This is a genomic window from Flavobacterium sp. ACN6, from assembly GCF_002304005.1.
In the GTDB taxonomy this organism is placed as follows: domain Bacteria; phylum Bacteroidota; class Bacteroidia; order Flavobacteriales; family Flavobacteriaceae; genus Flavobacterium.
On sequence record NZ_MRCQ01000005.1, the window covers coordinates 230686 to 288356 of the forward strand.

56 protein-coding genes (2 of these 56 only partly in view) are annotated in these 57671 nt (G+C 33.9%); 25 read left to right on the forward strand and 31 right to left on the reverse strand.

The genetic code is table 11. The annotated features are described in order from the left end of the window. From BSF42_RS09880 to BSF42_RS09900, 5 genes are all read left to right on the forward strand, one after another. A protein-coding gene (locus tag BSF42_RS09880; RefSeq protein ID WP_095952920.1) for a CopD family protein crosses the window boundary here: on the forward strand, positions 1 to 108 show its 3' portion. It extends 441 nt beyond the left edge of the window; 108 of the gene's 549 nt are visible here — the last part of the coding sequence; the start codon falls outside the window, past its left edge; the stop codon is at positions 106 to 108. A 139-nt stretch (positions 109 to 247) separates the two neighbouring features. Continuing rightward, complete coding sequence (locus BSF42_RS09885) at positions 248 to 1663, forward strand: HAMP domain-containing sensor histidine kinase (protein WP_095952921.1); 1416 nt, start codon at positions 248 to 250, stop codon at positions 1661 to 1663. A gap of 10 nt (positions 1664 to 1673) precedes the next feature. Continuing rightward, entirely contained in the window at positions 1674 to 2456 is a 783-nt protein-coding gene (locus BSF42_RS09890) for an enoyl-CoA hydratase/isomerase family protein (RefSeq protein WP_095952922.1), read from the forward strand. A 116-nt stretch (positions 2457 to 2572) separates the two neighbouring features. Then, positions 2573 to 2974, forward strand: a complete 402-nt coding sequence (locus BSF42_RS09895) for a hypothetical protein (RefSeq protein ID WP_095952923.1) — start codon at positions 2573 to 2575, stop codon at positions 2972 to 2974. Positions 2975 to 3004: 30 nt separating this feature from the next. Next, positions 3005 to 3526 (forward strand): hypothetical protein, encoded by a 522-nt coding sequence (locus BSF42_RS09900; RefSeq protein ID WP_095952924.1) that lies wholly within the window; start codon positions 3005 to 3007, stop codon positions 3524 to 3526. 60 nt (positions 3527 to 3586) lie between these two features. On the opposite strand, the gene BSF42_RS09905 is transcribed toward BSF42_RS09900, so the two are convergent. The 3 genes from BSF42_RS09905 to BSF42_RS09915 form a co-directional block, all read right to left on the reverse strand. Then, positions 3587 to 4240 (reverse strand): metal-dependent transcriptional regulator, encoded by a 654-nt coding sequence (locus tag BSF42_RS09905; protein ID WP_095952925.1) that lies wholly within the window; start codon positions 4238 to 4240, stop codon positions 3587 to 3589. Positions 4241 to 4333: 93 nt separating this feature from the next. Next, positions 4334 to 6202 carry an Nramp family divalent metal transporter gene (locus BSF42_RS09910; RefSeq protein ID WP_095952926.1) on the reverse strand — a complete coding sequence of 623 codons (1869 nt, stop codon included), beginning with the start codon at positions 6200 to 6202 and terminating at the stop codon, positions 4334 to 4336. A 74-nt stretch (positions 6203 to 6276) separates the two neighbouring features. Continuing rightward, positions 6277 to 6669: a Fur family transcriptional regulator gene (locus BSF42_RS09915; protein WP_095952927.1), complete on the reverse strand. Its 393-nt coding sequence runs from the start codon at positions 6667 to 6669 to the stop codon at positions 6277 to 6279. A gap of 93 nt (positions 6670 to 6762) precedes the next feature. Between BSF42_RS09915 and BSF42_RS09920 the strand changes: the two genes are divergently transcribed. The 5 genes from BSF42_RS09920 to BSF42_RS09940 all read left to right on the forward strand — a co-directional run bounded on the left by BSF42_RS09920 (position 6763) and on the right by BSF42_RS09940 (position 12712). Then, on the forward strand, positions 6763 to 7116 hold the full coding sequence (locus BSF42_RS09920) for a MerC domain-containing protein (protein ID WP_095952928.1): 354 nt from the start codon (positions 6763 to 6765) through the stop codon (positions 7114 to 7116). A gap of 10 nt (positions 7117 to 7126) precedes the next feature. After that, the gene (locus BSF42_RS09925) at positions 7127 to 8032 is read left to right on the forward strand and encodes an NAD(P)/FAD-dependent oxidoreductase (protein WP_095952929.1); all 906 of its coding nucleotides are present in this window, start codon (positions 7127 to 7129) and stop codon (positions 8030 to 8032) included. Between the two features lie 260 nt (positions 8033 to 8292). Beyond that, positions 8293 to 10554: a TonB-dependent receptor domain-containing protein gene (locus tag BSF42_RS09930; RefSeq protein ID WP_095952930.1), complete on the forward strand. Its 2262-nt coding sequence runs from the start codon at positions 8293 to 8295 to the stop codon at positions 10552 to 10554. Between the two features lie 179 nt (positions 10555 to 10733). Next, the gene (locus tag BSF42_RS09935; protein ID WP_095953031.1) at positions 10734 to 11204 is read left to right on the forward strand and encodes a thioredoxin family protein; all 471 of its coding nucleotides are present in this window, start codon (positions 10734 to 10736) and stop codon (positions 11202 to 11204) included. Between the two features lie 311 nt (positions 11205 to 11515). After that, on the forward strand, positions 11516 to 12712 hold the full coding sequence (locus tag BSF42_RS09940; protein ID WP_095952931.1) for a glycosyltransferase: 1197 nt from the start codon (positions 11516 to 11518) through the stop codon (positions 12710 to 12712). On the opposite strand, the gene BSF42_RS09945 is transcribed toward BSF42_RS09940, so the two are convergent. The 3 genes from BSF42_RS09945 to BSF42_RS09955 are packed head-to-tail and all read right to left on the reverse strand — an operon-like array spanning position 12692 to position 15782. Then, on the reverse strand, positions 12692 to 13843 hold the full coding sequence (locus BSF42_RS09945) for a glycosyltransferase (RefSeq protein WP_095952932.1): 1152 nt from the start codon (positions 13841 to 13843) through the stop codon (positions 12692 to 12694). The two genes, BSF42_RS09940 and BSF42_RS09945, sit on opposite strands and share 21 nt — an antisense overlap. A 12-nt stretch (positions 13844 to 13855) precedes the next feature. Then, positions 13856 to 14932, reverse strand: coding sequence for a glycosyltransferase family 4 protein (locus BSF42_RS09950; protein WP_095952933.1), 1077 nt, complete (start codon positions 14930 to 14932; stop codon positions 13856 to 13858). A 31-nt stretch (positions 14933 to 14963) separates the two neighbouring features. Beyond that, entirely contained in the window at positions 14964 to 15782 is an 819-nt protein-coding gene (locus BSF42_RS09955; RefSeq protein ID WP_095952934.1) for a DUF6492 family protein, read from the reverse strand. A 124-nt stretch (positions 15783 to 15906) separates the two neighbouring features. Between BSF42_RS09955 and BSF42_RS09960 the strand changes: the two genes are divergently transcribed. From BSF42_RS09960 to BSF42_RS09990, 7 genes are all read left to right on the forward strand, one after another. Beyond that, positions 15907 to 17067, forward strand: coding sequence for a lycopene cyclase family protein (locus BSF42_RS09960; RefSeq protein ID WP_095952935.1), 1161 nt, complete (start codon positions 15907 to 15909; stop codon positions 17065 to 17067). A gap of 151 nt (positions 17068 to 17218) precedes the next feature. Beyond that, positions 17219 to 17656, forward strand: coding sequence for a helix-turn-helix transcriptional regulator (locus BSF42_RS09965; RefSeq protein WP_095952936.1), 438 nt, complete (start codon positions 17219 to 17221; stop codon positions 17654 to 17656). Positions 17657 to 17858: 202 nt separating this feature from the next. Then, on the forward strand, positions 17859 to 18269 hold the full coding sequence (locus BSF42_RS09970) for a BrxA/BrxB family bacilliredoxin (RefSeq protein ID WP_095952937.1): 411 nt from the start codon (positions 17859 to 17861) through the stop codon (positions 18267 to 18269). A 288-nt stretch (positions 18270 to 18557) separates the two neighbouring features. Then, positions 18558 to 19916, forward strand: a complete 1359-nt coding sequence (locus BSF42_RS09975; protein ID WP_095952938.1) for a rhodanese-related sulfurtransferase — start codon at positions 18558 to 18560, stop codon at positions 19914 to 19916. A 24-nt stretch (positions 19917 to 19940) separates the two neighbouring features. After that, complete coding sequence (gene tnpA, locus BSF42_RS09980) at positions 19941 to 20375, forward strand: IS200/IS605 family transposase (protein WP_095952939.1); 435 nt, start codon at positions 19941 to 19943, stop codon at positions 20373 to 20375. An 820-nt stretch (positions 20376 to 21195) separates the two neighbouring features. Continuing rightward, positions 21196 to 22437 carry a peptidase U32 family protein gene (locus BSF42_RS09985; RefSeq protein WP_095952940.1) on the forward strand — a complete coding sequence of 414 codons (1242 nt, stop codon included), beginning with the start codon at positions 21196 to 21198 and terminating at the stop codon, positions 22435 to 22437. Then, positions 22437 to 22667 carry a ferredoxin gene (locus BSF42_RS09990; protein WP_095952941.1) on the forward strand — a complete coding sequence of 77 codons (231 nt, stop codon included), beginning with the start codon at positions 22437 to 22439 and terminating at the stop codon, positions 22665 to 22667. The genes BSF42_RS09985 and BSF42_RS09990 overlap by 1 nt, the downstream gene beginning before the upstream one ends. A gap of 73 nt (positions 22668 to 22740) precedes the next feature. On the opposite strand, the gene BSF42_RS09995 is transcribed toward BSF42_RS09990, so the two are convergent. The 4 genes from BSF42_RS09995 to BSF42_RS10010 form a co-directional block, all read right to left on the reverse strand. Next, positions 22741 to 23283 carry a hypothetical protein gene (locus BSF42_RS09995; protein ID WP_095952942.1) on the reverse strand — a complete coding sequence of 181 codons (543 nt, stop codon included), beginning with the start codon at positions 23281 to 23283 and terminating at the stop codon, positions 22741 to 22743. Positions 23284 to 23302: 19 nt separating this feature from the next. Beyond that, positions 23303 to 24640 (reverse strand): ankyrin repeat domain-containing protein, encoded by a 1338-nt coding sequence (locus tag BSF42_RS10000; protein ID WP_253251024.1) that lies wholly within the window; start codon positions 24638 to 24640, stop codon positions 23303 to 23305. A gap of 34 nt (positions 24641 to 24674) precedes the next feature. Then, positions 24675 to 25856: an ankyrin repeat domain-containing protein gene (locus BSF42_RS10005; protein ID WP_095952944.1), complete on the reverse strand. Its 1182-nt coding sequence runs from the start codon at positions 25854 to 25856 to the stop codon at positions 24675 to 24677. Positions 25857 to 26139: 283 nt separating this feature from the next. Beyond that, a complete protein-coding gene (locus BSF42_RS10010; protein ID WP_172426667.1) occupies positions 26140 to 26877 on the reverse strand; it encodes a hypothetical protein in 738 nt (245 codons plus the stop codon). Positions 26878 to 27220: 343 nt separating this feature from the next. Between BSF42_RS10010 and BSF42_RS10015 the strand changes: the two genes are divergently transcribed. From BSF42_RS10015 to BSF42_RS10035, 5 genes are all read left to right on the forward strand, one after another. After that, complete coding sequence (locus BSF42_RS10015; protein ID WP_095952946.1) at positions 27221 to 28612, forward strand: regulatory iron-sulfur-containing complex subunit RicT; 1392 nt, start codon at positions 27221 to 27223, stop codon at positions 28610 to 28612. Beyond that, on the forward strand, positions 28596 to 29075 hold the full coding sequence (locus BSF42_RS10020; protein WP_095953032.1) for a gliding motility lipoprotein GldH: 480 nt from the start codon (positions 28596 to 28598) through the stop codon (positions 29073 to 29075). Before BSF42_RS10015 ends, BSF42_RS10020 begins: the two co-directional genes overlap by 17 nt. 9 nt (positions 29076 to 29084) lie before the next feature. Continuing rightward, positions 29085 to 31388 carry a penicillin-binding protein 1A gene (locus BSF42_RS10025; RefSeq protein ID WP_095952947.1) on the forward strand — a complete coding sequence of 768 codons (2304 nt, stop codon included), beginning with the start codon at positions 29085 to 29087 and terminating at the stop codon, positions 31386 to 31388. A 161-nt stretch (positions 31389 to 31549) separates the two neighbouring features. Continuing rightward, positions 31550 to 32251 carry a CoA transferase subunit A gene (locus BSF42_RS10030; protein WP_095952948.1) on the forward strand — a complete coding sequence of 234 codons (702 nt, stop codon included), beginning with the start codon at positions 31550 to 31552 and terminating at the stop codon, positions 32249 to 32251. A 114-nt stretch (positions 32252 to 32365) separates the two neighbouring features. Beyond that, positions 32366 to 33022 carry a 3-oxoacid CoA-transferase subunit B gene (locus tag BSF42_RS10035; RefSeq protein ID WP_095952949.1) on the forward strand — a complete coding sequence of 219 codons (657 nt, stop codon included), beginning with the start codon at positions 32366 to 32368 and terminating at the stop codon, positions 33020 to 33022. Positions 33023 to 33177: 155 nt separating this feature from the next. Here the strand turns inward: BSF42_RS10035 and BSF42_RS10040 are convergent, their stop codons facing one another. Then, positions 33178 to 33708, reverse strand: coding sequence for a DUF6646 family protein (locus BSF42_RS10040; protein ID WP_095952950.1), 531 nt, complete (start codon positions 33706 to 33708; stop codon positions 33178 to 33180). 51 nt (positions 33709 to 33759) lie between these two features. After that, positions 33760 to 34494 carry a metallophosphoesterase family protein gene (locus tag BSF42_RS10045; RefSeq protein WP_095952951.1) on the reverse strand — a complete coding sequence of 245 codons (735 nt, stop codon included), beginning with the start codon at positions 34492 to 34494 and terminating at the stop codon, positions 33760 to 33762. A 139-nt stretch (positions 34495 to 34633) separates the two neighbouring features. Here BSF42_RS10045 and dinB point away from each other — a divergent pair, with 139 nt between their 5' ends. Both dinB and BSF42_RS10055 read left to right on the forward strand, forming a co-directional pair. Further along, the gene (gene dinB / locus BSF42_RS10050; protein WP_095952952.1) at positions 34634 to 35716 is read left to right on the forward strand and encodes a DNA polymerase IV; all 1083 of its coding nucleotides are present in this window, start codon (positions 34634 to 34636) and stop codon (positions 35714 to 35716) included. A 99-nt stretch (positions 35717 to 35815) separates the two neighbouring features. Next, a complete protein-coding gene (locus BSF42_RS10055; protein ID WP_095952953.1) occupies positions 35816 to 36316 on the forward strand; it encodes a PAS domain-containing protein in 501 nt (166 codons plus the stop codon). 124 nt (positions 36317 to 36440) lie between these two features. Here BSF42_RS10055 and BSF42_RS10060 read toward each other — a convergent pair whose 3' ends face one another. From BSF42_RS10060 to BSF42_RS10120, 13 genes are all read right to left on the reverse strand, one after another. Further along, complete coding sequence (locus BSF42_RS10060; RefSeq protein ID WP_095952954.1) at positions 36441 to 38045, reverse strand: fumarate hydratase; 1605 nt, start codon at positions 38043 to 38045, stop codon at positions 36441 to 36443. Positions 38046 to 38118: 73 nt separating this feature from the next. Further along, a complete protein-coding gene (locus BSF42_RS10065) occupies positions 38119 to 38865 on the reverse strand; it encodes a hypothetical protein (RefSeq protein ID WP_095952955.1) in 747 nt (248 codons plus the stop codon). Between the two features lie 16 nt (positions 38866 to 38881). Continuing rightward, positions 38882 to 39559: a hypothetical protein gene (locus BSF42_RS10070; protein ID WP_095952956.1), complete on the reverse strand. Its 678-nt coding sequence runs from the start codon at positions 39557 to 39559 to the stop codon at positions 38882 to 38884. Between the two features lie 155 nt (positions 39560 to 39714). Beyond that, the gene (locus BSF42_RS10075) at positions 39715 to 41154 is read right to left on the reverse strand and encodes a nucleoside recognition domain-containing protein (RefSeq protein WP_095952957.1); all 1440 of its coding nucleotides are present in this window, start codon (positions 41152 to 41154) and stop codon (positions 39715 to 39717) included. 254 nt (positions 41155 to 41408) lie between these two features. Beyond that, positions 41409 to 42482, reverse strand: coding sequence for a winged helix DNA-binding domain-containing protein (locus tag BSF42_RS10080; protein ID WP_095952958.1), 1074 nt, complete (start codon positions 42480 to 42482; stop codon positions 41409 to 41411). A 72-nt stretch (positions 42483 to 42554) separates the two neighbouring features. Then, the gene (locus BSF42_RS10085; RefSeq protein ID WP_095952959.1) at positions 42555 to 43268 is read right to left on the reverse strand and encodes a 3'-5' exonuclease; all 714 of its coding nucleotides are present in this window, start codon (positions 43266 to 43268) and stop codon (positions 42555 to 42557) included. Between the two features lie 194 nt (positions 43269 to 43462). Beyond that, the gene (locus BSF42_RS10090; RefSeq protein ID WP_095952960.1) at positions 43463 to 43939 is read right to left on the reverse strand and encodes a methylated-DNA--[protein]-cysteine S-methyltransferase; all 477 of its coding nucleotides are present in this window, start codon (positions 43937 to 43939) and stop codon (positions 43463 to 43465) included. Positions 43940 to 44044: 105 nt separating this feature from the next. Then, positions 44045 to 45937, reverse strand: a complete 1893-nt coding sequence (locus tag BSF42_RS10095) for a DUF2207 domain-containing protein (RefSeq protein ID WP_095952961.1) — start codon at positions 45935 to 45937, stop codon at positions 44045 to 44047. A gap of 111 nt (positions 45938 to 46048) precedes the next feature. Further along, positions 46049 to 46864 (reverse strand): NAD-dependent epimerase/dehydratase family protein, encoded by an 816-nt coding sequence (locus BSF42_RS10100; protein ID WP_095952962.1) that lies wholly within the window; start codon positions 46862 to 46864, stop codon positions 46049 to 46051. Between the two features lie 114 nt (positions 46865 to 46978). After that, on the reverse strand, positions 46979 to 49369 hold the full coding sequence (locus BSF42_RS10105) for a M28 family peptidase (RefSeq protein ID WP_172426668.1): 2391 nt from the start codon (positions 49367 to 49369) through the stop codon (positions 46979 to 46981). A 16-nt stretch (positions 49370 to 49385) separates the two neighbouring features. Next, the gene (locus tag BSF42_RS10110; RefSeq protein ID WP_095952963.1) at positions 49386 to 49733 is read right to left on the reverse strand and encodes a hypothetical protein; all 348 of its coding nucleotides are present in this window, start codon (positions 49731 to 49733) and stop codon (positions 49386 to 49388) included. Positions 49734 to 49770: 37 nt separating this feature from the next. After that, a complete protein-coding gene (locus BSF42_RS10115) occupies positions 49771 to 50088 on the reverse strand; it encodes a hypothetical protein (protein WP_095952964.1) in 318 nt (105 codons plus the stop codon). A 22-nt stretch (positions 50089 to 50110) separates the two neighbouring features. Continuing rightward, a complete protein-coding gene (locus BSF42_RS10120) occupies positions 50111 to 51640 on the reverse strand; it encodes a bifunctional GNAT family N-acetyltransferase/carbon-nitrogen hydrolase family protein (RefSeq protein ID WP_095952965.1) in 1530 nt (509 codons plus the stop codon). Between the two features lie 177 nt (positions 51641 to 51817). On the opposite strand from BSF42_RS10120, the gene BSF42_RS10125 reads away from it, so the two are divergent. Next, positions 51818 to 52150, forward strand: a complete 333-nt coding sequence (locus tag BSF42_RS10125) for a single-stranded DNA-binding protein (RefSeq protein ID WP_095952966.1) — start codon at positions 51818 to 51820, stop codon at positions 52148 to 52150. Between the two features lie 80 nt (positions 52151 to 52230). Here the strand turns inward: BSF42_RS10125 and BSF42_RS10130 are convergent, their stop codons facing one another. The 6 genes from BSF42_RS10130 to BSF42_RS10155 all read right to left on the reverse strand — a co-directional run. After that, positions 52231 to 52923 carry a DUF2461 domain-containing protein gene (locus BSF42_RS10130; protein WP_095952967.1) on the reverse strand — a complete coding sequence of 231 codons (693 nt, stop codon included), beginning with the start codon at positions 52921 to 52923 and terminating at the stop codon, positions 52231 to 52233. A 78-nt stretch (positions 52924 to 53001) separates the two neighbouring features. Beyond that, a complete protein-coding gene (locus BSF42_RS10135) occupies positions 53002 to 53187 on the reverse strand; it encodes a hypothetical protein (protein ID WP_029271150.1) in 186 nt (61 codons plus the stop codon). Between the two features lie 80 nt (positions 53188 to 53267). Then, positions 53268 to 53786, reverse strand: coding sequence for a ferritin (locus tag BSF42_RS10140; protein ID WP_057115352.1), 519 nt, complete (start codon positions 53784 to 53786; stop codon positions 53268 to 53270). 94 nt (positions 53787 to 53880) lie between these two features. Continuing rightward, positions 53881 to 55248: a hypothetical protein gene (locus BSF42_RS10145; RefSeq protein ID WP_253251025.1), complete on the reverse strand. Its 1368-nt coding sequence runs from the start codon at positions 55246 to 55248 to the stop codon at positions 53881 to 53883. A 212-nt stretch (positions 55249 to 55460) separates the two neighbouring features. Then, a complete protein-coding gene (locus BSF42_RS10150; protein ID WP_095953034.1) occupies positions 55461 to 56591 on the reverse strand; it encodes an OmpA family protein in 1131 nt (376 codons plus the stop codon). Positions 56592 to 56765: 174 nt separating this feature from the next. Continuing rightward, positions 56766 to 57671, reverse strand: the 3' portion of a protein-coding gene (locus tag BSF42_RS10155) for a hypothetical protein (protein WP_095952969.1). The gene runs 489 nt beyond the window's last position; the window shows 906 of its 1395 coding nt (coding positions 490-1395); its start codon lies off the right edge, out of view — the gene reads right to left on this strand; it ends in the stop codon at positions 56766 to 56768.

The window sequence follows — 57671 nt, forward strand, 5'->3', positions numbered from 1 at the left end:
TTAAAAAGCGCCATCAACTGGATTTTCGGTGTAATCGGGATTGTTTTATTCTCGGTTTTAATCATGCTGGGATTCCGATTTTATAAACGAATTAGAGAAAAGAAATAATGGTAAATTGTGAATTGTTAATGGTAAATTATAATGCAGACCGAATAATTCATAATTTACAATTCACAATTCATAATTAAAAAACATGCTAAACTTCAAAATGTCAATGCTTTCATTACGAACCAGGATTTTCCTGTCGATGATTGTATTGATTGTTGTGGCATCTTTTTTACTAGCTTCGATTTCGATTATTCAGTTTAAAACTGAGGCCAAAGAGTACCACCAAGAACGTTTAGAAAGAAAAGAAAATGCCGTAAAAGAACACATTAATTACGTTCTGGCAACAACCACTTATCCGCTGAAAACAGGAAATTTAGATTTAATATTTAAAGATAAAATCCACGAATTAGCGCAGATTCATAAAATCGAAATCAATATTTACAGTCTTGACGGAAAACTGTTGAAATCGTCTAAAGAATCTTTTGCAGTCGATAAAATAGCTCCGCCAATTCCAGAATACATTTTAAAACTCGTTCGTTCTTCGATAGAAAAACGCTTTGTAGACATTAAAACTATCGACGGAGTCAAAAACAGATCTTCGTACAGTTTAATAAAAGACGAAAAATTTAAGCCACTCGGAATCTTAAACCTTCCATATTTAGAAGACGATGGTTATTACGATAACGAGCTCAATACTTTCCTGATTCGTTTGAGTCAGGTATATTCTTTTATGCTGATTGTGGCTTTTGCATTAGCTTATTTTCTTTCGACGTATATCACAAAATCATTAAAAACGATTTCCGACCGTTTGGAAGAAACCAATTTAGATCAGAAAAACGAGAAAATTGTTTTAGAAGCCAACAGCAAAGAAGTCAACTTCCTGATTAAAGCGTATAACGGAATGGTAGACAAATTGGAAACCAGTGCCATAAAATTAGCGCAAAGCGAAAGGGAAGAAGCATGGCGCGAAATGGCCAAACAAGTGGCACACGAAATTAAAAATCCGCTTACGCCAATGCGATTAACGGTACAGAGTTTTCAGCGAAAGTTCGATCCGAATGATCCAGATGTAAAGCAAAAAATGAACGACTACTCTGAAACCTTAATTCAGCAGATTGATACCATGACCGCAGTGGCTTCGGCATTTTCGAATTTTGCTTCGATGCCGGCGCAGCAAAACGAAACCTTAAATGTAGTTGAGGTTGTCGAATTAGCTTTGGATATTTTCAATGAAGAATATATTGTTTTTGAGAAAGATGAAGAAGAAATCATTTCGAAAATGGATCGTACGCAACTGATTCGTGTCATCACCAATTTAGTTAAAAATGCAACGCAGGCGATTCCAGAAAGTCAGTTTCAAAAATCGATTGTGGTTACGGTAAAACGAAGAAATAATAATGTAGAGATTGCGGTAAAAGACAACGGAATCGGGATTCAGAAACTAGATACCGGCCGAATCTTCGAACCAAAATTCACCACCAAAACCAGCGGAATGGGACTTGGACTCGGAATTATCAAAAACATTATAGAAAATTACAAAGGAACAATTACCTTTGAATCAACTTACGGAAAAGGAACCACATTTAGAGTTTCTCTGCCTATTACAAATTCTTAAATTCAGCGTCATGGACTACGAAAATATCTTAATTTCTATCGAAGAGAAAATTGCTACGGTTACAATTAACAGACCTGCAAAACTGAATGCTTTAAACAAAGCAACCATTAGTGATTTGAGTAATGCGATTAAATTATTAAGTAAAAATGATGATGTTCGCGTTATTATTTTGACAGGAAGCGGTGAAAAAGCTTTTGTAGCCGGAGCCGATATATCTGAGTTTGCAAATTATACTGTTGTTGAAGGTGCACAATTGGCAGCAGAAGGTCAGGAATCTTTATTTGATTATATCGAAAATCTGAAAAAACCGGTTATTGCGGCCGTTAACGGTTTTGCTTTAGGCGGTGGTTTAGAATTAGCAATGGCATGTCATTTTAGAGTAGCTTCAGACAATGCAAAAATGGGATTGCCGGAAGTAACATTAGGATTGATTCCGGGTTACGGAGGAACACAGCGTTTGCCACAATTAGTGGGAAAAGGCCGAGCTATGGAAATGATCATGACCGCAGCAATGATTTCTGCAGAAGAAGCAAAACAATACGGTTTAGTAAATCATATTGTATCACAGGCTGAACTTTTATCGTTTACCAATGTAATTGCTCATAAAATCATTAAAAATGCCCCGTTTGCCATTAGTAAAGCTATCAAAGCTATTAATGCCAACTTTACAGACGGCAAAAACGGATTTGATACGGAAATAAAATCTTTCGGAAAATGCTTCGGAACTAAGGATTTTAAAGAAGGAACAACCGCTTTTTTAGAAAAACGTAAAGCAGAATTTACAGGAAAATAATTTTCTTAACCGCAAGCATCGCAAGGGATTACGCAAAGCACACAAGGAAATCAAAAACTTAGCAAACCTTGCGTAAATCTTTGTGACCTTTGCGGTTAAATTATAATACAAACATCATGTTCTACGAACCAATATTTGCCCTTTTTTGTGAACGAGTTAAAGAAAGTATCCAAGCTGGAAGTTTCGCAAAATTGACTTTAGCCAAAACAATAGGCGATACCGAACTTAAAAATATCTATTTTCGTTTAGTTTTGAATGAAGATAATACTTTCTCCATTTCACTAACTTCTCGTTTTAAAACCGAAGAGATTGAGAGCATTCACACTTTAGATGAAGCTTTATTGGTTTTGGGTTCTTATATCAAAAATCCATTTCTGACAGCACTTTTGTTTACTACAAATAACGACGTTACTTTCAAAGTAAATAAAAAGAACGCGGGAAGTATTATCGAACAGCCTCCAACGTTTAAGAATGCTTCACCGGTTATGCTGGAGATGATTGAGAAAGGAATTGTTTAATACCTCAAACGTAACACCTAAAATCTTTATATGAATAAAATAATTACACTTTTTGCAATTGCTTTACTATCTTCTTCGATTGCCGCTCAAACAAAAATGAAAGAATATAAGGCAGGTCATACTTTTGATATTAGTCTGCCAGATTATATGAATAAAACGGCTGGATTTAATACCTCTGCTGCTATTCAATATAAAAGCGAAGTTAAAGAAGTATATGGATGTGTTATATATGATACCAAAGAAGAATTGCAGTATGTTGATATGAATTACGCATCAATAAAAGAATTCTATGATGATTTTATAAAAGATTTTTTGGCAGATGAAGAAAAGAAAAGTTTCTCTAAACCTGTTTCAAAAAAAATAGGTGAAATTAATTTTATAGAGGCTGATGCTGTTTATTTTGATAAAGAAGAAAATATAGAAATCTATTATTTAATTGGAATTGTTGAAACTAAAAAATCATTTTATAAAGTTATGTCTTGGACATCTAAAGACAAGAAAGATGCTTTTAAAGCCGATTTTCAAAAAATACTCTATAGTTTAAAAGACTAATTGCAAAAGCCCAAAAAGAAGATTTCCTTTTGGGCTTTTTAATTGATATACTGATCTGTTCTAAACCAGCTTCACAAACAAATTAGAAGCAATTTTATTTGAAATAGATAATTCTCTTTCATCAACTTTAATTCTTACTGATAAATCGAAAGATTCTTTTGATAAAAATTCAATTTTAGAACCTAAAGCAATTTCTTGCTTATCTAAATATTTTAAGAATTCTGATGAAGTATCTTTTACGCCAACACAAACTCCAATCTGGTTTTCTGATAATTCAGAAAGCAATTGTTTTTCAATTTTAATAATTCGGCCGTTTGCATCTGGAATTGGATCTCCATGCGGATCTTCTGTCGGGTTACCCAAAAAATCATCCAAACGGTTAATCAATTGTTCCGATTTAATGTGCTCTAACTGCTCTGCAATATCGTGAACTTCATCCCAGCTGAAGTTTAGTTTCTCTACCAGAAAAACTTCCCATAAACGATGTTTTCTCACAATCATTTTGGCCGCCAGTTTTCCGTTTTCAGTCAAAGAAACACCTTGGTATTTTTTATAATTTACTAAATCTTTATCTGCCAGTTTTTTAAGCATATCCGTAACCGAAGATGCTTTGGTTTCCATTATTTCTGCAATAGCATTTGTGCTCACTTCAGTCTCTAAAGCCGCAGTTAAGTGATAGATAGATTTAAGGTAATTTTCTTCTGAAAAGGTCATTCTTCTTTCTTTTTGAGGGTCAAAGCAGCAAAGGGACAAAGGTTCAAAGTACAAACCTTTGTCCCTTTGGAGCTCTGAAACTTTGAACCTGTTTTATTTAACAATCAACAAAGGTATTGAAATTTTATGTCTCAACTTGTCTACGGTTGTGCCAAAAAGAATATCTTTTAATCCAGTGTGGCCGTGGGTTCCCATAACTAAGATGTCGAAATTACCTTCGTTTATAATTTTCGGAATTACTTTGTTTGGTTTTCCGAAACCAAGTTCCGTTTTAATTTTAAATCCTTTTTCTGAAAGCATTTCTTGGTACTCTTGTAATAACTTTTCGTCAATAGTGGTTTCATGATCATGAACATGAACTCCGTACATTAAGGCACCAACGGTTTCTACAATGTGAATGAGGGTGTATTCCGTGTCAATGCCGCCCAATTCGAAGGCTTTATTTAAAGCGGCTTCATCAGCATGAGAGAAATCTACAGAAACAGCTATGTTTTTAATGCTTTGCGTTTGTCTCGGAGAAAAATGAAGTTTAAGATTATGAGGGGAATGATTTATAGTTTTGTTTTTTGCTTTAGTTATAAAAGGTTTAAAAACGATGTACAACAATAAAGCTGAAAATCCGAAAGCGAGAGGCACTACCGTAACCCAAAGAATTATGGGATGATTCGAACTCTCCAGCCAAGAACTGATTTCATCATAAACTAATTTGGCATTCAATGAAACGATTATAGTGGCAATAATCCAGGAAACGACCTGAGTAAGTTTCGAAATATGAAAACCATTCATTTTTGATTTATCGCTCACAAAGTGAATCAGCGGAATAATCGCAAACCCTAATTGAAGACTCAAAATAACCTGACTCAAAATCAAAAGTTTTCCAGTGACACTTTCGCCATAAATAAGAATCACGATTACGGCAGGAATAATGGCAATTAAGCGCGTAATAATGCGGCGTACCCAAGGCTGAATTCTGAAATGCAGATATCCTTCCATTACAATTTGTCCCGCAAGAGTTCCCGTTACGGTCGAACTTTGTCCGGCAGCTATAAGCGCAACCGCAAATAGAATTGGCGCCCATTTTGTTCCCAATAACGGTTCTAGAAACTGATGCGCATCCTGAATCTCTGCAACTTCAAACATTCCGTTTTTATGAAAAGTTGCCGCCGCAAGAATTAAGATTGCCGCATTTACAAAAAAGGCAAGATTTAACGCAATGGTTGAATCAATCATATTGTATTTTAATGCCTGCTTGATTCCGGCAGGAGTTCGGTCAAATTTTCGGGTCTGAACCAAAGAAGAATGCAGATAAAGGTTGTGAGGCATTACTGTTGCTCCAATAATTCCGATGGCGATATACAAAGCAGCCGAATTTGGAATTGAAGGTATAAGTCCTTGTAAGACTTTGCCCATTTCTGGTTCGGCAAAAATCATCTCAAAAATAAAAGAGAATCCGATTATAGCCACCAAAGCGATGATAAAAGCTTCCATCTTACGAATTCCTTTATTGATCAGGAAAAGCAGTAAAAAGGTATCTAAAACCGTAATCAAGACAGCTTCAAGTAACGGAATTCCAAAAAGAAGATTAATTCCAATCGCCATTCCTAAAACTTCTGCTAAATCGCAGGCAGCAATAGCAATTTCAGCCAAAAAATATAAAATGTAATTGATGTATTTCGAATAGGTTTCTCGAGAAGCCTGCGCAAGATCGCGCTGTGTTACAATTCCGAGACGGGCACTTAGACTCTGCAAAAGCAAAGCCATTAAATTACTCATTAACAAAACCCAGACTAAAGTGTAGCCAAACTGGCTTCCGCCGGCAATATCTGTGGCCCAGTTTCCAGGATCCATATAACCGACACTTACTAAATATGCCGGACCTAAAAAGGCTAATATTTTTCTGAAACCTGTTTTTTTATGTTGGGTAGCAACCGATTCGTTTACTTCTTCTAAAGATTTAGTCATTGTAAAAGTATTGTTTTCACAAATATATAGAAAAATTACATTCGCGAAACAATATTTTTAGACGAGTCTAAATGTTAAATGTTAGAATTTAAACATTTTGGACATAATCCTGATAAAGTGAAATTTATCTCGTTGACTTTATAATTGTGCGGCATAATATAACTTGGCTTTACATTTTCAAGGCAAGTAATCTCGTGACAGTTTTCACAGCTGAAATGCGCGTGATTATGAATATGCACCCGATTATGCGCATGATTGCATTTTGCATATTTTACTGTTCCGTCGAGATTTGAAATTTTATGAATAATATCGTCGTTTACCAAGCGGTCTAGAATTCTGTAAATAGTAACGCGATCGCATACATCATTCAATTGTTTTTGAATTTCTGTGTGTGAAAGTGCTGTTTTCGATTTCTCAAAAACCTCTAATACAGCTGTTTTTGCTGTGGTAGTGCGTGTAGTCTTCATTATTTAATGCATTAAAAATTAAACGCAACAATGTTGCAATTGAATTAAAATTGTATATTTGCAACAAAATTGCATTAAGCAAATTTACAAGAAATGAAGAAAACTACCTCATCCTTTTACGATATTTTAGGAATTTCAAGTGCGACTATTTGTCTCGTTCATTGTTTGATTTTTCCACTTTTAACGATTCTGCCTTTGGGGTTGAGTCACAATCCAATTATCGATTTACTATTTGCTTCAATCGGTTTATTTGCAATCCTCAAAATTACGAAAAAATCGAGTCTTTTGGTTTCGTCAATTTTGATTGTTTCAATGAGCCTCATTTGGATCAGTATTTTGGTCGATTTATTCTTAGAGATTCATCTCGATTTAATTTATTTCGGAGGTATCGGAATGATTACTGGGCATTTGATTAATTACAAATTACACAAAAAACAAAATCATTAAAAATATAATTATGAAACAAACGAATTTTGAAGTGATTATTATTGGCGGAAGTTACAGCGGATTGTCTGCAGCTATGAGTTTAGGACGTTCTTTACGTCAGGTTTTGGTAATCGACAGCGGTCTGCCTTGTAACAAACAAACACCGCATTCTCATAATTTTATTACGCAGGACGGGGAGAAGCCTGCTGTTATTTCGGCGAAAGCCAAATTGCAAGTGGAGCTTTATAAAACAGTTCATTTTTACAACGGACTTGCCGTTAAAGCGGTCAAAAATGAAAATGGTTTTGAAATCTCTACGGCATCTGGCGCTGTTTTCACTTCCAGAAAAGTTTTATTTGCAACCGGCGTAAAAGATTTAATTCCAGAAATTAAAGGTTTTGCAGAATGCTGGGGAATTTCGGTTTTACATTGTCCGTATTGTCATGGTTATGAAGTTAAAAATGAAAAAACAGCCATTATTGCCAATGGAGAAATGGCATTTGATTTCGCAAAACTCATTTCGAACTGGACTAAAGATGTGAGATTATGTACAAATGGAAAATCTACTTTGACATTGGAACAAACTGAAACACTTCAGAAAAAAGGAGTTCTAATTTTCGAAGAAGAAATAGATTCTTTTGAACATAAAGACGGATATATACAAAACATCATCTTTAAAAACCAAGAAAAAGCTGCCGTAAAAGCTATCTATGCCAGACCTCCATTTGAACAGCATTGTCATCTGCCAAAAGATTTGGGCTGTGAAATTAACGAACAAGGTTTGCTAAAAGTCGACTTTATGCAAAACACAAATATTTCTGGCATTTACGCAAGCGGCGATTGTACAACTCAAATGCGATCTGTTGCCATTGCGGTTTCTACAGGTTCTTTTGCAGGAGCAGTGATTAATAAAGATCTTATTGAAGAGGATTTTTAGTACTGTAATTTCAAAATATTGTAAACACATAGGCACATAGTATTTGTTGTGGTTAAAGGCGTTTCACTTTCATTAATACACATAGCTATGTGTTAAAAGCTAGCTTTTTTTAACATCCTTATTCTCTTCTAATAACTCTATGTCTATGTGTTTGAAAAAAATATAACATATTGACATAAATAAAGTTATAAATTTATAAATTTTAATTCATTGTTTATCAAATTTAATTTTTAGTTTTGTCTAAATTTAATTTTACCACGATGAAAAATTCAATTTGGATATTGATATTATTTACTTTACAATTTTCTTTTGCTCAGGAAACAACCAAAATATCAGGTTTTATTTCTAGCGAAGGAAGAAAAATACAAGCCGCAAATGTTCATTTACTGGGGACAAACCACAAAACAATTTCAGATAGTTTAGGATATTATGTTTTTGAAAATGCAGCAGTAGAAAATGGAAGAATTCAAGTGACCTCAACTGGACTCAAATCTGTAACCCAAAGATTTTCTATTATAAATGGCCAAAACCTAAATCTTGATTTCGATTTAGAAGATAATGACAACCAGCTTAACGAAGTAGTAGTTTCTGGAACTTTAAAAGCGGTGAAACGATTAGAAAGTGCCGTTCCCGTTGAGGTTTATTCACCAACTTTCTTCAAAAAAAATCCGACGGCGAGTATTTACGATGCGCTTCAAAATATAAACGGCGTTCGGCCACAGCTCAATTGCGGAGTTTGTAACACTGGCGACATTCATATAAATGGTTTGGAAGGTCCGTATACTTTGGTTTTGATCGACGGAATGCCAATTGTAAGCAGTCTTTCGACGGTGTATGGTTTATCTGGAATTCCAAATTCATTGGTAGAACGAATTGAAATCGTAAAAGGTCCCGCTTCGTCTCTTTACGGAAGTGAGGCTGTTGGTGGTTTGATTAACATTATCACTAAAAATCCAACAAATGCTCCGGTTTTTTCTGCGGATTATTTTACGACTTCTTATTTTGAAAGCAATCTTGATTTGGGAATGAAGTTTAATGTCGGCAAAAAAGCAACTTCTCTTTTAGGCGTAAATTATTTCAATTACGATCAGGTTATTGATAAAGACAATGACAATTTTACCGATGTAACGCTTTCTGAAAGAATTTCGGTTTTTAATAAATGGAATTTTCAGCGAAACAATAACCGTCTTTTTACGATTGCGGCTCGCGGAATGTATGAAGATCGCTGGGGCGGAGATGTGCGCTGGGAGAAAAAATACCGCGGAGGTGACGAAATTTATGGGGAAAGTATTTATACCAAAAGGGGAGAATTAATTGGAAGTTATCAATTGCCTTTTGAAGAAAAACTAATGCTTTCGTTCTCTGGAAATGTGCATTACCAAGACAGCCGTTACGGAACGACATCTTATATTGCGAATCAAAAAATTGGTTTTTTACAGCTGACTTGGGATAAAAAAATTGGTCGAAATGATTTACTTGCCGGAATCGCAAGTCGATATACGTATTACGATGATAATACGCCAGCAACAAAAGAGGCTGAAAGTACTTGGCTTCCGGGGATTTTTGTTCAGGATGAAATTACTTTTTCTCCAAAAAGTCAGGTTTTGATAGGAGCGCGCTACGATTATAATTCTATTCATGGTTCTATTTTTACACCGCGATTGGCTTATCGGTTCAAGGCAAGTGAAAACACGATTTTCAGATTAAACGCCGGAACTGGATTTAGAGTTGTGAATCTATTTACAGAAGATCACGCCGCCTTGACAGGTTCCCGAGATGTTGTGATTCAAAATGATTTAAAACCAGAGAAATCGGTAAACGTCAATTTAAATTATATTCAGAAAATCAATTTTGGAGATGGAACTTTTATGGGAATCGAAACAACGGCTTTTTATACCCGATTCAGTAATAAAATCATTTCAGATTACGAAACCGATCCCAACAAAATCATTTATGATAATATTGATGGTTATGCCATCAGTCAGGGAATCAGCACGAATGTCGATTTGAATTTTACAAATGGGTTAAAGTTTATTCTCGGGGCAACAGTTTTAGACAATAAAAATGTGGAGGATGGAATTTCAGAACGACCTTTTCTAACCGAAAGGTTTACTGGAACTTGGACCGTTTCTTATAAAATACAGCCTTGGAATTTATTATTGGATTATACGGGAAATGTTTACAGTCCGATGAAACTGCCTCTGCTTAGCGAAAATGATCCAAGAAACCCGAATTCGCCTTGGTACAGCATTCAGAATATTCAATTTACATACACAGGCTGGAAAGATTTTGAAGTATATGGAGGTGTTAAAAATTTGCTGAACTTTACTCCAAAGCAGAATAATCCGTTTTTGATTTCAAGAACGAATGATCCTTTTGATAAAAATGTGCAATACGATTCGGCTGGAAAAGTAATGGTAACTCCAGACAATCCATACGGATTAACTTTTGATACGACTTATGTTTATGGACAAAACCAGACGATTCGCGGGTTTTTAGGATTGAGATATAATTTGAGGTAAAAAAAGGAGTAAATTTTTTAAACACATAGAAACATAGATTTGTACTGCTTTGAAAGGCGTTTCACTTGCATCAATAAACATAGAACTATGTGTGAAAGCCAGCTTTTTAAATGATCTTAACAATTGAACTAAAAAATCTATGTTTCTATGTGTTTAGAACGAATCCAACTAAAATCAAAATGAAAAAACTATTTCTAATATTCTTCTTCTTCGGAATCACTTCAACAGGATTCTGTCAGCTGAAAAGCAGGACTTTTGAGGAAGTAGATCGTTTACAGCAAATTCAAAAACGAAAAACAATCGTTTTCATTCATACCGATTGGTGCCAATTTTGCCAGAGAATGAAAACAACGACTTTTAAAAACAAGGAAGTCATCGAGAAACTAAACTCAGATTTCTATTTTATTGATTTTAATGCCGAAGAAAAACGAGATATTTCTTTTAATAATTACACTTTTAAATACAAACCTTCGGGCAATAATGTTGGTGTTCACGAACTGGCTTTACAACTTGGAACGATCAACAATCAAATTGGATATCCAGTTTTATGCGTTTTGAATGAGAGGAATGAAATTCTCTTTCAGTATTCGAACTATTTGGCACCAAAGGAATTTACATTTCTTTTAAAAAAAATTAAAGATTATAAGTAATAGTTCTAAAGTTTTTTATTTCTCGAAGCAATAATTATATTATATGTTCTGTGTTTCTGTTTCAAATGAATTTGTAAATTGGATTGGATCTCTTTTAAGGGCAAACTTCTTGATAGTCAGTTTAATACGTATTATTTAGGTTTTTATTTTGTTTTTTTAATATTTTTCAGATAATAAAAAAAACACAAAGTGAGTTTTAGTTTAAAAGAAAAGACATTTTTTTTTAAAATGAACGCAACCAAATCCATTTTTGGTTATCTATAATTTATAGTGAGGCTCGTAAAAGATAATAGAGACGAAACAGAAATGATATGGGGATATTTAAAAGTATTAAAAGTTACTATAAAAGAAAAGAGATAATCAAGAATCAAGTAGATCAATCTATTCCAAACTACGAGATTTATGATGTGGATAAGAGAACGATTGTTTTTTTTGATATTAATTTACCTTCATTAGATTTAGATTCTGGTTCTAATAGACTTAGAGAGATCATTCTACTTTTTAAAAATAAAGGTTATAATTGTATTATTTGTTCAAAAAATACATTCCGAGATAATAAATATGTTAAGGGATTTAATGATTTGGGCGCCATTGTTTACGTAGAAACCACTCAGTATGAAAATTATTTTGATTTTGTAAAAAAAATTCCAAAAGTTGATTTTGCCTGGTATCACGGAGCGAGAAGTTTAGATTATAATTTTAAGAAAGTAAGAAAGTTTCTTCCAGATGTTATATCCATTTTTGATATGGTTGACATTCATTTTCTTCGTTACAAGAGAGCTATTAAAATTGATCCGATGAGAATTTCGCTCAGAAAAAATTATAATAGATTCTTCAATATAGAAACCAAATTAGCTCAAAATGCAGATTATGTAGTTACTATTTCTGATATTGAGAAAGAAATTATGGCAAAATATATTGATAACAAAAAATTGATTACCATTTCGAATATTCATTATCAGAAAATTAAGAAAGAAGAAGCGCTGCCTTTTGAGGATCGTGAAGATATATTATTTATAGGTTCAAAACACGAGCCCAATATTGATGCGGTTAATTATTTATATAATGAAATTATGCCAATTGTCTGGAAACATAATTCAGAAGTAAGAGTTAATATTATTGGTAATGTAAATGAAAAGATCAAGAAAATTTCTGACTCAAGATTTATCTTTCACGGCTACGTTTCGGATATAAATCGTCTTTTTACAGAAAATAAAATAATGATAGTACCTTTACGCTACGGCGCTGGAGTAAAAGGAAAAATAGGGCAGGCTTTTGAATATTATCTGCCCGTTATAACTTCTTCTGTTGGTGCGGAAGGTATGCAATTAACGCATCAAAAAAATGCTTTGATTTGTGATACGAGAGAAGAATTTGCATCGACTATAATGGAATTGTACAATAATAAAGCTCTTTGGCTAAAATTACAGCAAAATTCTGAAAAAAGTCTTGAACCGTTTTCAATGCAGGTTTTAGAATCTACTTTTTCAAGAATTGACGCCCTCTAGTTCAAATATTTTATCGAGTATTTTGTAATTGGCTTTAAGACTATGGTGATTGTTGAAAAAAGAGGCAGCTTCTGAACTGATTTTGATATAGAAATCCTCGTCAGTTAGTAGTTTATGAACATCATTAGCAAATTCATTCGCATCATCTGAAACTAGACAGCCGTTATTTGTTTTGTTTACTAAACCATCGACACCTCTTTCATTGCAGACAACCGGAATCCCGAAGGATAAAGCCTCAATGACTTTAATTTTAACGCCTGTTCCGCTGAGCATGGGACATATTGCTATTTTAGACTTGCTGTAGACCGAGTTTAAATCCTCTATAAAATTGATCTTTTCGACATTGGTAAAATCATCAATGTAATTGCAAATTTTGCCAATCACCACGATTCGGATTGATTTGGATAATAAGGGGTAAACGGCATTGAAAAACCAATTGGCCGATTTTATATTATGTTCGTTATCGCTGGCAACGTAGATTAAATCGTATTTACTCTCAGTTTTCGAATTGTAATTTTGAGGTAAAGCATGTGTGGCGAGTGCTGTTTCTTTCTTGATAAATTGAGAGAATAGGAATTTTTCTTCAGGAGAAATAACTAAGATTTTATTAAATAAACTTAAAATTTCTATTTCTTTTTCAAAAAAACGCCCTAATTGAAACTTCTTTTTTCCTTGTAATTGAGAAGTCAAGAAATCGTGTGTATCAATCATTAATTTCGCATTTTTAATATTGGGACTGTTTCTAGTCAGTTTTGCCCAGTAAACGTATGAAACCAATATAACGTCATATTCATTTTCTTTTAGAATGCTGTTAAAAGCTTCAGTGTGTCCAATACGAGTTCTGTCAAATAATCCTATTTTCCGGCCAAATTTATTGGGCAGAGATTGGTAAAAAAAATACTTCATTTTGTTTTTCTTTCGAATAAAAATGGGAAGTAGATAACCGTTAGAAATAAGTTTTTCTTCTTTAAGCTTGTTTATTTCATTAGCTGTAAATTCAGTTGTGGCAACACCAACAAAATCAACAGTTATATTTCTATTTTTAAAATATTCCAATAATGCCAGAGCCCTCGCATTATTTCCCTGCGTTTTGTGTAATGGATTTTCGGGATAGAAGTATAAAATTTTCATATTAAATTCAAATTAATTAGTTTTAAAAAACTGCTTGTCCATTTGTTCAAAAAACGATTCGATTCCAAATTTTTTCATTGCCATTTTATGAATTTCTTCGGGCGTAAAATTTTCAGAATCTTCGATACATTCATCAAAAAAATCAAAGATCGTTTCATCAATTCTTTTCGGCAGCAAATAAGCGCCAGGTTGTTTTTCGGCAGCTAATTTGGGTAAAATGCCAACAGCATTTCCTGCAATCGGTCTTCCGCAGGCGAGAGCTTCTATCGTTACCATTCCAAAACTTTCCGAATAAGACGGATAAAAAATAATAGACGCTTTAGAATAGGCTCGTTCATTAATGTTATCAATTGTCAGCCCAATTAAAATATCAGTATTGTTCAGGTTTTTAAAAAGTTCTGCATTATAAGAATTATTAGAAGCAATGAGAAGTCTCCAATCCTCTCGCGATTCTACAAGTTTTGCAAGTTCTTGCAATTCTGCTACGCCTTTTCCGTATTCCAATCTTCCTATATAAACGACTGTTTTAAAAGAGTCTGCTGTTTTTTTTATCGGATAAAAATTATTCCTATCAATGCAATTTGGAACAACGCTTATTTTATCTTTATTTATTCCATAATATTGTATTAAGTCTTCTTTTACATTCGATTCTACCGCAATTATTTGTTTGGCATTTAGGCATGCTTTCATTTGCAATTTGGCAATTCTGCCCATTTTGGAATTGTTTTTACCGTAATCCAATTCCATTTTATGATAACAGCCATGAGAAATTACATAATCTGTAGCATAATAGGCAGTTGGTTCGCCATTGCTGATCACAATTTTATTAGAACGATAATTTAACCACAGAAAAGCAGTTGCAAACCTGGCAATGTATTTCGCTCTTCGTTTTTCAAAATGTCTATATTGGAATAATTTCCAATACAACTTTCCTGTAAAAGTATTTTTTAAAAAATCTTCGTCGATTATCTGAGTTAAAATCTGTCTGCTTGTGAGATATTCATCTAAATAATGAACCATGCGCTCTGCGCCTCCGGCATTCGATTTCCCATTAAGAAATACCAAATAAGCTTTACTTGTTTTTTTCATCAGAAGTTGTTCTTAATATTTCGGTTATTCATCAAAATAGAAACCACTTTTTTTTCTTTTTCTGCCAATTACTTTGATAAATAATGCCCAGATAAATTTTACTTAACTGTTCTACAGTAAGTTGTTTTTTCTCTATTCCATATTGTTTTTTGTAATGATATACTTTGAAAAGGCTTCCAATAGGAAGAATGTCAATCAGCCTGGTTTTGAGTAAGTATTCTCCATAAATTACATATTCACTTGGAGAGTAACTTTTTTGGTCTATTTTATTAAAGAAATCATCAAAAGTCAGTTCTAAATCTTTTAGAAATACCTCGTTAAAATGCTGCCAGACCTTACAACTCCAAACATAGGGAGATGGACCGTAATCCCATTTTTTACCTGTATTTCCAAAAAACGGCCTTGTATCTCTCAATGCTCTTTTAAAAAAAATAGTATCTGGATCCATGCCAAGTCTTGCGCTCATTTCCAGTAAATCTTTAGACTCCTGCATTACTGTATACGGTGTTTTATCGTCATACATAAAATCAGAAAAATAAAAATCACGTATAAAAAGGGAATCAGAATCTAGAGAAACATAGTTTTCGCAGATTTTAAGTTTATAAACATTAGATTTTATAATTTGCTGGTACCTCCATCCTTCCGTAATAGTTGTTTTAGTAATTTCAGAATCTCTATAGACCTTATACTTTTTAAAACAATCTGCATTTAAGAGATCAAAATGTTCGTCATTTACTGAAATATATACTGGAATATTATCTTTATTAAACTCGTCTATTGATTCTAAAAGTTTGTAAACTCTTTCAAAGTCAGGTTCGTAAGTCTTGATGAAAAGAATTAATTTATGCATATAAAATTTTTGTTATGGAATAATAAAGATAAACTCATTATTTAAAATTAAGGGAAAAATGAAATAATAATTGACTTGCCTATTTAAATTATTTTCGGGAAAATAAAATTCCTTATTTTTGAGTATGAACTCTTCACAAATTAAACATTTTGATTACATTTTTACAGGAACTGGACTTGCCTCTTTAATGACCGTTTATAAAATGAAGCAGTCAGGAAAATTCACAGATAAATCGATTTTACTTTTGGATCAAGATTCTAAGAAGAGTAATGATAGAACCTGGTGTTTTTGGGAAAAAGAAGAAAGTGTATGGAAATCTGTTATTTCGAAAAAATGGGATCTAGCTTTATTTGCCAATGAAAATTTCAAACGTGATTTGGCGTTGAAGCCTTACCAATACAATCAAATTCGGGGAATTGATTTTTATGATTTTGTGTTCAAAACACTTTCAGAATATTCCAATATTACATTCTCTAATGAAAAAGTAACCGATATCAACGAGCTCGAAACACATGTGTATGTGGGAACAGAAGAGAATAGATATACGGGCAATTACTTATTCAACAGCATTTATATAAAGGCTTTTGCCGAAAGTCAAACAAAATATCCCGTTTTGCAGCAGCATTTTATAGGTTGGTTTGTCAAGACTGAAACAGCGATATTAAATCCAGAACAAGCAACGTTCATGGATTTTTCTGTAGAACAAAAAGGAAATACAAGATTTATGTATGTTTTGCCGATTTCTACAACCGAAGCTTTGGTCGAATATACTTTGTTCTCAGAAAAACTGCTTCCAAAAGAAGAATACGAAACGGAGATTCAAAGCTATTTAAATAAACTCGGTATTGATCAATTTGAAATTCTAGAAAAAGAACAAGGCAGCATTCCAATGACTTGTTATCCTTTTTGGAAGAAAAATACCAAAAGAGTTTTGAATATTGGAACCGCCGGAGGATGGACAAAAGCAAGTACAGGTTATACGTTTAAAAATTCAGATAAAAAATCATCGGAATTAGTAGATTTCCTTCAAAGTGAAAATTTAAAAATGTCAGCCTTTCATAAAACAAGTCGGTTTTGGTTTTATGATTTATTGCTTTTAGATATTTTATATCGTCATAATGAATTGGGAAGTTCTATTTTTTCTTCTTTATTCAAAAATGGAAATCCTGCATTGATTTTTAAGTTTTTAGATGAAGAAACCAATTTGATAGAAGATCTTCAAGTGATTTTAAAATGTCCAAAATTGCCTTTTATAAAGTCGTTGTTTCGAGTATTATTCAGATAATAACTGCGTTCAATTTTCACGTCTTTATTAAACCTTTCAGAGTAAAAAAAAATGTCTTATTCTTTTGTTTTAATAACTTTTTAAGGAAATAAAAAAGTTGTGATAACATTTACTTTGTCGCATATAATCGATTATTTGCGATAAGGAATTAATGGGAATTAGAAAGCAATTACAACTTGATATAGAGACAGAAGCGATAAGTAAAATTTGTAAAGCACTCGGACATCCAAGACGAATACAGATAATGACGCTTTTATGGAAAAGAGACAACAGAACCTGCGGTGAAATTGTTGAGTTAATTTCATTAGCGCAGTCGACAATATCAAAACATTTATTGGAGTTAAAAAAAGCAAATCTGATAAATATAAAAAATCAAGGAAAAAAGACGATTTATTCAATAAATCTTGATAACATACAGATCCTTAAAAGATATTTAACCAATTATATTTCGACCATAGAAATTGCCGAACAAAATAAGACAACCGTTTTAACAACACAACATAAAATTAGAAGAGGAAACAGCCATTTGAAGCAGTATAATTATCAATTTGCTCATAAAAAAAGTAAAATAGTTGATGCTGTAGAATAATGAAATATCTTTTTTGCAATGGTTTCGGTTTGTTCTATAGCGAAATGAGAGTTTTGAAATGTGATGAATGTATTAAAACACTATTCTTCTTTCATTTAAAATTTAATATCGAACTATAACAAAACTTTATACTTCAAATTAAGTAGTTGCGAGTAAACTTTGTAACTTTGCACTTCAAAAGTAAAATTTAAAAAATAAGAATATGTATCCACAAGAAATGGTAAAACCTATGGAAGCTGAATTAACAGCTGCTGGTTTTCAAGATTTACATAGTGCTGATGCTGTTGATAATGCTATCAAAGCTGAGGGTACCACTTTAGTTGTTGTAAATTCAGTTTGCGGGTGCGCTGCAAGAAATGCACGTCCAGGAGCAAAAATGAGTTTAGAAGGAGCTAAAAAACCAGATCACCTTATTACTGTTTTCGCTGGTGTTGACAAAGAAGCTGTTGATGCTGCAAGACAACATATGTTTCCTTTTCCTCCATCATCGCCATCTATGGCATTGTTCAAAAACGGAGAATTAGTTCACATGTTAGAGCGTCACCACATCGAAGGCCGTCCAGCTGAATTAATCGCTGAGAATTTGCAAGATGCGTTTAATGAATTCTGTTAATTAGGTTCAAAGAAGCAAAGGTACAGAGGTACAAAGATTTAAGAGAGGGCTGTTTCAAAATTGAAACAGCCCTCTTTTTATTTTGTATTGTTCTGTTCCTAGGGACTCATAACTTTATAGAAAATTAGAAAAAATTAGAATCGTAGTCTCTCAGAACCTTAGCATCTTTAAAAAAATATTTCATGATTTTTATCATTTTTAGAATTGAATAGAAAAACTTACCTTTGCGCCCGAATTCATTCAGAAATTGAATTCGATATATATTCTTAACTTAAAACTGTTTATAGCATGCAACTGTACAACACTTTGAGCGCAGAAGAAAGAGCCATCCTGATTGATGATGCTGGTAAACAACGTCTTACGTTGTCTTTCTATGCGTATGCCAAAATTGAAGATCCCAAAAAATTTCGCGATGATTTATTCCGTGCCTGGAATGCACTTGATGCTTTAGGCCGAATTTATGTTGCCAACGAAGGAATAAATGCTCAAATGAGTATTCCTGAAGAAAATTTGGAGGCTTTTAGAGCAACTCTTGAAGTTTATGATTTCATGAAAGGTATTCGTTTGAATGAAGCCGTAGAACATGATGACCATTCGTTTTTAAAATTAACCATTAAAGTGCGTCATAAAATCGTGGCCGACGGTTTAAACGACGAAACTTTTGATGTAACCGATATTGGCGTTCATTTGAAAGCCAAAGAATTCAACGCTATTTTAGATGATCCAAATACGATTGTAGTTGATTTTAGAAATCATTACGAAAGTGAAGTAGGACATTTTAAAAACGCCATTACTCCAGATGTTGAAACTTTCAGAGAGAGTTTACCAATCATAAATGAACAGCTTCAAAACCATAAAGAAGATAAAAATCTGGTGATGTATTGCACAGGCGGAATTCGCTGCGAAAAAGCCAGTGCGTATTTTAAACACCAAGGTTTTAAAAATGTGTTTCAATTAGAAGGCGGTATCATCAATTACGCCAAACAAATTGAAGCTGAAGGTTTAGAAAGTAAATTCATTGGAAAAAACTTTGTGTTTGATAATCGTCTAGGCGAAAGAATTACGGACGATATTATTTCACAATGCCACCAATGCGGCAAACCTTGCGACAATCATACCAACTGTGAAAACGACGGATGTCATTTGTTGTTTATTCAATGTGATGAATGTAAAGCGGCAATGGAAAACTGTTGTTCTACAGAATGTTTAGAGATTATCCATATGCCTTTGGTTGACCAAGTTCGTTTGAGAACCGGAAAGCAAGTTGGAAACAAAGTATTTAGAAAAGGAAAATCGGAAAACTTAAAATTCAAACATTCAGGCGAGCTGCCAAATACTGCTTTAGCAACTTCTGAAAAGCCTTCAGATATCCGTCAGAAAATAAAAGTAAAGAAAGTACTTCTTGGAAAAGCGGAGCATTACTACGTAAAAGCGCAAGTGGGACAATTTACTATTGAAAATCAACAGTTAAATGTTGGCGATAAAATCTTAATTTCTGGGCCAACAACTGGCGATCAGCAACTGACCTTAGACAAAATGGTCGTTGACGGAGCAGAAACTACCACTGCTAAGATTGGAGATAAGGTTACTTTTGAGGTTCCTTTTCGTATTCGTTTGTCAGATAAATTGTATAAAATTGTAAATTAGCAAAAATTTTATGCTAATTTATTTATGTCACAATCCTTTACCAAATTATGGATTCATGCAATTTGGGCAACAAAACATCGTCAGGAATTAATTGATTATTCAATCGAGAAAAAATTGTACGATTTCATTAATGAAGAGTTAATTCATCTCGGTTGCCCTGTTAGGATCCTAAACGGAATGCCAGATCATGTGCACGTTTTATTTTTACAAAATCCACAAAAAACTATTTCAGACATCATCAAGCAAATAAAAGGAAGTTCTTCTCATTTTATGAATCGAGAAGAACTTATCCTTGAAAAATTTGCCTGGCAAACAGGCTATGCGGCTTTTTCAGTCAGTGAATCTCAGTTAGAGGTTGTTTACCATTACATAAAAAACCAAAAGCAACATCATCTAAAGAAAAATGGACAAGATGAATTTGATGATTTTGTAAAACTGCATGGATTGGAGAAGAAATGATTGCTAAAACCACGGGCTATATTGAAATACCACAAACAAAAGCAAAACATAGCCTGCGGTTTCAACCGCAGGAACGCAATGTATATCCACAACGATGTTACATCATGTAAGGTTGATTGACAATCACACGTTTCCGGTGGTTGAAACCATGGGCTATGTTTCGAAAGATGTCGAAAGAAAAACATAGCCTGCGGTTTCAACCGCAGGACGCAATGTATATCCACAACGATGTTACATCCTGTAAGGTTGATTGACAATCACACGTTTCCCGTGGTTAAAACCACGGGCTATGTTTCGGAAGATGTCGAAAGGAAAAACATAGCCTGCGGTTTCAACCGCAGGAACGCAATGTATATCCACAACGATGTTACATCCTGTAAGGTTGATTGACAATCACACGTTTCCCGTGGTTAAAACCACGGGCTATGTTTCGGAAGATGTCGAAAGGAAAACATAGCCTGCGGTTTCAACCGCAGGGCGTAATGTATATCCACAACGATTTTACATCCTGAAATGTTGATTTACAATCACACGTTTCCCGTGGTTAAAACCACGGGCTATATTTAAATACCACAAACAGAGACAAAAACATAGCCTGCGGTTTCAACCGCAGGACGCGATGAATATCTACAACGGTATTTATATTATAGACGTTGATCGACAATTACACGTTTCCCGTGGTTAAAACCACGGACTATATTTAAATACCACAAACATAGGCAAAAACATATCCTTCGGTTTTAACCGCAGGATGTAATGTATATACATACGAAAATAACACAATCAATGGTTTAACGATTGAAAATATAGTATAAGTAAAATGACAACAAATAACCAAATCGAACTTATGGCTCCCGCAGGGAACTTTGAGTCGCTTCAGGCCGCATTAGATAATGGATGTGATTCTGTTTACTTTGGAGTTGAACAGCTTAACATGCGTGCGCGTTCAACGGTAAATTTTACCATTGAAGATTTAAAAGAAATTGCCGATCGATGCGAAGCAAAAAACGTGCGCAGTTATCTTACTTTAAACACCATTATTTACGATCACGATTTATCTGTTGTAAAAACAGTATTGAACAAAGCCAAAGAAGCCAATATTACCGCAGTAATTGCTTCTGATCAGGCAGTAATTGCCATGGCAAGAACAATTGGAATGGAAGTTCATATTTCAACACAATTGAATGTGACGAATATAGAAACCATCAAATTCTACAGTTTGTTTGCCGATACAATGGTTTTAAGCCGTGAACTGAGTCTGCGTCAGGTTAAGAATATTACGAACCAAATTGAGAAAGAACAAATTAAAGGACCGAGCGGAAATTTGGTCGAAATCGAAATTTTTGGACATGGAGCATTGTGTATGGCGGTTTCGGGAAAATGTTATTTGAGTTTACATTCGCATAATTCCTCTGCAAATCGTGGCGCGTGCAAACAAAACTGCCGAAAAAAATACACCGTTATCGATCAGGAAACTGGTTTTGAAATTGAACTCGATAACGAATACATGATGTCGCCTAAAGATTTGTGCACGCTTGATTTCTTAGATAAGGTTATAGACTCCGGAATTCAAGTTCTTAAAATTGAAGGCCGTGGCCGTGCTCCAGAATATGTGGCAACAGTGATTAAAACCTATCGTGAAGCAATTGATGCGTATTACGGAGGCACTTTTACTAAAGAAAAAACAGCAGTTTGGATGCAGGCTTTAGAAACCGTTTACAATCGCGGATTCTGGTCAGGATATTATCTCGGTCAGGAACTAGGCGAGTGGAGCGATATTCCGGGCTCTGCGGCAACGCAAAAGAAAGTTTATGTTGGAAAAGGAACGCATTATTTTCCCAAAGCAAATGTAGGTCAATTTAAGATTGAAGCTTACGATATCAAAATTGGAGATAAAATTCTGGTAACTGGTCCAAGTACAGGCGCGCAGGAAATCATTGTCGATGAAATGTTTGTGAACAACCTTGAAGCAGAAAAAGCGACAAAAGGTGACGATTGCACTTTTAAACTGCCATTCAGAATTAGAATGTCTGATAAATTATATAAAATTGTTGAAGCATAATGGTTATTGTTACTTTACAAAGAGAAAAATGTATCGGCTGTAATTACTGCGTCGAAATGGATCCAGTTCATTTTCAAATGTCAAAAAAAGACGGAAAATCAGTTTTGATTCATTCTGTAAATGCAAAAGGATTTTTTACTTTAAAATCTCCCAATCATAGTATTTTTGAAAGTTGTGAGTTGGCAGCAAAGTCTTGCCCAGTAAAGATTATTACAGTTAAGGAGACTTAAGAAAAAGTAAAAACCCTATTTTGTATCATCACAAAATAGGGTTTTTACTTTTTCTTAAAATGTTATTTAATTACTAAACACCAAAATTGGCATCAATATTATGCTTTTCAGCATAAGCTTTTGCAACATTCATCAATTTTGTAAACTTAGATTCAATATCGTTTTGAGTGGAGGCATCAAAATCTGAAATAGCTTTTTGTATTTCTTCAGGTGAAGCTTTTTCATCTTTCATTTTTGCAATGGGCAGATAACCTTCTTTTTGTTTGGCAATTGCATACGAGAAAAGGTCTTTTGATGCCTTTAGAAGTTCTCTATTGTCATCATTTTCATCAATTTCTTTAATTTTGTTAAACTGAGTTTCTAAATTGGCAATGTCAAATTTAAAATAATCATAATAAGAAGATGCAACCATGTTTTTTTTGCTTTCATCATATATTTGAGGTTCAGAATCCAGCTTAAAATTGATGTCTTTACTGCCAAAGCGCGATAGCAAATTCGAATTTAACGCGGCTATATCAAAAGTTTTTTCTGGCGAAAGATTTGTACATGAAGCACTAACTAAACTTACAGCAATTAATACTAATGCGATAAGGGATTTATTTAAGATCTTTTTCATTTTTAAGTTTTATTATTATTTATCCTTTTAAAATTTTGCTTTTTTCACTTTCAAATTCTTCCGAAGTTAAAATTCCGGCATCCAAAAGCTCTTTCAAATCTAATAGAGCCTTTTTCTTGGCTTCCATAGAATTTCCTGAATCAGTTTTTTGTGGTTCCTCTTTCTGAATTGGCGTAACAACAGTTCCTGATGGAGCATATTTCAAAATTAATTCGGTAATTTCATTAAAGCCTTTTACATTCGAATAATCAATGGCTTTTTGCTCTTTTACGTTTACAATCGAAGCATCGGCTTTATTGTCTAGTAAATACTTTACCACATCTTTCTTTCCGTTTGCAGCGCTGTAATGCAAAGGCGTATTCCCAGATTCGTCCTGAACGTTGATATTTGCTCCAGCTTCTACTAGTAATTTTACCATACTCAAATTGCCTTTTTTAGTAGCAACATGTAAAAGGCTTTCACCGCCATAAGTATAAGAAGTGTTGAGCGTGAAACTAGATTCGTTAGAAATATTTGTAGCACTTACAATCCAATCCAGATAATCATTCATTGATGAAGTGTCGCTGGCCAAAGGTTTACTGTAGTTTACATCAACTCCATTTTCTAAAAATAAAGAAACGATTTCCTTTTGGTTATTCGCGCAAGCGTACCAAATAGGCGAATATCCATTGTTGTTTGAAATGAAAACATCAGCTCCTCTTTCTACCAAAAGTTTAGCAAGCATTCTGTTGGTTTCATAACAAGCAATCAAAAGCGGATTTTCTCCCGCGTGATTGGTATGATTTATTGCGGCGCCATTATCAAGAAGCAACGTCACCATTGGAATCGATTTGGTATAACAGGCGTAAAATAAGGGTGTATTTCCCTGCTTGTCCGTTACATTAATATCGGCGCCCTTATCTAAAAGCAATTGTATAATTTCCCGATTTAGTTTTGCTGAAGCCAATAATAGCGGGGTTTCTCCATTGTTGTTCAGAAGATTAACGTCAATTCCAGCTTCAAGCAACTTTGTTGCAATTTCAATTTGAGCGGTCTGCGAGACTAAATGTAAAAGACTGTTTCCTAATTTATCATTTGTGGTAATCTCAGCGCCATTTTCTAACAAGTACAAAGCAGTTTGCTTTTGTTTTTGAAGGCAGGCAAAGAATAAAGGTGTTTCACCCTGATGATCTTCATAATTAATATCAGCTCCGTCTTCGGTTAGTATTTTTACAATATCCAAATAACCTCTGTGTGCGGCATAATGTAATGCTGTTCTTCCTTTTTCGTCTGTATATTTTATATCTACTTCTTTATTTTGAAGCAGCAATTCGGCTATTTTTCTGTTGCCGTTTTCACACGCAATTATAAATGACATTGACATATATTCTTTTTTAAATAAATGATTGTTTTTACTGTTTCATTAAAAGTTCGACTGTTTTAATTTTCAAATTATCACCAGATGCGAGCATTAATGCCGTTTCATCCTTATCATTTGAGATCGAAATATCAGCACCTTGATCCAGCAGTAATTTTACTTTTCTATAAGTTTCTTTCGCCATTTCAGCATCATAATTTACATTGTAGGCACAAACTTTATGCAAAATGGTGTTTCCTTGATTGTCCTGTTCATTTACATCTAAAGAAACATTCTCCAAAACCGATTTTAAAATATCCGACTTCTTTTCGACAATAAAATCTATTCCAGATTTTGGCTGACCGTAATGTTGAGCACAGAAATTCACATCGGCACCATCGGCTAACAATCTTTCCAAAAAAGTAATGTCTGTTGGCGAACCCGAAACAGAACTAATGAAATTAGTCAATAAAGTTCGGCCGTCTTTGTTTACAATATTAAAATCGGGTGAAGCAACAGTTGCCAGAGCATCGTACATATCATACGAAAACTGTTCTGCAACAGCGTAGTAAAAAGCAGTGTTATTGCGGTTGTCGGTTTCGTTTGGATCCGCACCGTTTTCAAGCAAGAATGGAATAAGTTCTTTTCTATTTCTTTGAACAGCACATAAAAGCGGAGTAGTTCCAACAATATTCTTTTCGTTAATGTCAACACCATTTTCGATAAGCAGCGAAATGTAGTCTTTTACTTTATCGGTTTCCAAGCCGTAAGTGTTTATTACAGTGTAGATAAGGTTTTCTCCGGCGTTGTTTTTATATTGTGTATTGGCTCCAGAATTATCAATCAGTGTTTTTATGATTTTTGGAGGAGTCCCTTTTTCAAGGAAATAGCGTAGTAAAGTCTGATCGCTAATTTCATCATTGATATTATCCATTTTTGACATCAATTTCTCGAAAAAACAAATCGATTCGTCATCGTCTTTTAAAGATCGGGATAAAACAGCAAAAATTGATTTATCAAAACTGTCCAGTTCGTAAATGTCGGTTTCAATAAAACCGGCTTTTATCAATTTTTCAGTAAAATCAATTTCTTTGGCTTCAACAATTTTGGCGGCGATTTGAGAAAAATTGTTTTTAAGATACTGTTCGTTAAAGGTTGAACCGTTATTTAGGCATTCTCTAGCCTCGTCAAATTTTCCCTGAAAAAGGAAATTTTCAATCTGGTTTTCTGTTTGCATTTAAGTGGTATTTAAATTGAAAGATTCAGTTTAATGAATGCCAAGCTTTATAAATCCTGACTTCACAAACTATGTTGTAAGATAAAACATAAAATTGGCGATTATATTTCAGGATAAAAAGTAAAAAAGATATTTTTATGCGTAAAATAATAAGAATAACCTTTTCTTAAGAATATGTTTGAAATTGAGGTTGAAAGAGAGAGAATTCGAAATGATTTAGGTGTAAAAATAAAATCCTATTCTGTTTTAGAATAGGATTTTTAATTTTTCTGGATTGATTTTACTATTCTAAAACTTCAAGTTGGTCAAAATCTTTAATTTCAGATAACTTCAGCAATTTGCTTTTGTTGATCTTGGTTACCGTTTTCTCAAAAATTTCATCGCCGCCTTCATCGTCCTTGTTCGTGTTTTCATTTGTTATTTTTGTTCGGGTTAAGAAATTGATACTTACGTCTGATTCTACTACAGGACCACGATTGTTACTGGAATCATAACCTATAAGTTCAAAATCATTGTTTTGATTTCTAAAAGTGTACGACCAGTATCCATATCTGCCATGGCCATAATGTACTTTTAGATTTCCTTTTTCTATTTCAACAGATAATTCGGGAGCAAAATAAACCCCGCCGTCTTCATTTTCAGAAGAAAAACACTCGTAATTTTTAACAGCCAGTTCGTAGCTGTTGTTTGTGCTGAAAAGCACAATAATTCCTCTTCGGTTTCGGTCTAACTCACCTCGATAATCGTCTTTTATAAATTTGCTTTTATCTGTTCCTTTGATGATAAGAATACAGTCTTCCAGATTATCTTTATTCAAATCGCCATATATGGTGTCAAAAGCAACATAGTTTTTTGGTATAAAATCTTCTAGGCTTTTTCTTATTTCAGTTTCTGAAACATTATTTTCAGACACTTCTTCTGGGGAATTTAAAGTTTCTACAGTTGTGGTTTCGCTTTTGTTTTTTGAGTTGTTGCAACTAAAAAATAGAAGCGTTACTATAATAAACAAATATTTATTCATAATGTTTGAATTTTTAAATTTTGATGTTTTTTATTAATTAGATTTAGTACTAAAATAAAGTTTTACAGCTCTTTTTTGCAAAATTTAATAGAATACTTTTTATAATTATTTAGTATAATTTTTTGAATACGTACTTCATTTTATTTGGTATTTTTAATTATAATCAAAGAAACGTAAATAAATTCATATGAAAATAAATTTTATAACATAAATAGAATTGACTTTTTTTATTTAACAACCCTTTAGAATTAATCTATAAATAGCCAAATAAAAAAAATACTATCTTTACCGATCAAACGTTTATGAACTTAAGCTGCGTTTCTGCAGCACTACATATATAATTATGGCATGTACAAGTTGTTCAACCTCAGATGGCGGCGCGCCAAAGGGTTGTAAAAATAATGGGACTTGCGGCACCGATAGCTGCAATAAATTGACGGTTTTTGACTGGCTTTCGAACATGAGCCCGTCTAATGGAGAAGCCGCTTTTGACTGTGTTGAGGTTCGTTTTAAAAACGGACGTAAGGAATTTTTTAGAAATTCAGAAAAATTAACTTTAAGTATTGGTGATATCGTTGCAACTGTGGCTTCACCAGGACACGATATTGGAATTGTGACTCTTACAGGCGAATTGGTAAAAATTCAAATGAAGAAGAAAGGGGCAAATCACGAAAGTAATGATGTACCTAAAATCTATAGAAAAGCATCTCAAAAAGATATTGATATTTGGTCTGTAGCACGTGATCGTGAAGAACCAATGAAAGTTCGTGCACGTGAATTGGCAATTCAGCATAAATTAGAAATGAAAATTTCTGATATTGAATTTCAAGGCGACGGGTCTAAAGCGACTTTTTACTACACAGCAAATGACAGAGTCGATTTTAGAATGCTGATTAAGGATTTTGCTAAAGAATTCAGCACTAGAGTAGAGATGAAACAAGTTGGTTTCCGTCAAGAAGCAGCACGTTTAGGCGGAGTTGGTTCTTGCGGTCGTGAACTTTGCTGTTCGACTTGGCTGACAGATTTTAGAAGTGTAAATACTTCTGCAGCACGTTATCAGCAATTATCATTGAATCCGCAGAAATTAGCGGGACAATGCGGTAAATTAAAATGCTGTCTAAACTATGAGTTAGATACTTACATGGACGCATTGAAAGATTTTCCGGATTATGATACTAAACTAGTTACCGAAAAAGGAGATGCAATCTGCCAGAAACAAGATATTTTTAAAGGTTTAATGTGGTTTGCATATACCAACAATTTTGCAAACTGGCACGTTTTAAAAATTGATCAGGTAAAAGAAATTATCGCAGAAAATAGACAAAAAAATAAAGTTTCGTCTTTAGAAGATTTTGCTGTTGAGGTTGTTTCAGAACCAGAAAAAGACTTTAACAATGCGATGGGACAAGAGAGTTTAACTCGTTTTGACCAGCCGAAAAGAAAGAAAAAGCCAAATCGCAAACGCAAAAATACTGAAGCTGTCACTGTAATTGCTCCGCAGAAACCACAGCAGGAAAAAAGCAGCAATATTATTAAGCCTGCAGCAAACAATAATTCGAATAATAATAATCCGAATAAGCAGAACAAGCCTAATAATAACCCAAATAAGCAAAATCATAAGAATAAGCCAAACCCGAATAAACAAAATAATTCGAATAAGCAGCAATCAAATGAAAACAAATCTGCTGAACCTAGAAAACCAATAATTAATGCTAAAAATGAGAATAAAAAATAGCGGAATTCTTCTTTTGGCAGCGATACTTCTTTTTTCTTGTGATAAAAAAAGAGTATTCGACGAGTACAAATCTGTTGGAAGTGCCTGGCACAAAGACAGTATTATAAGCTTTGATCTGCCAGTTTTGGATTCTACAAAAAAGTACAATTTATTTGTTAATGTTAGAGACAACAACAATTATCCGTTTAATAATTTGTTTTTGATTGTCGCTATTGAAACACCAAGCGGTTTTACAAAAGTAGATACCTTAGAATATCAAATGGCAGCGCCGGATGGAACTTTATTAGGAAATGGATTTACTGATATTAAAGAAAGTAAATTGTATTATAAAGAAAATGTAAAGTTTAAAGGAACTTATAAAGTTCACATCAAGCAAGCCGTAAGACAATCGGGTAAAATTCCGGGTGTTGAGGCTTTAGAAGGTATTACAGACGTTGGTTTTAGAATAGAACAAAAAGATTAGAAAATAGTTATGGCTGCTAAAAAAAACAATCAATCAAAGAGCGTTAAGGATATTAATTATTATAAAAAGAAATTCTGGCGAATTTTTGCGTACTCCTTACTTGGAGTTTTAGCTTTCTTTTTATTCGCCTCTTGGGGTTTATTTGGATCTATGCCTTCATTTGAAGACTTAGAAAATCCAGATTCTAACCTCGCAACAGAAATTATCTCTTCTGATGGAGTGGTAATTGGTAAGTATTTCAAAACTAACAGATCGCAGCTTAAATATTCAGATTTACCTAAAAATCTGGTAGATGCTTTGGTTGCTACAGAAGATGCCCGTTTTTATGAACATTCTGGAATTGACGGTCGTGGAACTTTACGTGCTGCTTTTTCTTTGGGAACCAATGGAGGTGCTAGTACGCTGACACAACAGTTGGCAAAACAGTTGTTTCATCGTGGAGGATCTAGCTTTTTACCTTTTAGAATCGTGCAAAAGATAAAAGAATGGATTATTGCTATTCGTTTGGAAAGACAATATACCAAAAATGAGATTTTGGCGATGTACTGCAACGTTTATGATTTCGGAAATTATGCTGTTGGGGTAAGTTCTGCTGCTCAAACTTATTTTTCAAAAGAACCTAAAGATTTAACTATAGACGAATCGGCGATATTGGTTGGAATGTTTAACAATTCATCCCTTTATAATCCGTTGCGAAATCCTACGGGTGTTAAAAACCGTCGTGATGTAGTGCTTGGTCAAATGGTTAAAGCCAAAATGATTACAGAGTCTCAAAAAGAGAAGTACAAAGCATTACCAATTGCTTTGAAATTTAAACTGGAAAGCCACCGTGAAGGAATGGCAACTTATTTTAGAGAATATCTTCGTGATTACATGAAAAAATGGATGTCAGAAAATAAAAAACCAGACGGTTCTGATTATGACATCTACAAAGATGGACTTAAAATTTACACTACGATAGATTCTAGAATGCAGATGTATGCGGAAGAAGCTGTTTCTGAGCATATGAAAAACTTACAGCAGCAATTTTTTATTGAAATGAAAAACAATAAAAATGCTCCTTTCGTAAATATTACTCAAGCCGAAACAGAAAGAATCATGATGCAGGCGATGAAAAATTCTGTTCGCTGGGCACAAATGAAAGAAATGGACAAAAGCGAAGATGATATTATTGCTTCATTCAAAGTAAAAACTAAAATGCGTGTGTTTACTTGGAAAGGAGAGCGCGATACCATTATGACGCCTCTTGATTCTATTCGTTATTACAAGCACTTTTTACAATCCGGTTTAATGGCAATGGAGCCGCAGACTGGAGCTATTAAAGCTTGGGTTGGAGGAATCAACTACAAATATTTTCAATACGATCACGTAGGCCAGGGTGCAAGACAAGTTGGTTCTACTTTCAAGCCATTTGTTTACGCAACCGCAATCGAAGAATTAAATATGTCTCCATGTGATTCTATTTTAGATGGTCCGTTTATGATTCATAAAGGGCGCCACCACGTTACGGCCGATTGGGAGCCAAGAAATTCAGACAACAGATACCGCGGAATGGTAACTTTAAAACAAGGTTTGGCGAATTCTATTAATACAGTTTCTGCTAAATTGATTGATAGAACAGGTCCAGAAGCAGTTGTTGAATTGACTAAAAAATTAGGGGTAAAAACAGAAATTCCAGTACAGCCGTCAATCGCATTAGGTGCGGTAGATATTACGGTTGAAGATATGGTTGCGGCTTACAGTACGTTTGCAAACCAAGGGGTTTATGTTAAACCTCAGTTTTTAAGCAGAATTGAGAATAAAAGCGGAGAGGTTATTTATGAGCCAATTCCAGAATCTCACGACGTTTTAAACAAAGACATTGCTTTTGCGGTAATTAAATTACTTCAAGGAGTTACAGAAACTGGTTCTGGAGCACGTTTACGTACTCAGGGCGGTGGAAGCGGTGATAAGCGCTGGACAGGTTATCCGTATATGTTTAAAAATCCAATTGCGGGTAAAACAGGAACAACACAAAACCAGTCAGATGGTTGGTTTATGGGAATGGTTCCTAATTTAGTAACTGGAGTTTGGGTTGGATGTGAAGATCGTTCTGCCCGTTTTAAAAGCTTAACTTACGGACAGGGTGCAACAGCAGCACTTCCGGTTTGGGGTTACTTTATGAAAAAATGTTATGAAGATAAAACACTTCAAGTTTCTAAATCTGAATTCGAGCGACCAGCAAACCTTTCTATAAAAGTAGATTGCTACAGCGCACCAAAAGTAAAAGATACAACTGTAACAGAACAAAATACAGACGAATTCGAATTGTAATTTAGATACTGCTTAAAATATAAATATCCTTTTGCAACTTCTCAATTAGAGAAGAACGCAAAAGGATATTTTTTTGGATTTATATTTTTACGAAATCGTTATATTTTAATCTAAAAATCTTATTTTTATCAAAAATTATTGGTTAATAAAGATACTTTGTTATGATAACAAAAAAAGTAAATAACGTTCAGGATGCCATTGATGGAATTGAAAATGGCATGACAATCATGTTTGGCGGTTTCGGATTGTGTGGTATTCCTGAAAATACAATTGCAGCATTAGTAAACACATCCATTTCAGATTTGACGTGCATCTCAAACAATGCAGGGGTTGATGATTTTGGTTTGGGATTATTGTTGCAGAAAAAGCAGATCAAAAAAATGATTTCTTCTTATGTGGGAGAAAACGCAGAATTCGAGCGTCAGATGCTTTCTGGAGAATTAGAAGTTGAACTTACGCCTCAAGGAACATTAGCAGAACGCTGTCGTGCGGCTCAGGCTGGAATTCCTGCATTTTTTACACCTGCAGGTTACGGAACTGAAGTTGCCGAAGGAAAAGAAGCCCGCGAATTCAATGGAAAAATGCACATTATGGAAGAAGCTTTCAAAGCTGATTTTGCCATTGTAAAAGCGTGGAAAGGTGATGAAGCGGGAAACTTGATTTTTAAAGGAACAGCCCGAAACTTCAACGCTTGCATGGCCGGAGCTGGAAAAATAACAATTGCAGAAGTAGAAGAGTTAGTTCCAGTAGGTTCATTAGATCCAAATCAAATTCATATTCCGGGAATAATGGTGCAGCGTATTTTTCAAGGAGAAAAATTTGAGAAGAGAATTGAACAGCGAACAGTAAGACAGAGAGCGTAATTAGCTAATTAGGAAATTTGATAATTAGATAATTACTCTAGTTTGTGTACAGCACAGCATTATTTAATTATCAAATTTTCTAATTGCCACATTAAAAAAAAATGACAGATTATTATGGCACTTAGTAAAGAAGATATAGCAAAACGAATTGCAAAAGAAGTAAAAGACCGATATTTCGTTAATCTAGGGATCGGGATTCCGACTTTGGTTGCAAATTATGTTAGAGAAGATATTGCAGTAGAATTCCAAAGCGAAAATGGAGTTTTAGGAATGGGGCCTTTTCCATTCGCAGGAGAAGAAGATGCAGATATTATCAATGCAGGAAAACAAACCATTACAACATTAGCGGGAGCAAGTTTCTTTGATTCTGCTTTTAGTTTTGGAATGATTCGAAGCCAGAAAGTCGATTTGACGATTCTTGGTGCGATGGAAGTTTCTGAAAACGGCGATATTGCCAATTGGAAGATTCCTGGCAAAATGGTAAAAGGAATGGGAGGCGCAATGGATTTGGTGGCTTCCGCCGAAAATATAATCGTTGCGATGATGCACGTGAACAAAGCAGGAGAATCAAAAATCTTAAAAAGATGTACTTTGCCATTAACAGGCGTAGGATGCGTTAAAAAGGTTGTAACCGAACTTGCAGTTCTCGAAGTGACTAAAAAGAGTTTTAAGCTCTTAGAACGAGCGCCAGGCGTGTCAGTTGAGCATATCATAGCATCAACAGAAGCTGATTTGATTATTGAGGGCGAAATTCCTGAAATGGTTATTTAATATTAGGTTCAAAGGTGCAGAGGTTCAAAGGGACAAAGGGACAAAGGGACAAAGGGACAAAATTATATAAACAAAAAAACCGCTATCAAGCGGTTTTTTTATGCTAGTAAATCTCTAAACCTTTGGCCCTTTGAACCTTTGTCCCTAGAAAAAAGCTATTGTAAATTAAATGAAGCTCCTAAACTAAAAGTAGCTTGATTATTTAAATGATAAAAAGGATCATTGTTAGTACCATATTTTGCAATTGGGAATCCTATTTCTGTGAAAACGCCAAATCCGTCAGTAAAGAAATAACGGCCTCCAACGTGAGCTCCAAAATTATGCAATCCTAAGCTTAATCCAGGATAAACGTCTAATTGCTCAACACCAATTACACTAGATAAATTTGCATTAATTCTTGCTTTTGCATCAAAACGATCACCAAAATCTGGTTTTGCATCGTTATAAGCTGAAGTACTTCCGTGATAAAAACCGCTGAAGTTGTCAACGCCTAATAAATAGTTGGCTACAAATCCAAAAGAGAAATTTTCTCCTAAACCAAAATCAATAGAACCCTGAATTCCAGAACCACCATCTTGTAAGTTAGCACCAACATTTACTCTAGTGTCACCTTTACCAGTGAAGGCTTGTTGTGCATTAATAAATCCGAATGAAACTAAGAACAAGAGTGTAATAACCTTTTTCATAAAATTTTAAATATTAATTATTTTGAATCGCAAAAATAAATTTTAAATAAATTAATTCCTACCTTTTTCGTTAAAATACAATTCGTTTAACGGCTCGCTCTGCCAATATTCCTTGGTGTCGACATTTAAAATCGTAAGCGGACCTCTAAAGGCAGCTCCAGTATCAACATTCCAAACGCAGGCTTTGTTTACAGGAACTGTTTTTCCAATTCGTGTAACAGGAGTGTGCCCAATGTAAACTTCTTTATAAACGCTAAATCTCTTCGGATAGTTTAAGTCATCTTCTTTTAATTTTGGGTCCAAAGAAAGCGCCGTTTCCCAAAGTGTTCTGTCCCAATAAAATAGTTTAGAAAAATATTCCCATTTTACACCATTTAAATTGGTAAATCCGGCATGAACAAATAAGCGGTTTTCTTCATCAAGATGGTAATCTTGAAGATTTTCTAAGAATTCGATATGCATTCTTTTTTTGTCTTCTGAAATTTTAGCGTATCCTTCAACCGTTGCTTTTCCGCCGTGTTTGTACCACATTTCTTCGTCAAAATCATCATGCCTGTTTTCCAGCCAGTCCAATGCCAGCTGATCATGATTTCCTCTTATGCAGATGCAGTTCTGTTTGCTTTTTAAATCAATCAAATAGTCAATTACTTCAACAGACTGACTCCAGCCGTCAACGTAATCGCCCAAAAAAATTAGAGTATCTTCTGTAGTAACCTCGGCTCTTTTCATCACTTGTTCAAGAGCAAGTAATCCGCCGTGAATGTCACCTATAACAAATGTTCGCATTATTTAATTTTTCGAGTAGAAGAACAAAAATAGAAAGAATAATCGGTTTGAACTCATCGAATTTATATTCTTTAAAGATTGATATTATTTATAACTATTTGAAGCACTTTTTTATTGCTTTACTTTTTAAATTTGTGGCATGTCTGAAACACCGTCATATCGCAAAATTATTCACATCGACATGGATGCTTTTTACGCATCTGTAGAGCAGATGGATAATCCTGATCTGCGCGGAAAACCGGTTGCAGTCGGCGGATCAGAAAATAGGGGAGTGGTTTCGGCAGCAAGTTATGAGGCGCGAAAATTTGGTGTTCGAAGTGCCATCAGCGGTGTTTTGGCGAAGAGATATTGTCCCGAGATAATCTTTGTCCGTCCGAGATTTGACCGCTACAAAGAGATTTCTTCTAAAATTCATAAAATTTTCCACGATTATACCGATTTAGTTGAGCCTCTTTCGCTTGACGAAGCTTATTTGGATGTTACTCAGAATAAAAAAGGGAACCCGAGTGCGAGTTTATTGGCAGAGGAAATTCGGTTAAGAATTTTTAATGAAGTTGGTTTAACAGCTTCTGCAGGTATTTCTGTAAATAAATTTGTGGCTAAAATTGCCAGCGACTACAATAAACCAAACGGACAGAAAACGGTAAATCCTGATGAAGTAGAATCTTTTTTGGAAGAATTGCCGATTCGTAAATTCTATGGAGTAGGGAAAGTTACCACAGAAAAGATGTATCAGCTCGGAATTTTTACCGGAACAGATTTAAAAAGCAAATCTCTGGAGTTTCTAGAAAAACACTTCGGAAAATCGGGTGCATTTTATTATAATGTTGTTCGTGGCATTCACAATAGTGAAGTGAAATCGTCTAGAATTACTAAATCTGTCGCCGCAGAACATACTTTTGATGTGAATCTTTCTTCTGAAATTTTTATGATGGAACAGTTAGATAGAATTGCGACTTCATTGGAAAAGCGTTTGAAAAAGCACAATATCTCTGGTAAAACGATAACGTTGAAAATTAAATACAGTGATTTTTCGCAGCAGACCAGGAGCAAAACCCTGCCTTATTTTATTTCAGACAAAAGCTTGATTATGGAAAATGTTGAAGAATTATTATATCAGGAAAAAATGAAAGATTCTGTGAGACTGCTCGGAATTTCGCTGAGTAATTTAAATACTGAAATTAAAAAAGCAGTTGTTGTGCAGTTAAAATTTACTTTTTAAAAATAGATTTAACATTGATATTAACGTATTCCTTAACCAATAACGGGCTTTTTAAATTATCTTTGAATAAAGATTTGTTGACGATCTAAATCATTTAATATGAAAAGTACAGGCTCTGATGATTTTTTACAACGAAATTCAGTTCCAATTTTAGCTTGGGATTTTCACTATGAGTATGTAAATGAACTAAAGGCATTAACTGCCGATTTGAAAAAAGTAAATGAGATTGCAAATGAGTTTACTTGGGACGAAGCAAAGCTAAATATCGAGGAAAGAATGAAAGAAGAAGTAGTTCTGGTTACAGATTTAGAATTAAAAATAGTTTTCGCTTCCAGCGGTATAAAAAAGATGACGGGATACAAAGCAGAAGAAATCCTTGGCAAGACACCCAAAATGTTTCAAGGTTCCGCAACTTCTAAAAAGGATTTAAAAGAAATAGGTGAAGCTGTAAAAAAGAAAATTCCTTTTGAAAAAACGCTGGATAATTATAGAAAAAACGGAAATACGTATAAATGTAAAATAAATGCTTTTCCTGTATTTAATTTAAATGGCGAAGTATCACATTTTATCGCTTTTGAGAAGCAGGATTTAAGTGCTTAATTTGCCCTAAGGCGCTAAGGTACAAAGTTTCTAAAATAAAAAAAACCGCAAATAGAGCGGTTTTTTTTTATTCTTTATATAATGTCTCAAACATAGCGTCTTAGCGCCTTAGCGGCCAAAAAACTTATAAATTAGCAAAAAAATCATTTCCCTTATCATCGGTAATAATGAATGCTGGGAAATCTTTTACGGTGATTTTACGAACAGCTTCCATTCCTAATTCTTCAAAATCAACAACTTCTACTTTAAGAATATTATCTTGAGCCAAAATAGCAGCTGGCCCTCCAATAGAACCTAGGTAGAATCCGCCGTATTTGTGGCAGGCATCAGTAACTTGTTTGGTTCGGTTTCCTTTTGCCAGCATAATCATGCTTCCGCCATTTTTTTGGAATTCATCCACATAAACGTCCATACGTCCTGCTGTTGTTGGTCCGAAACTTCCAGAAGCCATTCCGTCTGGAGTTTTTGCTGGACCAGCGTAGTAAACTGGGTGATTTTTGAAATAATCAGGCATTGGTTTTCCAGCGTCTAACAATTCTTTAATTTTTGCGTGAGCTATATCGCGGGCAACAATTACAGTTCCGTTTAGTTTTAAACGCGTTTTAACTGGATATTGAGATAGTTTAGCTAAAATATCCGCCATTGGCTGATCTAAATCAATTTCTACAGGCGCTTCTAAATGCGGTGCTGTTTCGGGTAAAAATTGTTTCGGATTTACCTCTAATTGTTCAACGAAAATTCCGTCTTTGGTAATTTTCCCCTTAATATTTCTATCTGCAGAACAAGAAACCCCTAATCCAACTGGACAAGAAGCTGCGTGACGCGGTAAACGAATTACACGAACATCGTGTGTAAAATATTTTCCTCCAAATTGAGCGCCAATAGCACTTTCCTGACAGATTTTTTGAACACGTTCTTCCCATTCTAAATCACGGAAAGCTTGTCCAGACATATTTCCTGATGTTGGAAGGTGGTCGTAATATCCTGCTGAAGCTTTTTTAACAGCGCTGAGGTTTGCTTCTGCAGAAGTACCGCCAATAACTAAAGCTAAGTGGTATGGAGGACAGGCAGAAGTTCCTAAATCTTTGATTTTTGTGCGAATGAATTCATCTAACGATTTTTCATTCAATAAAGATTTTGTCTGCTGGTATAAATAAGTTTTGTTTGCAGATCCTCCTCCTTTTGCCATAAACAAAAAGTCGTAAGAAGTTCCTTTTTTGGCATAAATATCAATTTGAGCCGGAAGATTTGATCCTGAATTTTTTTCTTCAAACATCGAAATCGGAACAATCTGCGAATAACGTAAGTTTCTTTTTTGGTATGTATTAAAAATCCCTCGGCTTAGCCATTCTGCGTCATCAACACCTGTAAAGATGCTTTCCCCTTTTTTAGCCATTACAATGGCAGTTCCCGTATCCTGGCAGCTTGGAAGTTGTCCTTCGGCAGCAACAGAAGCATTTTGAAGTAAATTATACGCCACAAAACGATCATTGTCTGTAGCTTCTGGATCGTCAAGTATTTTTCTTAATTTTTGAAGATGTGTAGTTCTCAGCATGAACGAAACATCTGTTAAAGCTTCTTCTGCTAATAATTCTAAACCTTTTGGATCAACAGTTAAAACTTCACGTTCTCCAAATTGTTCCACTTTTACAAAATCTGAGGTGATTTTGCGGTACTGCGTGTCATCCTTTAAGATCGGGTAAGGATCTTGGTATATAAAATCAATCATTGTTTTGTTTTTTTACAAATTTAGAAATTATTTACCTAAGAAAGAATTTGAATAAGGTTTTGGAAACAGTTTATTACTGACTGTTAAATTGATCAAATGTCATCTTTTTTTCAAAGTATGATTTGTCTTTTGCAGATAATAATCTCTTACTCCATTGGTTTCCTTTTAACTCAAACGAAATTGAATCTGAATGCGTTACGATTCCCATATCGGGATTTTCATCTTCGTCTGCCGGCATAAATGCAACAGTTTTGCAATAAAAAGATTTAGGGTCAGAAGTCTTAGATGGGTTTGCTATTTCAAGCCAGCTTCCCCAGCCGCTGTCTGACATTGTTTTCCATTCATGCACCAATTGTAAAGTATTGTTTTTTAAATAATACAAGTAATTATCGTGTGTATAGCCACAAGCTGGATATCCAACTGAGATTTGGACAAATGGAGAATTTTTAGAAGTTTCAGATGTTAATCCGTAAGATGCTACCCATTCTGATCCTTTATCAAAACTTTTAATGGCAATTTTTGAGGATGCCGTTTTCTTTTTATTTTGATAAAAATCCAATCGATATTTTACATAAACAATGCTGTCTTCATCTGCTTTCTGCTCCAGTAGATTAGCTAAAATATAATCTTTAGAAGATTGGTCTTCGTTTACATAAATTGCTACTGTATCGGTTTTAATAACTTTTTCGTCTGCCGAATCATCAGTTTCAATCGAAATTTCTTGTGCTGCAGGCAATTCTGCAATTGTTTCTGCTTCTGTAGTTTTTGCTTTTTGGCATCCGATTATAAGCAGGGAGAAGAAAAGGGTCTGAATTTTCATGATGGTAAAGTGGTATTTATTCTAGGGATAAAACTAAAAGTTTCTTTTTTTGATAAAGTGCTGCCAGTGATATTTTTTCTCCATTTAAGAAGAAAAGCTGATCTTCGAATTTGACTTCTTTAGGATCGATTAAAAAGCAGTAATTATCACGGTCATTGAGAACGCCGAGATTGTCATAATTCAATTCTACAATTTTAACGTAATTGATAATATTGAGTTTATGGGCTTCTTCTAATGTAACAGGAGTTGATTCATCGTATCTAAAAAAGAATTTTTCGCCGCCACCGGGCATTCCAAACCAAGGCATTGCTTTTCCTGAGACCAGATCGATATAATCTGGAGCTTCATTGATAACAAATAGTTTTTGATCCATTGTTTCAAAGAATTCTGGAAGAGATTTGTTTTCAAAAGCTTCTTTCTCCTGCCAAAAATAGATTCCTTGATTTTGCCAGGAAGGATTTTGAAGATCTTTGACAGTCGTTGCATCGGAGTAATGCATATACAATTCACGAGGCATAAAAGTCAAGATAGAATCGTTTATGAGCCAGTCAATTTTATTGGGTTCAAAACTATTTGTTTCAGGCGCAGTATTTTCAGCAGGTTGAGCTTCTTCGGTAAATTGAATCGAATTGTCAGGCTGCTTCTGCTCCAAATTTTCAGTTTCCTTTTTTTTATTAAAAAACCATTTAAACATATTGGGGGATATTTAATTGTTTTAATATTTGAAGCCCTAAAGTATAAAATTCTCTGAGCTTTTTACAGAAAAAGAAAAAAAGAAGGCTGGAATTATTAACCGAATAATTCTATTACCTTCTTTTTTAAATATTTAAATAGTGATTTTTTTATGTTTTAAAAGAACCAAGTAGCAACAAAAATGGCGGTAATAACACAAATTAAGTCTACCAAAAGCATAGTTCCTAAAGCATAACGCGTGTTTTTGATGTTGACCGAACCAAAATAGACTGCAATTACATAAAACGTACTTTCGGCGCTGCATTGAAAAATACTGCTTAACCGTGCCGTTAATGAATCTGCTCCAAATGTATTCATCGAATCAATTAAGAATCCTCTAGATCCAGCCGAACTAAACGGACGAAGCATGGCAACAGGAAGCGCGTTAGTAATTTCTTTGCTTACGCCTAAATTCGAAAATACAAATCCAATTCCGTCACTGATAATTTCAAATAAACCGCTGTTTCTGAACAATGAAATTGCCACTAACATTCCTAAAACATAAGGAAAAATAGTAACTCCGGTTTTGACTCCGTTATTGGCTCCAACAACAAAAGTGTCGAAAACAGTTGTATTTGCGTCTTTAAATTTTTGTTCATTTAAGAACGAAAAAATCAGCGTAAAAGCAATAATCGCTAATAATATTAATCCCGAAAGGTTAGAAGTAAAGTAATTTTTTCCAATTAAATCCAAATGGTTAACATACATCAATAAACCAACAATTGCCGCAATTAAAACCATTAAACCGATGACAAGTGAAGCGCTTCTAAAATTGATTTTTTGTTTGATTCCGACAATCAGGAAAGCGGCAATTGTACCAATAAACGAAGTTATTATACAAGGCAGCATTACATCGGCAGGATTTGTTGCATTTGCAGCCGCGCGATAACCAATAATTGAAGTTGCAATTAAAGTCAAACCAGAAGCGTGAAGACACATGAACATAATCTGTGCATCACTGGCTCTATCTTTGTCGGGGTTTATTTCCTGTAAACTTTCCATGGCTTTAAGCCCAAAAGGTGTTGCAGCCGAATCTAATCCCAAGAAATTAGCAGCAAAGTTTAACGTCATGTAGGAAATCGAAGGATGGTTTTTAGGAATACTAGGAAATACTTTTACGAATACTGGGCTCAAACCTTTAGCTAATTTTCCAGAAGCCCCAGAAATGATTAAAAGTTCCATTAGTCCGCAGAAAAAAGCTAAATAGGCGATAAGTGGTAAAATAAGATCAACCAAAGTGCTTTTACAAGTTGGCAGTAAACCATCCGATTTTTGAAGTCCGCTGAAAATTTTTACCGTTTTGTTTTTATAAACGTAAGTCGTGTCCGCATTCAGCGTATCACGATTGATAATCATGGTTTGATCTGGTGCTTTTTGAATACTGTCTTTGATAAAAGCAGGAAGTTCTTCAACGTATTTTTCAGATACTAAAACAGGATCATCTTTCTTTCCATTTAAAACAGAATCAATAGTATAAGTATTGGCAGTAAACAAACTGAATACAATAAAAACAATCGATGAAATAAAAATCGTTAACCAAAATCTGCTTAATACCATAATTGTAATTTTTTGTAAATGTAATTATTTAGCAATAATAAGCATAAATAATTTATTTAGATGCAGCCCCAATTGGGCTAAAAACTTGACGGTGATCATGTTTCTATAAATAATGGCGCTATTTGAGTTTACATAATGTCAATTTTTCTTAGACGACTTTACCAATTAAGCCTCAGCGAGGCGAAATGTTTGTAGAAACATGAAAAACGATAGGATTTAAAAGCTCCAGCGGAGCGATATAATAAACTATAGATTTATTCAATAACGATTTTGGTTTCCAGATAATTTTCAAAGCGTTTAATTTCTTTAAACAGAATTGCTTTTTTAGAAGTTTCAGTTTCATTAAAAAACTGCGTTTCTATTTTAGCGTGATCTTTTTTAATGGTTCGTTTCCAAGTTCCAATAACTTTTCCATTTTCTAAAATTACTGGTTTGAAAATACCATTTTTAGTAAAAACTTTCGATTGATCCTCAAGTAAAATGGAAGCCTCACGACTTTTATACGAAATTAAAAACTCATCAAAACCAGCAATAAAATGTACTTTTTCTTTGAAATTATTCTTGTTACCAGTATCTTTTCCGAGCCAGTATTGCTGATTATCAATGGTAATGCATTCAACATGCAACTTAATTGCATTAATAACAGGTTTGCAAATTGTAATTGAAAAACCTGACCATTTAGAAAAATCAGATAAAGTTGCTGGACCACGGCTTTCAAAATAAATCTGCATCAGTTTTGCTAAACCTTCTTCTTGGGTTAATGTGGTTTTTGGTTTCGAAACTCTTTCTTCAAGCAGTGCATAAGTATGTTGTTTGCCTTTCATTTTGCCATTGCAGACCAAACCAGCCAATTCAGCATTCATCATAATTACTGCCGTCATATAATCGAGACTGGAAGTTTTTTTAATATGAAGTTCCTGCATGATTTCTTCACGCGTGAGATGATTCCCTCCTGATAATATTTTTTGAAGATCTGAATTATACGAATCAAGTTTTTTTTGATCAAGCCCATATTTTTCCGCGGCAGGATAAATAAGTTTTTGAACCAATGGACCAGAAAGATCTAACATCCAATAAATATCATCGGCAGCAACAAAATGCCAGGTCGGACGCAGTATATGAGTTTTAATGATCTTTCCTGAGTTTACAGCTTCTTCAATTTCTTTTTCGGTGGCATGACATCGAGAACCAATTGCCCATTTTGCCATCGCATAATCCTGCGCCTGCATAGCACCAAAATGCCTCAAAATTTCTTGGGGTGAATTGTGGCTTACTTCATCAAGTTTATGAGAAACAAGCCGATGCTGTGCAATTTCAGAATGAGTCATGTCAAAAAAATTAAAGATTATTAATTTAAAACCTCTGTCCCTCTGCAACTTTGAACCTTTGTGCCTTAAAAATCAGACATGAATAATTTCATCATCAATCAATAAATCCTCTCGGCGTAAGCGAAGAAAAATCTGCGCTACGGCAATAGTATCTTTTTCGCAATAAGTAACAATTCTATCAATATCTTTTTCAACATAGTAAACATGAGCTACCTGACTTCCGTCAATATCACCTTTTGGCGATGGAACCCCAAGGATCTTAGTAAGAAGTTTTAAAGAAGTAAAATGTTTGTAGTCACCAAACTTCCATAATTCTAATGTATCTAAATGTGGAATTTCCCAAGGCTTTTTCCCGAAAAGGTTTAATTTATCAGGAATTGGCATTTGGTTAATAATCATTCGCCTGGCAATAAACGGAATATCAAATTCTTTTGAATTATGTCCGCACAAAAGATGTTGCGGCTGATTGAAATGATTGTTGATTAAATTCGAAAAATCTTTCAGGATTTTCTTTTCTTCACCAAAAAAGGACGTTACTCTAAAGTTTCTTATATCCCCTTTGATGGTAAAATAGCCAACCGAAATACAAATGATTTTCCCAAACTCTGCCCAGATTCCGGCGCGTTCGTAAAATTCTTCTGGAGAAAAATCATCTTTACGCTGATATTGTGTTTTTAAATCCCAAAGTGACTGCATTTCCGTGTCAAGCGAATTGAAGTTTTCCTCTTCTGGAACGGTTTCTATATCAAGAAATAAAATGTTATTTAGGTTTACTTTTTCAATCATATTCTTTTGCCGCGTATGTTTTTTCCACGAATTGCACGAATTTTTACTAATTAGTTGTGGATATAAATGTACACAATTTTGATTTTAATATAAGAAATATAGTATAATTTTGATTCTGTTTTTAGGGTTTTGTTCGTAAAATTTTTAAAGCAAAAATTAAATTCGCAAAAATTTGTGCAGTTCGAGGCTAAAAACTAAAACAAACTTTGCTGCGTAGATGGACATTCGTGTTCTAAAAGCCATTTTTTGCGGGACAATCCGCCTGCATATCCTGTTAATGATCCGTTTGTTCCGATAACTCGGTGACATGGAACAACGATCCACAAAGGATTTTTTCCATTGGCGGAAGCTACAGCGCGAATGGCTTTTACATCGCCTAGTTTTTTGGTCTGATCCATGTAACTTACTGTTTTTCCAAATGGAATTTCCAATAGTGATTTCCAGACTTTCTGCTGAAATTCGGTTCCCTGCGGATTTAGTTTGAGATCAAAATCGGTTCTTCTGCCTTCAAAATATTCATTTAACTGCGAAACGGCATCTAGTAAAACTTCTGGAATTTCGGGAGAAACTTCATTTGACCCAGCGTCAGAAACAGAAATTACGGCAATACCATTTTCGTCTCCAATTATTTTGGTGATTCCTAAAGGCGAATTGATGTAAACTGTTTCCATTTGTGACCGTATTTTTTTATCGCAAAGGCGCTGAGATGTATGGCAAAGTTCGCAAAGTTTTTTTAAATCCTATAAGTTTGGAAGCAATTTAGCTTTTGAAGTCTCTTACCAGCCACCGCCGCCACCGCCGCCACCTCCACCGCCAGAGCTTCCTCCACCAGAGCTTCCACTGCTGGAACTGCTTGAGAAAGTATTATAAGTAGTTCTAAAATTTGTAACTGTTCTTAGAGTAAATCCAGAAGAAGTGCTGGTTGTTTTTATCCAGTTATTTTTGTAATTCAACCTTTTTAAGATGTCTATAAATTTTAAATTCCACTCTTCCTCAATTCCTATTGCAAAGGCGTAGGGAAGAATTTCTTCGTAAATTGAAATAGTTTGATCGTTTTCTTCAGGTTTATAATCAAGTAATTCCTGTTTCCATCTTTCAATTTGAAATTTAGTCTCGGCTCCTAACTTAGTATATTTGCCAATGAGGCTTAAATAAAGAAAAAATCCTGAGATGATTAAAAAGATTACCGATAAATCTAAAACCGAGTAAATTTGATCTTTACTAGGTATAAAAACTAGTCCGAAAAAAAAGGCACCTATAAATAAGAATAGAAACAAGCATCCAGCTGTTGTAAAAAAATCTCTTTTACGGAGACTTTTGACAAAACCTCTAAGAAGTAAAACCAAAAAAATAAAAAATAGGCAGGAGAAGATACCAGACCACAAAATGATCCCTTTTGCAAAGTGAGAGTAAACCAAAATAGCAGGAATTGTAATGAGGAAACCAAGTAAAACCTGATTCCAATTTCCTAAATAATAGTCTTTTAAATTATACGTTTTTTGTAATGAATTAGAAAGCGCGAGCGACGCTTTATTGATTATCAAATAGGCTTTTGAATCTAGCGGAAAAGAATCATTTTCTAGAAAAAGGGTATTTAAAACGACTTCATTTTCTTTACTTAAGTTTTGAATTTCTTTTCCTTTTTTAATAGAGTACTCAAATCCATCCTGCCAGCTTTCTTTTCCGTTATCGCTAATTTCTATTGCGCCTTTTATGGAAAGATCTATAATGCTGGTTAAAACATTTTTTTCGTCAGCAGTGCTGTCCTTGATGTATCTCAATGCTGGTGCAGAATACAGATCTTTTAAATCAATGATTTTACGGTTCTTTTCAAACAAAGGATCTTCTCCATATTTTTTCCAAGAGAAATAATAAAAGCCAAAACATATTAAGAGAGCCAAAAGAGCATTAAACATCTTTTCGGCAGAAAGGAATTCTTCCATTTTATAATGAGGGCGAAAGAATGGCTGGTTAACAATTCCTTTTGGAAAACCTGCCGCAATGGTGAATCCTTCTTTATGCTTTAAATTTTTTGAAGTGAAATAGACAAAATTATCAACGATTTTAGCATTGCAGTCATTTGCTTTTGATCCAAAAATACCTGTATAACAATAGGTTTGTATTGCTTTTGCCGATTTTGGAAGAGTAACTTTTGCAGTGACGTTTTCAATATCAAATTCCCAATAATTTCCGGTTACATTCCAGTACACTTCATCAAATTCATCATAAGAATGTATTTGGGCTTCAACTTCGTAAGTTATTTTGTAAGTGTAAATTCCGTTTGGCAGGTACACTTTTTTACTGCCAATATAAATACTCATAGATTCGCCATCTCCAGAAAGAGCAACATGATACGGTTCCTTAAAACCATTTTTAGTAATATCTAAAATAGTGTAGTAATTGTTTTTAGAAGTCTTTGGAGAAGTACTTCTCATCGGAAGTTGTCTATATATTCCATGATTTATTTTTAAACCAGCGGCATAGACTTTAATGATTTCGGTAACAATAAGATTTCCGTTTTCTTTGATTAGAATATCAGAGTGAAATTGATTTATTTTTTCGACACGTTTCTTTTCATTAACGGGAATAGAATCGTTTTGGCAATAACCTTGGGAAAAAGAAAATAATAAGATGCTGGTAAAGAATAGAAAATGTAATTTTTTTATCATAAAAGCATCTGTTTTTGGGAATCGAAAAGTAGTAATTTTTTCGTTTAAACCATATCAGTTCTCTAAAGTAATTTAAGGTCTTATATGGTTTGTTGTTTTTGCAATGATGATTTAGTAATTTTCTAAATCAAATTTATAGTTTAAAATGTTTTCTGTCTTTTCACTTGAAATCACTTTTTTGATATTTGATTTTTCAGAAGTGAATTTTGGTACAGCCAATTTCCTTTCAAGAGCTTTTTGGGTGTAATAGTCTTCTCTTGTTGGATGAAAAGGTGCAACGGCATTAAAGACTTCATTCCATTTTGATTGATTCATGATTTCTTCAATAATGGCTATGCAGTCGTTTTGGTGAATTAAGTTTACTGGCGCGTCTGGGTTTTCAAGGTTTTCTTTTCCAGCTAAAAACTTCACGGGATGACGGTCTTCACCAATTAACCCGCCGAAACGCAGAATTGTGGTTTCAAAGTTTTCATTTTCCTGAAGAATTGCTTCAGTCAAAAGTAATTGTTTGCCGCTTTCAGTTTCTGGATTAGGATTGGTTTCTTCTGTAACGATGCCATTTTCATCACCATACACTGAAGTTGAACTTACAAAAAGTACTTTCTCTACGCTTGATTTCTCTATAAACGGAATAAGATTATTGATTTTTTCTACAAAAACTTTCTTTTCGGGATCAGGATTTTCATTGCGTAGTTTAGGTGGAATATCGATAATCAGAATTTTGCTTTCGGCTAAAAAGCCATTTATGTTTTCGGAAATTCCTTCGCTTTCAAGCGCCAATAAAAAAGGCTTTATTCCAATATTTTTTAAAATAGGAAGTTTGTTTTCAGAAGTTGTAGATCCTTTAACCGAATTTCCGTTTTCAATTAATTTCTTAGCTAAAGGAAGTCCAAGCCATCCACAGCCTAATATGCTTATTTGTTTCATTTTTTTTTTAGGTTCAGAGGTGCAAAGGTACAGAGTTGCAACTTTTTTATTTCAGGATTATTTCGAAATTTGTATGAAACAAAAAAGGCAGATTCTAAATCTGCCTTTACTATTTTATTCTGGTGCTACAACTGGTTTTATGCTGTCCTTTGAGACCGCTAAACTGTCTTTAACCACTACAGGTTCAATAGGTGCAACAGGCGCAACATATCGTTTTATTTTCTGATGTATTAAAATTGCATCATTTAATACAAAAGGAGTCGGCATCATCCAGTTTTCTCTCGGTTTAACATTTAGTAATGGATTGCTCATTAAATCAAATGAACTTTCGATTAAATCCATGTCAAAAACAGACGATTTATTGATGTAGAATTCCATTTCAAGCGGTTCATTGCCTACAACATAGTAACATAGAATTTTACTGTCTTCTGTTTGTAAACGGTTTCCTTTTTCTCCAGAAGTAGAAACGCCGTTTGCTTTAAAGCTGTAAAAAGTCATCTTTGGATTGGCGTAAATGTCGTAACGATTTACTTTTCTATTTGGAGTAATTTTGATTTTCAGATATCTATTATTTCCAATAACACTGTCTCTTAAAAATTGAATAGTTGGTTTTGGCAAGTCAACAACCGGCGCAATTGAGCTGTAAGTAAACGTTGTATTGTATTTACTTGAAAGTGGAAGCGTATTTAAACCAACCGCTTTTTGGTTTTTATCGCCCAAGTATGATTTCGTCCATTCGTCTAAATTTTTATCATAAGTGCTCCAAACGGCAGAATTACTATCTGCATTGTAAACGTATAATAAGCTGTTAGATTTGGCTTTTCCATATTCGTAATCAGAGTGATATCCTGCATAAATGAAAAATGAGATAGAAGCCAGGAAGAAAACTACTGTCCAAATGCCTTTTCTTGCAAAATCTCCAAATATTGGCAGTAACAAACCGAATAGTAAAACAGTTAAAATCGCACTTCCAAATAAAATTTTAAGTCCCAAACCAATTGGAAACATTACAATAAATGGTGCAATGATTGCTAAAGCAGGAATGCTGAAAATTAAATTTACGCCTAAACTATAATGCTGTGTAAAAATAAATATTCCGAATAAAAGTATTCCGAAATAAACTGGAATGATTAGGAAACCTGCGCCAGTCAGGCTGTTGGCCAAATAAGCATTAATGATAATCCAAAGCAGCAATGGAGCCACAAAATGATTCATTGTAATTTTAGCCTCAGAAAAATGATGGTAGAAAGCAAAACATATTGCAATGCTTAGAGTTACAAATGCTCCAATGTATGCATGTCCGTTGTAGGTAAAACCATTTAAAAGATCAGAATATTGAGGATAAATTTCTAGGATAAGTTTCCATCCTAAAAACGTAACTAATCCTGAAATAATTAGTGCACCCAAAAGCGGTACAAATCCTCTGAATATTTCTCTAAAAGTGATTATTCTTTTTACTTTTCCGATGAAAATGAATAAAGCCAATAAACCAAAAGCAATTAATGTCATTGGCATTACCCAGTCAAATGGATAACTGATAAATGAAAAAGGAGCACTGAAGTAAACATTATCTTGAGTAGATTCTGTCTTAGTTAAATCAATGTTTGAAAGGTATTTTATCAAAGGCATTATATAAGTGCCTTGATGTGCTAAGGTGGTTTTGCTTAAGTGCTGAACATCGTCTTGCTGCGTGTGATAGTTGAAATGACCATCAATAAAAGCAAAATTGAAACCTTGAATATTTCCCTGTTCTCTAAAAACAGTTAAATCTGTATCGTTTGGAAGCATTTTGTAAATGCTGTACATCAATGAGTTTGAAACAGGATGAGAAGTTTTGGCTTTAGTAAATTCTTCGACCAAAGCTTGGTTTCCTTTATTGGTTTCCATTAACATATAACTTGGTCCAGAAGTTCCTCGAGCTTCAAAATTTAAGACCAAACCAACGTCTTTTGCCCAAGGATGCTGATTTACGAATAAAGCCGCGCCGTTCAATCCTAATTCTTCTGCATCAGAGAATAATATAATTATATCATTTTTCTGAGGATGTTTGGAGTATAAAAAAGCTCGAATTCCTTCTAAAATTGTCGCAACACCAGAAGCATCGTCACTTGCACCTTTTGAGAAAGAATGCGGAGCACTGTCATAATGGGAAAGAAGTAAAAGTGCTTTTGTATTATTTGTTCCTTTAATTCGGGCCAAGATATTTTTTGACTTTACTAAAAGACCTTTATCATTTAGAGTAAAACCTTCCTGAACACTCGTTTCTAAGCCAATCCTATTTAGTTCGAGTTTAAGATAATTGGCAACTAACTCATGATTTGTGGACCCGACATAATGTGGTTTCTGTGCAATAATTTCGACCTGGTTTAAAGCTCTTTCGGTTGAGAATTCCGCAAGCGCTTCGTCGTCTTTAGAAATTCCTTGCGGCATCATTGTGATGTATATAATGCCTAATAAAACTAAGACACAGGCTATGGCTAGAATTGAGGTTTGGTTTTTTCTCATGGTCAATAGATACTAACTATATTTCTTTTTTAACAAGCATAAAATAATCATTGTCCAAGGAACGATAACCTTGGTCGTACAAGAAATAATATGTATTTCCTGTTTTGGTTTGTAAAATATTGGTAAAGAACTCAAAATCAAAGCCTTTGTTTAACATTTTGTCACGCGTTGCTTTCGATTTTCCCTCCGTATTTAACTCTGCCAAAATACGGTAATTTTTACGTAACTTGTTGTTTATATTTCGCATGAAATTCGTACTATCTTTATTTATTTTATTATTGTACGCATTACGGCAGCTGTCTGAGCAGAATTTTTTGTCTTCGCGGCCAACAATTTTAGCTGAACATTCAGGACATGTTTTCATTTAACAATTTTATTTTGTTTAAAAATCAGAATTTTTACTATTTTTTTTTACTAATTGCTTGATTAATTTCGTAGACTAAAAGTTCGACCTTTTCAATGTTACAGTCGGTTAGCACAATATCCTTAAATCCGTTTTCAATATTAATTCTAAGTTCGCTGGATTTTGCGGGAACATTTAGTCCAAATGTTATTTCAATAATTTTATTAAAGAATGATAAATTTCTTATTAACTCTACATCTAAAATATTTTCAATTTCAAATATTCCATTATCCTTATCGAAATCTGTATTGTTAATTACTAAATAATCATTTTTAATATAGATTTCGAATAATGGATTTTTTCTAATGGCAGTCATTGATTATGCTTTACTAAGTGCATTACGAATTAATTTTTTTAATTTCGTAAAGATCTGTTCTTCGGTCTTTTAATATTTTAACGCTGCCATGTTCATGGAGCTCTTTCAGGAGATTAAGATCAACATCTACAATTAAAGTCATCTCGGTGTTTGGAGTTGCTTCTGCTTTAATTCCGTTACTTGGAAAAGCAAAATCTGATGGTGTGAAGACCGAAGCCTGGGCATATTGTATATCCATATTATTTACTTTTGGAAGATTTCCAACACATCCCGCTATAGCTACATAACATTCATTTTCTATTGCTCGCGCTTGTGAACAATGTTTTACTCGAGTGTAACCATTTTGTGTGTCTGTTAAAAATGGAACAAATAGTATATTCATTCCTTCATCTGCCAAAAGTCTCGAAAGTTCTGGAAACTCAACATCATAACAGATCAAAATCCCGATTTTACCGCAATCTGTATCGAAGGTTTTAAATTGAGAACCGCCTTTCATTCCCCAATGAATAACTTCGTTTGGGGTAATGTGAATTTTGGTATACATTTCCGAAGTTCCATCTCTTTTGCATAAAAAACCAACATTGTAAAGATTACCGTTTTCTAAATACGGCATGCTTCCCGTAATAATATTGATGTTGTACGAAATAGCAAATTCCTGAAAACGTTTTCTAATTGGATCAGAATGGCGTGCCAGTTCACGAATCGCTTCAGCTTCAGATAAATGATTATAATCGGCCATTAAAGGCGCGATGAATAATTCTGGAAAGAGGGCAAAATCAGATCCATATCCAGAAACGACATCGATAAAAAATTCGGCTTGCTCAAATAATGCTTCCACATTGTTTAACGGACGCATCTGCCATTGAATTAATCCCAGGCGAATGATGTTTTTCTTAAGGTTTATAAGTCGTGGACTTTCATCGTAATAAATGTTATTCCACTCCAGTAAAACGGCAAATTCTTTAGATTCTTCATCACCTTCCAAATAATTTTTAATGATTCTTAAAACGTGAAAATCGTTGCTTAACTGAAAAGAAAGTACAGGGTCGTAAAGTTCCTTCATTCTAACTTTTTCAATATAAGTTTTAGGAGTCATTTTTTTGGCGTGCTCTCTATAACTCGGAATTCGACCAGCAAAAACAATGGCTTTTAAGTTCAGCTGCTCGCAAAGTTCTTTTCTGGCATCATACAATCGACGGCCTAAACGCAGACCTCTATAGTTGGGATGAATAAATACATCTATTCCGTATAAAATTTCAGCATTAGGATTATGCGTAGAAAATTTGTAATCACCGCTAATCTGCTGATAATTATGTTTTTTGTCTACCATTTTTTCATCAACAATAAGTGAAAGTGCAGAGCCAACTACTTTTCCATCAACTAAAATTACCAGTTGTCCTTCTGGAAAAATAGAAAGAAGTCTTTCTATGTCTTCAGATCCCCAATACGAATCGGCCATTTCTGGATACGACTCGATCATTGATTTTTTTAATTGTTTATAGTCTTCAATTTCTAAATTTCGTAACTCGACTTTATTAATTTTTGCCTGCATATAGTAAGATTTATCTCAAATATACAAAAAAGAATTTCCATTTACAAACGCTTACAAATAGTTACAGTCGATAGTAAATAGTTAGTAACCGACTGTCACTGCTGCATTTTTTCATCTTTGCACCGTTGAAGTTGATAAACAATTTCAATTTATAATAACTTTAAAATAATATACGCCATGAATGCAATGAAAAACAGAGTACAATTAATTGGGAATGTAGGGAATGATCCAGAAATTAAAACATTAGAAAGCGGTAAAAAGCTGGCGCACTTAACAATCGCCACAAATGATGTTTACAGAAACGACAAAGGTGATAAAGTGGAACAAACGGAGTGGCATCGCGTAACGGCTTGGGGAAAAACGGCTGAAATTATCGAAAAGTTTGTCGTAAAAGGAAAAGAAGTTGCGATTGACGGAAAGCTGACGCATAGAAGTTACGACGATAAAAATGGAGAAAAGCGTTATATAACCGAAGTAGTGGTAAATGAAATTTTACTTCTTAGTAAATAATCTTTGTTGGATAAAGCAAACCCGACAGTCCCGAAGCGTCGGGATAAAACCTGTCGGGTTTAATTTTTATCAAAATCTAATTATAAAACCGATGCGCCATTTATATCAGTTGTAAGTACTTCGCTCATGTAATCAAAAAAGGGTCTCATATTTTTGAATGCATCCAAAGCTTGTTCTAGAAAAAGCGGACTCAAAACCTCTTCATCTGTAAAACGTTTAATGACCAAAAATTGCTTAAAACGAAGTAAATCAATTGCTGGATGATTGACATCAAATCCTTTTGGTGCTGTTTTGAGTTGTTCACCCTGCAAAGTTCCAAAATTACTGACGAAAGATTTTGAGTTCAATATTTCCTGGAAAGTTTCGGGATCGTGAGCAAACTCTGCTCTGATTCTTTTTAGATCTGCAGCATTTGGTCCCCAAAAACCTCCAGCAAAGAAACTATTCCCCTTCTCTAAATGGAAATAATAACCACCGCGTCTTACTGCTGTTGCGCGGGTATAACTTCCGCCCCAAAAAGTTTTGAAAGGAGTTTTGTCTTTAGAAAAACGAATATCACGATAAATTCTATAAACGCTTTTTTTGCCTGAGGCATTTTCCAAAACATCGGTTTTAGAAAGTTCTTTCAGTAATGCGCCTGCAAATGTTTCAATGTGGTTTAATTCGACTAAATATTCAGATTTGTAATTTTCAAACCAAGGCTTGTTGTTGTTTTCTTTAAGTTTAGATAAGAAATCAAGACTTGATTTGGGTATAATGATGTTGTTTTCCATAATTAAATTTGAAACCTTTTTAGAATAGAAGATAAAAGTAAAAAACCCACCAGATGTGGTGGGTTTTTCTATATTTTGTTAAGCCGTTTTTTTGAATAAATCAAACATAGGACAGCGTGAACAGCGTTTCTTTTCGCTCTTTTTATATTTTTCACAACAAGAAGATTTACAATTTTCAATCTTCTTAATTTTATCAAGGATATCTTTATTCTTCTTTTTCTTTTTATCCTTTTTCTTGTCCTTGTCTTTTTCTTTCTTGCTCAATTTTCCTCCGTATTATAAAACAGAGACAAATATAAAAGAAAAAAGTTATTTTTAAATATTCTAAATAAACTTTAACTTTTTTATTTAGGATTAATTGCGATCGAGCTAGTAACTGTTAACTGCTGAATATCACGGTCAAACAAGTAAAGTCCACCTTTATCTTCACCAATCAAGTTGATTTTATCTAAAATAGACTTAGCTGTAGCTTCTTCTTCAATTTGTTCAGAAACATACCATTGTAAGAAATTATGTGTTGCATAATCTTTTTCTTCAAAAGTTATGTGTACTAATTCGTTGATAGATTGCGAAACAAAAATTTCATGATTGTAAAGCTCTTCGAACATTTCTTTAAAAGTAGAATATGTTATTCTAGGCGCTTTTAGATCTGTAACCTGAGCATGTCCTCCGCGTTCGTTAACATACTTAACCAATTTAAGCATATGTGCGCGCTCTTCGTCTGACTGTGTGTACATAAATTGAGCTATTCCCTCAAGTCCGTGTACTTCAGCCCAACAAGCCATAGAAAGATAAGTTTGCGAAGATTCTGCTTCTATGCGGATTTGCTTGTTTAAAGCCGATTCAATATTTTTTGATAGCATAATATGTGTCTTTTTGGTAAAGTTAAAAAAAATAATCCATAACGTTTTTTTGAAAGCTCGAAAACATTAACATTTGGATTAATTCTCAATAAATTTAACGGGTTTTTATTTCACCAAAAGAAGTTGGTTTTGAAAAAACAGCCTTATTTATAATCGGATTTGTGTTTTCCTCAGGCATGAAACCATCATTGAATTTTCGCATTATAAATTGTTTTGAAGTAAAGTCATAATAGCCCAAAATATAATAATCTTTGAATTTGAATATATTTTGAAATGCTGCTCTTTTCTGAAGACCTAAAAAATAATAAATATTATCTGCGGCGAATGGCTGTTGGGGCTCTTTTATAAAATCCAAGTTGTTATTTAATACACTTTCAAAATAAACACTTTGGCTGTTATATGTTTGTGGAAAATTTCCATAAATATTATAATATTCTTCTTCTTTAGGAGATCCTCCTATGGTTATAAATGTATTTTGTTTGTTTTTAAAAGCGGTCAAGCCGATGTTTAAGAACGCTAAACGATTTAAAAAATCACCTGTTTTTTTTAATTCGACTGGTCTTCTGCTGTCTGTCAAAAGGAATAATGGAGAATTTTTAAAATTAATAGTGTCATTTTTCAAAGTGCTGACAGTTTTTAGTATTTGGCCGGAGTTATAATCTTTTATTTCAGCCACTATCACGTATTTATTGGCGTTTATTTGATAGAGTTTATCATCAACGAGAAATGAATTGCTTACATTATTTGATTTATCAATAAGTGGCTGCGGAAAAGATTTTTCCTTAATGGTTTGATTTTCTAAATCCATATCAAATACGTGTGTGTTTTTTGTATTGTAATCTAAAGTCAATATTAAATGATTGTTTTTTAAGTAAATTTTGCTCTTTTGTGCGCTTTTATCTAAAGGAGTAAAATCATCTGCATCAATTTTTTCGATCGGATTTTCATCAACAACTTTATTAAAAGTGATCAATTGCGCGTTTCTGTTCTTAAAATCAAAAGAAGAAAAATCAAATTCTTTTTTTTCTACAATTCCATTTTTAAACGTATGCACTATTAAAACCTGCTGGTCTTCATATTTTGAAAGAACATAAAATGTATTGTTTTCTTGAAAATTAGTTACGATGTAGTTTGGTATTGAAGGGAAATCAAACTTTACCATTTTTACTGTTTTATTCTCCAAAGAATATTTTACGGCAATAATGTTTTTGAAATCTTCAGAAGCCCAATATAAATAAGGGTTTCCATCTTCTCCAAAGCTATATCCAACAAGTAATTTATTGACCGTTTTAGGAAAAGTCAATTGATCTTTAAAAAATAAGGCGCTATTGTATTTTAGTATAGTGATATTTTCGCCGCTGGCGGCAAAAACAAATACATCGTGGGTTTGCTTGTTCTCGACATTTAAAATCTGAATGTTTTCATCCGTTTTTTTTAGATCTAACGGAAATGAACTCAGCATAGTTTGACTAAATAGCGCTGAATTAGAGACTAGTAAGAATAAGAGTAGCAGTTTTTTCATGAATCTTGTCTGACAAAAATCATTCCAGTCTGAACTACTCTTTAACTATCAGTGTTCAATACAGAGCTCAGAACCCTGAATAAACTGGATTTTGAATATAAAAAAGCCCTAAAGAATTTTCTTTAGGGCTTCAGTTTTTATAGAGAAAAAAATTATTTCACAATAAAAGTAACTCTACGTGCTAATCTTCTAGCTTCGTCAGAATCTTTTTGGATTGATGTATCTGCACCATTAGCTACTACATTTAAACGAGAAGAAGCGATTCCAGCTTTTTCAAAAATTGTCTTAACATTAGTTGCTCTAGCATTTGATAATCTTTCGTTGTATTCTGCTTTTCCAACTTGATCAGCATACCCTACAAGGTCAAGTGATGCAGATGGGTTTTTTCTTAAGTAATTTAAAACAACATCGATAGCTGCAGTTGAGTTTTCGATAGGAGTTGATTTGTTGAAATCAAAGTATACACTGTAATACTTATCATTGATCATTTTTTTGATCAAATCGTTATCAGCTACTTGTGCAGGACTAACTTGTTTCTCGATAACTACTTCTTTTTGTGCAGGAATCTTTTTGATTTGCGCTTCAAGATCTATTATTTTGTTTTCTAAAGCTGAAATATCAGTGTTATCACTTGACATTACTGTCCAATCTGCATGTTTATTGTTTTTACCTAAGTAAACATTTAATCCAATTGTACCATTGAAAAGTAATCCTGAAAAACCTCTGTTTTCCGGAACATAAGTGCCATCAAAAGTATGATCTTGTGTTGAATTTAAAATTGTAGAGAAATCACCAGTTAAAGCAATTCTGTCTGACAATCTAATTTGTCCTGTAACTCCGGCAATAAAGTTACCGACTCTATCTTTTCCAGTAAAATTATCTCCTTTTAATTGACCTACTCCAAAACCAGCATGCCCTAACAAACCAAATGTATTTGTCCAAGTTTCAAAATTCATGATTCGGCCTAAATTTGCCACCGCCTGCAGATCTATTCTGTAGTATTTTGAATCAAATTCAATAGAATTACTTTTATTAGTAAAACTATTGTATCCAAAGTCGGCTTTTAAACCAAATTTGTTGTTAAACATATAACGCACTCCAATATCACCAACCCACGGACTTGGAGTACTTGTAAAGTAACCTTCTGCAAATGGTTTTTGAGGTTTAGTCAATCCGCCAGCCAACTCTATAGACCATTTATTAAATCCACTGTTGTTTTCTGTTTGTGCATGAAGTCCTGTTAGTCCAAGAGCAAATGCAAGGGTCATTACAACTTTTTTCATTATTATTGATTTTAAATTTTGGATCAAAAAAACGATAAATTGTAAGTAAATACTTCCGGTAAAAGACAAAAAAGTATTAGAATAGGGTAAATTGCAAACTCATTTCGAATTCAAAAACTTTTTAAGAATGCAAAAAAAGTAATTTTAAATTATAAGTATTTGATGTTGATGTGTTTAGTCAAATCCGTCAATGAATTTTCGCAAAACGTATGCTTTTGAGTTCACATCATAATATCCCAAAATACTGTAATTATTTAATTTGAGAATGTTGGTAAGAAAAACTTCTTTGTGAGAATCTATAAAGTAATACATCTTATCGGCCGCAAGTGGTTCGTGTGTTTCTTGCGTTAATTCAAATTTTTTAGTCCAGACACTTTCAAAATATACCGAATAATTTGTGTCTAAATTATAATAGCCCGAGGAAGGGAAGTCTCCCATAAAATCATCAAACATATTGTGGCCGTTAATAAATATGGCTTTTGATTCTTGGCCGCTTCCTCCCAATGTTATAAAAAGATTTTTATTGTTTTTAAATACAGAAAGACCTGCGCTTAAAGAAGCTAATTCTTTTAAAAACTTACTTGTTTTCTTTAGGTCTTTAGGTCTTCGATTTTCGACCTGCATTAACAGCGGCGAATTGCTAAAACGAATAGTGTCGTTTTTGGAAACAACAAATGTTTTTAAAGCTTCACCAGAATTATAATCTTTGATGTCAAACAAAAGTTTGTCTGAATTGACATTAACTTGATAAAGCTTGTTTTCGTGGTAAAAAGAGTTTGACGTTTTTGGGTTTTTATGGCCCGAAGGCTGCATAAATGTTTTTTCTGTTATCTCTAAATTTTCTAGATTGATGTCAAACAGCTGTGTCTTTCTTATACTTTGATCTAAAGTTAGAATCAAGCGATTTGGAAGTGTATATAATTTGCTTTTTGCAACCGCTTTATACAACGGATTATATTCTCCAGAATCCATTTTTTCAATCGGATTTTCATTCAAAATCTGATTAAAGGTTTTCTGCTGCGTTCTGCGATCACGGAAAGTAAAAGAACTAAAATCGAGAAATTTCTCCTCGGCCATTCC

Excerpts from the sequence above, each read along its gene's own strand:
- BSF42_RS09885 (WP_095952921.1), top strand. The coding sequence starts at position 248 with ATGATTGTATTGATTGTTGTGGCATCTTTTTTACTAGCTTCGATTTCG.
- BSF42_RS09890 (WP_095952922.1), top strand. The coding sequence starts at position 1,674 with ATGGACTACGAAAATATCTTAATTTCTATCGAAGAGAAAATTGCTACG.
- BSF42_RS09895 (WP_095952923.1), top strand. The coding sequence starts at position 2,573 with ATGTTCTACGAACCAATATTTGCCCTTTTTTGTGAACGAGTTAAAGAA.
- BSF42_RS09900 (WP_095952924.1), top strand. The coding sequence starts at position 3,005 with ATGAATAAAATAATTACACTTTTTGCAATTGCTTTACTATCTTCTTCG.
- BSF42_RS09905 (WP_095952925.1), bottom strand. The coding sequence starts at position 4,240 with ATGACCTTTTCAGAAGAAAATTACCTTAAATCTATCTATCACTTAACT.
- BSF42_RS09910 (WP_095952926.1), bottom strand. The coding sequence starts at position 6,202 with ATGACTAAATCTTTAGAAGAAGTAAACGAATCGGTTGCTACCCAACAT.
- BSF42_RS09915 (WP_095952927.1), bottom strand. The coding sequence starts at position 6,669 with ATGAAGACTACACGCACTACCACAGCAAAAACAGCTGTATTAGAGGTT.
- BSF42_RS09920 (WP_095952928.1), top strand. The coding sequence starts at position 6,763 with ATGAAGAAAACTACCTCATCCTTTTACGATATTTTAGGAATTTCAAGT.
- BSF42_RS09925 (WP_095952929.1), top strand. The coding sequence starts at position 7,127 with ATGAAACAAACGAATTTTGAAGTGATTATTATTGGCGGAAGTTACAGC.
- BSF42_RS09930 (WP_095952930.1), top strand. The coding sequence starts at position 8,293 with ATGAAAAATTCAATTTGGATATTGATATTATTTACTTTACAATTTTCT.
- BSF42_RS09935 (WP_095953031.1), top strand. The coding sequence starts at position 10,734 with ATGAAAAAACTATTTCTAATATTCTTCTTCTTCGGAATCACTTCAACA.
- BSF42_RS09940 (WP_095952931.1), top strand. The coding sequence starts at position 11,516 with ATGGGGATATTTAAAAGTATTAAAAGTTACTATAAAAGAAAAGAGATA.
- BSF42_RS09945 (WP_095952932.1), bottom strand. The coding sequence starts at position 13,843 with ATGAAAATTTTATACTTCTATCCCGAAAATCCATTACACAAAACGCAG.
- BSF42_RS09950 (WP_095952933.1), bottom strand. The coding sequence starts at position 14,932 with ATGAAAAAAACAAGTAAAGCTTATTTGGTATTTCTTAATGGGAAATCG.
- BSF42_RS09955 (WP_095952934.1), bottom strand. The coding sequence starts at position 15,782 with ATGCATAAATTAATTCTTTTCATCAAGACTTACGAACCTGACTTTGAA.
- BSF42_RS09960 (WP_095952935.1), top strand. The coding sequence starts at position 15,907 with ATGAACTCTTCACAAATTAAACATTTTGATTACATTTTTACAGGAACT.
- BSF42_RS09965 (WP_095952936.1), top strand. The coding sequence starts at position 17,219 with ATGGGAATTAGAAAGCAATTACAACTTGATATAGAGACAGAAGCGATA.
- BSF42_RS09970 (WP_095952937.1), top strand. The coding sequence starts at position 17,859 with ATGTATCCACAAGAAATGGTAAAACCTATGGAAGCTGAATTAACAGCT.
- BSF42_RS09975 (WP_095952938.1), top strand. The coding sequence starts at position 18,558 with ATGCAACTGTACAACACTTTGAGCGCAGAAGAAAGAGCCATCCTGATT.
- tnpA (WP_095952939.1), top strand. The coding sequence starts at position 19,941 with ATGTCACAATCCTTTACCAAATTATGGATTCATGCAATTTGGGCAACA.
- BSF42_RS09985 (WP_095952940.1), top strand. The coding sequence starts at position 21,196 with ATGACAACAAATAACCAAATCGAACTTATGGCTCCCGCAGGGAACTTT.
- BSF42_RS09990 (WP_095952941.1), top strand. The coding sequence starts at position 22,437 with ATGGTTATTGTTACTTTACAAAGAGAAAAATGTATCGGCTGTAATTAC.
- BSF42_RS09995 (WP_095952942.1), bottom strand. The coding sequence starts at position 23,283 with ATGAAAAAGATCTTAAATAAATCCCTTATCGCATTAGTATTAATTGCT.
- BSF42_RS10000 (WP_253251024.1), bottom strand. The coding sequence starts at position 24,640 with ATGTCATTTATAATTGCGTGTGAAAACGGCAACAGAAAAATAGCCGAA.
- BSF42_RS10005 (WP_095952944.1), bottom strand. The coding sequence starts at position 25,856 with ATGCAAACAGAAAACCAGATTGAAAATTTCCTTTTTCAGGGAAAATTT.
- BSF42_RS10010 (WP_172426667.1), bottom strand. The coding sequence starts at position 26,877 with ATGAATAAATATTTGTTTATTATAGTAACGCTTCTATTTTTTAGTTGC.
- BSF42_RS10015 (WP_095952946.1), top strand. The coding sequence starts at position 27,221 with ATGGCATGTACAAGTTGTTCAACCTCAGATGGCGGCGCGCCAAAGGGT.
- BSF42_RS10020 (WP_095953032.1), top strand. The coding sequence starts at position 28,596 with ATGAGAATAAAAAATAGCGGAATTCTTCTTTTGGCAGCGATACTTCTT.
- BSF42_RS10025 (WP_095952947.1), top strand. The coding sequence starts at position 29,085 with ATGGCTGCTAAAAAAAACAATCAATCAAAGAGCGTTAAGGATATTAAT.
- BSF42_RS10030 (WP_095952948.1), top strand. The coding sequence starts at position 31,550 with ATGATAACAAAAAAAGTAAATAACGTTCAGGATGCCATTGATGGAATT.
- BSF42_RS10035 (WP_095952949.1), top strand. The coding sequence starts at position 32,366 with ATGGCACTTAGTAAAGAAGATATAGCAAAACGAATTGCAAAAGAAGTA.
- BSF42_RS10040 (WP_095952950.1), bottom strand. The coding sequence starts at position 33,708 with ATGAAAAAGGTTATTACACTCTTGTTCTTAGTTTCATTCGGATTTATT.
- BSF42_RS10045 (WP_095952951.1), bottom strand. The coding sequence starts at position 34,494 with ATGCGAACATTTGTTATAGGTGACATTCACGGCGGATTACTTGCTCTT.
- dinB (WP_095952952.1), top strand. The coding sequence starts at position 34,634 with ATGTCTGAAACACCGTCATATCGCAAAATTATTCACATCGACATGGAT.
- BSF42_RS10055 (WP_095952953.1), top strand. The coding sequence starts at position 35,816 with ATGAAAAGTACAGGCTCTGATGATTTTTTACAACGAAATTCAGTTCCA.
- BSF42_RS10060 (WP_095952954.1), bottom strand. The coding sequence starts at position 38,045 with ATGATTGATTTTATATACCAAGATCCTTACCCGATCTTAAAGGATGAC.
- BSF42_RS10065 (WP_095952955.1), bottom strand. The coding sequence starts at position 38,865 with ATGAAAATTCAGACCCTTTTCTTCTCCCTGCTTATAATCGGATGCCAA.
- BSF42_RS10070 (WP_095952956.1), bottom strand. The coding sequence starts at position 39,559 with ATGTTTAAATGGTTTTTTAATAAAAAAAAGGAAACTGAAAATTTGGAG.
- BSF42_RS10075 (WP_095952957.1), bottom strand. The coding sequence starts at position 41,154 with ATGGTATTAAGCAGATTTTGGTTAACGATTTTTATTTCATCGATTGTT.
- BSF42_RS10080 (WP_095952958.1), bottom strand. The coding sequence starts at position 42,482 with ATGACTCATTCTGAAATTGCACAGCATCGGCTTGTTTCTCATAAACTT.
- BSF42_RS10085 (WP_095952959.1), bottom strand. The coding sequence starts at position 43,268 with ATGATTGAAAAAGTAAACCTAAATAACATTTTATTTCTTGATATAGAA.
- BSF42_RS10090 (WP_095952960.1), bottom strand. The coding sequence starts at position 43,939 with ATGGAAACAGTTTACATCAATTCGCCTTTAGGAATCACCAAAATAATT.
- BSF42_RS10095 (WP_095952961.1), bottom strand. The coding sequence starts at position 45,937 with ATGATAAAAAAATTACATTTTCTATTCTTTACCAGCATCTTATTATTT.
- BSF42_RS10100 (WP_095952962.1), bottom strand. The coding sequence starts at position 46,864 with ATGAAACAAATAAGCATATTAGGCTGTGGATGGCTTGGACTTCCTTTA.
- BSF42_RS10105 (WP_172426668.1), bottom strand. The coding sequence starts at position 49,369 with ATGAGAAAAAACCAAACCTCAATTCTAGCCATAGCCTGTGTCTTAGTT.
- BSF42_RS10110 (WP_095952963.1), bottom strand. The coding sequence starts at position 49,733 with ATGAAAACATGTCCTGAATGTTCAGCTAAAATTGTTGGCCGCGAAGAC.
- BSF42_RS10115 (WP_095952964.1), bottom strand. The coding sequence starts at position 50,088 with ATGACTGCCATTAGAAAAAATCCATTATTCGAAATCTATATTAAAAAT.
- BSF42_RS10120 (WP_095952965.1), bottom strand. The coding sequence starts at position 51,640 with ATGCAGGCAAAAATTAATAAAGTCGAGTTACGAAATTTAGAAATTGAA.
- BSF42_RS10125 (WP_095952966.1), top strand. The coding sequence starts at position 51,818 with ATGAATGCAATGAAAAACAGAGTACAATTAATTGGGAATGTAGGGAAT.
- BSF42_RS10130 (WP_095952967.1), bottom strand. The coding sequence starts at position 52,923 with ATGGAAAACAACATCATTATACCCAAATCAAGTCTTGATTTCTTATCT.
- BSF42_RS10140 (WP_057115352.1), bottom strand. The coding sequence starts at position 53,786 with ATGCTATCAAAAAATATTGAATCGGCTTTAAACAAGCAAATCCGCATA.
- BSF42_RS10145 (WP_253251025.1), bottom strand. The coding sequence starts at position 55,248 with ATGCTGAGTTCATTTCCGTTAGATCTAAAAAAAACGGATGAAAACATT.
- BSF42_RS10150 (WP_095953034.1), bottom strand. The coding sequence starts at position 56,591 with ATGAAAAAAGTTGTAATGACCCTTGCATTTGCTCTTGGACTAACAGGA.